The following is a 57,671-nucleotide window of genomic DNA, read 5'->3' on the forward strand; positions in this document are numbered from 1 at the left end:
CACGTGGTGTGGCGGCTTCCGCCGATCTCGTCGGGGCCCCCGGCCGCCGACGGATCCATTACAGCGCGCGCCGCGTCTCCGATCCCTGCGCGAACCGTCCGGGTTCTGTAACGCCCGGACAAGGCCCCGCTGTGCCCGTCGAACGCGCCCTGAGCCCAAGCCCTCGGACCGGGTGCGGCGGCTACGCGGCCCTGCCGAAGGCCCTGCGGTAGGCCGTCGGCGTGGTCCGCATCGTGCGGGTGAAGTGGTGCCGGAAGGTCGCCGCGCTGTCGAAGCCCACGGCGCAGGCCACCTCGTCGATGGGGGCGACGCCGCCCTCCAGCAGGGGCAGGCTGGCGGCGATCCGCTGTGCCGTCACCCAGCGCATCGGGCTGGTGCCGTTCCTGCGGGCGAAGTGACGCAGGTAGGAGCGCTGCGACATGCGTGCCACGCGGGCGAGCTCCGGGACCGTCAGCGGCTGGGCCAGGCGTTCCAGCGCCCAGGCCATGCTGTGGGCGACGCCGTCGTCCTCGGCCCGCAGGGGACCGACCGCGGCCTCGATGAACTGGGCCTGGCCGCCGTCGCGGTGGGGCGGGACGACGAAGCGGCGCGCGACGGTGTTGGCGACCTGCGCGCCGTGGTCCGCGCGGACCAGATGAAGGCACAGGTCGATCCCGGCGGCGCTGCCCGCGCTGGTGAGGACGTCGCCTTCGTCGACGTAGAGGACGTCCGGGTCGACGTCCACCTCCGGGTACCGCGCCGCCAGCAGCTCGGCGTAGCGCCAGTGCGTCGTCGCCCGTCGGCCGGTCAGTACGCCGGCGGCGGCCAGCGCGAACGCTCCGGAGCAGATGGAGACCAGCCGGGCGCCGCGCGCGTGCGCGACGCGCAGCGCGTCGACGAGCGCGGGGGAGACCGCGCCGCCCGCATGCGGCACCCCCGGAACGATCACGGTGTCCGCGGCGGCCAGGGCGTCGAGGCCGTGCTCGGCCCGCAGGGTGAACCCGCCGACCGCGCGCAGGTCCCGGGCGGGCTCCTCCGCGCACACCTTCAGCGCGTACCAGGGCAGTCCGCCGAGCTCCGGTCGTGGCAGGCCGAACACCTCCACCACGACCCCGAGTTCGAAGGGGGCCATGCCGTCGAAGGCCAGCACGGCCACGGTGTGCGCGGCCTCGGGGGCTCGGCGGAGGACGAGATCGACGGCCATGGCCCGAGCTTATCCGGGCGTTACACAACCCGGACGGTTCGTATAGGGATCGGAGACGCGGCGCACGCTGTAATGGATCCGTCGGCGGCCGGGGGCCCCGACGAGATCGGCGGAAGCCGCCACACCACGCACCCTGGGGGGTCCTGTCATGCGCGCTCTTCGTTCGTCACGCGTCGCCAAGTTCGCCGCCGTCACCGCCGCCGCGCTCGGTCTGGCCGCCGGCGCCTCCGGTGCCGCGAACGCCGCAACCTCGCCGTGGCTGACCGGGCAGCCAGATGGCCGGCGAACGCGTACTTCCACTGGCAGGCGGAGCCGCAGACGCGCTACACCACCACCGGTGACTTCCAGTGGCTCTACACCTGCGGCTCGGGCGACCCGATCCGCGAGCTGCACACCAGCTCCGTCTCGGCCGAGCAGTTCGGCACCAAGGCGCGCAGCGTGCAGGGCTCGCAGGTCCTGTTCCACTTCTCCAGCACCGCCAAGGCGTCGGCCGCGCTCAAGAAGATCGAGGCCGACTACGCGACCTGCGTCAGCCGCATCGACCACGGCGCCGTCGACGAGAACACGGGCAAGGCCGTGCACGCGAGCGTCGAGCGCACCGCCTGGCTGCAGTCCGGCGTCTCCTACCGGGTGGAGATCCGCAACAACCTGGGCCGCCCGGCGGCCCTCCCCGACCTGCCGTCCGACGCGCAGGAGTTCTTCGTCCAGCGCGGCGACACGATCTCCTTCGTCGACATCGAGGACGGCAACCGCTACATCGACGTGACGACCGGCTCGCAGGGCGTCCTCAAGGCGATGGCCGCGCGGCTCGGCTGAACCACGCGGCCATGCCGCGATCGACCCGTTGGGCCGCGGTCCTCATGGACCGCGGCCCAACGGGTGTGTCGTCCCGGGCGCTCAGTTGTCCAAGATCAGCCGTCGGCGTTCTCCCCGCGGTCCGCGTTGGCCAGGACGGCCGCGCGGAACCAGGCCGCCGCGCCCGGCGCGACCTTCTCGTAGGTCTCCGTGAAGCGCGGGTCGGCGACGTACATCTCGGCCATGCAGCGGTGCATGCCGTACGAGACGTCGAAGAACCGCTCGGTGATGTGCTGCCGGTGGTCCTCGGCGATCCGCATCGCCTGCTCGCTCGAAGGCGTGATCCCGGCCGCGACGGCCTCGGCGATGCGGCCGTTGAGCGCGTCGCCCTCGGCCTTGATCGCCGCCCAGTCCTCCTTGGAGTACCGGGCGGCACGCCGCTGGGACTGCTTCCAGGCGTCGGTGGCGCCCCAGCGCTCCTCGGCCTCGTCCTGGTAGTCGACGTAGTCCTCGCCGAAGACCTCGAACTTCTCCTCCGGGGTCAGTTGGATCCCCATCTTCCTCGCCTCCAGTGCGTGTTCCACGGACGCGACCATCTCCTGGAGCCGCTCGATCCGCCCCAGCAGCAGGCTGCGCTGGCGGCGCAGGTGCTCGCTCGGGCTGACGTCGGAGTCGTCCAGGATGGCCGCGATGTCGTCGAGGGAGAAGCCGAGTTCGCGGTAGAAGAGGATCTGCTGCAGCCGGTCCAGATCCGCGTCGTCGTAACGGCGGTAGCCGGACGGCGTGCGGTCGCTCGGGCTGAGCAGCTTGATCTCGTCGTAGTGGTGCAGGGTGCGCACGGTCACCTTGGCGAACCGCGCGACCTGACCGACCGAGTAACTCATGGGGCCCCGTTCCTCTCCCTCTCGTCACCCAGCCTGCGGCCTCACGTGGCGTGAGAGTCAACCGCGTTCCGGCGCGGGAGGCGAGCGGAGTCAGGAGGCGTGGGCAAAGGGACGACCACGGCGCTCGCCGTGGTCGCGGTAGGTGAGGGTCCGGTCGAAGCAGACGCTCGCGCCGGAGCGCGGGTGATTGCGGAACTGGACGCTGTCGGAGAGCGCCCGGATCAGGAAGAGTCCGCGTCCGCTCTCGGCGCACAGGTCAGGGGCGGTCGGCTTCACCGTCCGGTTGGCGGCGGCCGTCGCGGCGGCCCTGGCCCCCGTGGTCTTCACCCGACGGCGGCCGCTGCGGCGTACGCGGACCGCGAAGCCCGGACCCGAGTCGGCGACCTCGATGCGCAGCCGGTCCCCGATGATCGCGGCGGTGACCTGGAAACCGTCGTCCGCGGCGACGTCGCCGCTCTCCTCGCCAGGGCCCGCGTGCTCCACCGCGTTGGCGCACGCCTCGCTGAGCGCGATGCCGACCTCGAAGGAGACGTCCGGGTCGACCCCGGCCGCCGCCATGGTCTGCAGGAGGATCCGCCGGGCCAACGGGACACTCGCCGGCTCACGCCGCAGGTGCAGAGACCACCAGATGTCCACGAAAGGCTCCTCCTGGCTGCGGCACCACATACCAGTAGGTATTGCCGACCCGCCCGGGAACGAACCGCTTCGCTCGGATCTTGTCGCCCTCTTGGCGGAAAGAGGGAGTGCATGGGCGCACAAGGGGCGCGCAGGCGCGCCCTGGACGCCGCCCCACGGCAAGCCTCCGGGGCACGACTCCGGGACACGACCCGGTCAGTTCCCGACCCAGGGCATCGCCCCTTGCGCGCCTCTGAGAGACTGACGGGCGTCATGGCCACCTCCGGCGCCTCCGGCGCGACCAGCCTCGACCTTCGCGTGGTGCGGGCTCTGCCCTTCGCGGCGGTCTGCGTCCTGGTGTCCGCGCTCGGCCACGTGTGCGCGGGCGGCGGTCCCGTTCCGCTGCCGACGCTGCTCGTCGGCCTCGTGCTGGTGGCGCTGCCCGCGGCCGCGCTGGCCGGGCGGGAGCGCGGCCTGCCCGCCATCGCGGGCGGTCTCGCCGTCGGGGAGCTGGGGCTGCACACGCTGTTCCATCTGACCGCCCACGGCGGCGGCAGCGGCATGGCGGGGATGCCCGCGATGGCCGGAAACAGCTCCGACCCGATCGCCCGGCTCGCGGCCACGCTCCTGTGCGGGCCGCTGCCGCAGGGCAAGACCGCGTGGCAGATCGTCGCCGACGCCGGTCTGGACCCGCACCTCTACGCCGCCTCCGCGGCCGCCACCGGCGGAACCGCCGCGACCACGCCGTGGACGCTGCTCGGACTGACGCCGGCCATGCTGGTCGGCCACCTGCTCGCCGCGCTCGTCGCGGGCTGGTGGCTGCGGCGCGGCGAGGCCGCGCTGTTCCGGCTGCTCGCGTTGGCCGTCGAGCCGCTTCGCGCGCTGGTCCGGCAGCTGGTCGGTCTGCTCACCGGGGTGCTCGCGGGCGCGATACACGCGGCCGGGCCGCGCGCAGCGCGCCGCGCGGACGAGCCGTGGCGACTGCCCGGCAGTCTGCACCTGCGTCACCACCTGGTCCGCCGCGGCCCGCCGCACGCTCTCCCGGCCTGACGTCCCCGCCGCCGCGCGGAGGACGGCAGACCCTCGCCTTTCTGCACCGAGCCCCGCACGCACGGGGCTCCCACCCACGCCGTCCGCGCGTCGACGTCGCCTCCACCTGTCAGCCGTTCATCGAGGCCGACGACCGACGACGCCGCGGGCCAGGCTTCGCACAGGCTTGAGGAGAGATCCACACCATGCGCATGCGCACCGACCTTCGTACCCACGTCCGCCGTCTCGCCGTCCCGGCCACCCTCGCCACGGGCGCCGTGCTGCTGATCGCCGGACCGGCCTCCGCGCACGTCACCGTGCAGCCCGGCGCGGCCGCCGCCGGCGCCGCGGACCAGGTCTTCGCCTTCCGGGTGCCGAACGAGTCGGACACCGCCTCGACCGTCAAGGTCGACGTCTACTTCCCCACCGACCACCCGATCGCCTCCGCCCTGGTCGGCCCGGCGGCGGGGTGGACCAGCGAGGTCAAGACGACCAAGCTCGCGACCCCGATCCAGACCGACGACGGCCCGGTCACCGACGCCGTCTCGGAGATCATCTGGACCGGCGGCAAGATCGCCCCCGGCCAGTACCAGGACTTCACCGTCGACTTCGGCCAGCTGCCTACGGGCACCAAGCAGTTGGAGTTCAAGACGCTCCAGACGTACTCGGACGGCACCGTGGTCCGCTGGATCGACACCCCGGCCACTGCGGGCGGGACCGAGCCGGAGCACCCGGCCCCCACGCTCAACCTGACCGCGGCCGGCTCGGACAGCGGCTCCGGAAGCACCGACGCCAAGTCCTCCGCCGCCACCACGCAGGCGGCCGCATCAGGCAGTTCCGACGACAGCGACGACGCGGCCCGGGTGCTCGGCGGCGTCGGCGTGGCCGTGGGCCTCGCGGGCGTCGTGCTCGGCTTCCTCGGCTGGCGACGCGGCGGGCGCGGCAGCGCCTCCTGATCCCGCGCCGATCCGGCACTGACCCGGCACTGATCCGGGACTGATCCGGCGCGGACACGCGCGCCGGAGCCGCGAAGCCGCGCGGATCCTCGCGCCGACGACGTGGCCGGTGGGCCGGACGGAGGCGAAGTCCCCGTCCGGCCCACCGGCCGACCACCCGCCTGCCACGCCCCTTGATCTCCAGGGAAAGCCCCGACATGTCTTCTTCCACCTTCCCGAACCGCCCGACCCGCCGCTCCGTCCTGCTCGGCTCCCTCGGCGGCGCGGCCGCGCTGCTGCTGACCGCCTGCGGCGGCTCCTCGTCCTCCGGCGCGTCGTCCACCGACGGCGGCCAGGCCGTGACCTCGGCGCAGCAGCAGGGCCCCTACCAGGGGGACCCGCTCGGCCGTACCTTCGACAAGCCCGCCGTCACCCTCACCGACACCAGCGGCAAGCCCTTCGACCTGGTCGCGGGCACCCGCGGCAAGGCGATGCTGCTGTACTTCGGCTACACCCACTGCCCCGACGTCTGCCCGACGACCATGGGCGACATCGCCGTGGCCGTCAGCAAACTGCCGAAGGACCAGCAGAGCAAGATCGACGTGGTCTTCGTGACCACCGACCCGGACCGGGACACCCCGGCCGAGATCCGCACCTGGCTGGCCGCGTTCAACCCCACGTTCATCGGCCTCACCGGCGACATCAAGACGATCATCGCGGCGGCGAAGTCCGTCGGCGTCTACGTCGCCGCGCCGGTCAAGGGCCAGGAGCCGGTGCACGGCGCGCAGACCCTCGCGTTCTCGCCCGCCGACGACAAGGCCCACGTCCTCTACACCAGCGGCACGACCACGGCCGTCTTCGAGCACGACCTGCCGCTGCTGATCAAGGGCGTGGCGGCGTGAGGCGGCGGACCGCGGCCCTGGGCGCGGTCGCGCTCGCCGCGCCGCTGGCCCTGGCGCTGACCGGCTGCTCGTCGTCGGGCGGCGCCACGGGCCCCGCGACCACATCGGGCTCCGCGACCTCGTCCGCCGCCGCGGGCTCCGCAGCCGCCGCGCCGCGGCTCAGCGTCTCCGGCGCCTACATACCCCTGCCGTCCCTGCCGGACATGGCCGCGGGCTACTTCGTGCTGCGCAACGACGGCGACAAGGCCGCCACCCTGACCGGGGTCACCAGCCCGCAGGCGCAGTCCGTCTCCATGCACCAGAGCACGGCGTCCACCATGGTCGACACCCCGACCGTCCGGATCCCGGCCCACGGCGTGGTGACGTTCGCCCGCGGCGGCCGACACCTGATGCTGATGGGGCTGAAACCGGCGCCGAAGCTCGGCGCGCAGATCGAACTCCAGTTGCGCTTCGACGACGCCGCACCGGTGACGGTCCAGGCCACCGTGCAGCCGTTGACATACCAGCCCGGTCAGTGAGCGGCGCGGGAAGAGGAAGGACCCTCCGATGAAGCGATACGCGCGCTCCGCCGCGGCGCTGCTCGCGCTGCTGGTCGCGCTGCTGCTCGGCGGCGCCGGCGTGGCCTCGGCGCACGCCGCGCTGCTGTCGACCGACCCCGCACAGGGCAGCGTCGTGGCCGTGCCGCCGACAGCGGTCACGCTGCACTTCAGCGAGTCGGTGACACTGGAACCCGACGCGCTGCGGGTCTTCGACCCGAGCGGCAAGCGGGTCGACACCGGCACCGCCGGACACGCCTCCGGCGACGCGTCGACGGCGCAGGTGCGGATCGACGCGAGCGCGGCCGCCGCGCAGGGCACCTACACCGTCGCCTGGCGGGTGATCTCGGCGGACACCCACCCGGTGGCCGGAGCGTTCACCTTCTCCATCGGCCGGTCCTCCGCGCCCGCCACGCTGACCGGGGTCGCGGGTGTCGGCGACAGCGGGCCGACGGCCACCGGAAGCCTGTACGGACTGACGCGAGGCGTGCAGTACGGGGCGATGGCGCTGCTGGTCGGCTCCGTCGGCGCGGTACTCCTGTGCTGGCCGGGCGGGCTGCGGCTGCGGGGCGTCCAGCGGCTGATGATCGCGGGCTGGGCCGGGCTGCTGCTGTCGACGCTGGCGGAGCTGGCACTGCGCGGAACGTACGAGGCGGGGACGGGGCTCGGCAAGGTCTTCGACCTCTCGCTGCTGCGGCAGGTGCTCGGCGAGAAGCTGGGCGTGCTGCTGGCGGTGCGGGTGCTGCTGCTGGCCGGCGCGGGCGTCTTCCTGGCGCTGCTCGGCGGGCACGCGCACGAGGACGAGAGCGGTGCTCTCGTCGCGGAGCGGCGTCGCCGAATCGGACTGGGCGTCACCGGAGCACTGCTCTCGATCGCGATCGCCGTCACCTGGCCGCTCGGCGACCACGCCTCCGTCGGCATGCAGGTCCCACTCGCCGTGACCCTGGACACCGTCCACATCCTCTCCATGTCACTCTGGCTCGGCGGCCTGGCCACCGTGCTGGTGGGCCTACGCGCCCTCACCCGGGCCGGCGGCATCGACGTGCGCGCGGTCGGCCGCTTCTCGACCCTGGCGTTCTGGTGCGTCGCCGCCCTCACCGCGACCGGCGTCTACCAGGCCTGGCGCGGCCTCGGCTCCTGGTCGGCGCTGACCGACACCACCTACGGCCGCCTGCTGCTGGTCAAGATCGGCGCCGTGCTCGTCATCCTCGGCGCGGCATGGATGTCCCGTCGCTGGCTCGCCCTGCTGCGCGCCGACGCGTCGGCCGAGGACGCGACCGGATCGGCCGAGGCGACCGAGGTGCTCGAAGCCGAAGCCGGCGCCGGCACCGGGGTGGTGCTGGCGGAGGTGTCCGCCGCCGCCAGGGGCGGCGAGCAGACGGCCGAGCGCGCCGCGGACGCCGTCGGTGTGGGCGACACCACCGACCCCGCCGACCCCGCCGGAGCGGACGCGGACGCGGACCCGGACCCGGAGCGCGCGGCGCAGCTCGCCCGGCAGGCGAGGGCGCGGCAGCAGGCCCGGCAGCGCAAGGCGCGCGAGGCCGCGCCCGCGCGCGGCATGCTGCTTCGGTCGGTCGCGCTCGAAGCCGTCTTCGCGGTCGTCGTGCTCGGGCTGACCACCGCACTGACGAACTCCCCGCCCGGCCGCGCCGTCGCCGAGCAGCAGGCGGTCGCCAAGGCCGCCGCGCACGGGCCCGTCGACGTCACCCTGCCCTACGACACCACGGGCAGCACCCGCGGGGCCAAGGGCAAGGTCACCATCGACATCGACCCGGCCCGCCCCGGGCAGAACACGCTGCACGCCTACCTCTACGACAGCACCGGCAAGCCCGTGGACGTCCCCGAGATCGACATCGCGCTCTCGCTCAAGTCGAAGAACCTCGGCCCGCTCGCGGTGAAGCTGGACCACCTCGACATCGGCCACTGGGGCACGGCGGACCTGGAGCTGCCGCTCGCCGGACAGTGGACCCTCGCGGTGACCGTCCGATCGGACGACATCGACGAGGCCACCGTCACCACGCCCGTCACCGTGGGCTGACGCGATGTCACCGAACAACCTGAAGAAGCCCACGAAGGACGAGAGCGGCACCATGAGCTCCGACGCACCCCGCCCGCGGCCGTCCGGCCCGCAGCTGTCCCGCCGTCGACTCCTCGGCGCCGCGGGCGCGGGCGGCGCCGCCGGTCTGGCCCTCGGCGCGGGCGGCTACGCCCTCGCCGGGCCGCCGGCTCCCCGCCGGTCGGCCGACGCGGCCGTCCCCGCGACCGCGCTCGGCAGCACGGCAGTGGCCTTCCACGGCGCCCACCAGGCGGGGATCGTCGAGCCGATGCAGTCCTCCCTCCACGCGACCGCCTTCGACCTCACCCCCGGCACCGCACGTCCCGGGCTGACCGCGCTGATGAAGCGATGGTCCGCGGCGGCGGCGGCGATGGCGGAGGGCAGGACCCCGCCCGGTCTGACGGACGACCAGGTCGCCCTGGACGCCGGACCGAGCTCACTCACCGTCACCTTCGGCTTCGGCGCTTCGGTCTTCGCCAAGGCCGGGCTGACCGCGCAGCTGCCGGGCCAACTCGCCGCGCTGCCGCCGTTCCCCGAGGACCGCCTCGACCGCTCCCGCAGCGACGGCGACCTGTGGGTGCAGGTCTGCGCGAACGACCCGCTCGTCGCCTTCCACGCGATGCGCACGCTCCAGCGTCTCGCCGCCGGCCAGGCCGTCCCGCGCTGGCAGATGACCGGCTTCAGCCGCGCCCCGGGCGCGACGGCACGACCCATGACGGGCCGCAACCTGATGGGGCAGATCGACGGCACCAACAACCCCAAGCCGACCGACGCGAACTTCGCCTCGCGGATCTTCGTCCCGCAGAACGGGCAGCCGCCGTGGATGGCGGGCGGCAGCTACGCCGTCTTCCGGCGGATCCGGATGCTGCTGGACGTCTGGGACCAGCAGTCTCCGGAGCTCCAGGAGCGCACCATCGGCCGCCGCAAGGCGTCCGGCGCCCCGCTGTCGGGAGGCACCGAGACCACGCCCGTCGACCTGGCCAAGCAGAACCCGGACGGCTCGCTGGCGGTCCCCGGCGACGCGCACGTGCGGGTGGCCGCACCCGCCTCCAACCAGGGCGCGGCGATGCTGCGGCGCGGCTACTCCTACCACGACGGGTTCCGCTCGGACGGAGCGCCGGACGCGGGGCTGCTCTTCGTCTGCTTCCAGTCCGATCCGCAGACGGGGTTCGTCCCGGTGCAGCGCAAGCTCGCCCGCGGGGACGCACTGTCGCGGTTCATCGTGCACGAGTCCTCGGGCCTGTACGCGGTCCCGGGCGGCGCGGCGGCGGACGGGTACGTGGGGCAGGCGCTGCTGGAGGGTTAGGCCTGGGTCAGGCCCTGTCCGACTCGGGAGTCAGCCGGATGTCCGTCCCAGCTCGCAAGACCAGGAGTCCTGGTGGGCGGCCAGTCGTTAACGTTACGTCCGTGCCGTATGCAGCTTGGGAGGTCGCCGTGTCCGCGAACCGATTCACCTACCTCGGTCCGGAGGGCACCTTCACCGAGGCCGCGCTGCGGACGCTGCCCGAGGCGGCCACCCGGGAGCTGGTGCCGGCCGTGTCGGTGCCCGCCGCGCTGGACGCCGTCCGGAACGGCGAGGCCGCGGCCGCGCTCGTGCCGATCGAGAACTCCGTCGAGGGCGGGATCCGCCAGACCATGGACGAGCTCGCCCAGGGCGAGCCGTTGATGATCTACCGCGAGGTGCTGCTGCCGATCGCCTTCGCGCTGCTGGTCCGGCCCGGGACGAAGCTCGCGGACGTGAAGACCGTCACCGGTCATCCGGCCGCCCAGCCGCAGGTGCGCCACTGGATGTCGGAGAACCTGCCGGACGCGCACTGGGAGTCGGCGGCGTCCAACGCGGACGGGGCGCGGCTGGTGCAGGAGGGCCGGTACGACGGCGCGTTCGCGGGCGCGTTCGCCGCGCCGCTGTACCACCTGGAGCCGCTGGCGACGGAGATCCACGACGCCGCGAACGCGACGACGCGCTTCGTGCTGGTCGGCCGTCCGGGACGGCCGCCGGCGCCGACGGGGAGCGACAAGACCTCGGCCGTGTTCTGGCTGGCGGACGACCACCCGGGCGCGCTGCTGGAGCTGCTGCAGGAGTTCGCCGTGCGCGGGGTGAACCTGATGCGCATCGAGTCCCGGCCGACGGGCGAGGGCTTGGGCAAGTACTGCTTCGCCGCCGACGCGGAGGGCCACATCACCGACCGCCGGGTGAGCGAGGCGCTGATGGGCCTGCACCGGATCTGTCCGCAGGTGCGGCTGCTGGGCTCGTACCCTCGGGCGGACGCGGTGCCGGCGACGGTGCGCCGGGGCACCTCGGACGCGGAGTTCGCCCGCGCCTCGGACTGGCTGTCCCGCGCTCTGGACGGCCGCGGCGAGCTGTAGTCCACCGTGGCCCGGGCGGTGGTCCACACCGTCGGCCGAGTTATCCACAGGCGGCCTGGTTATCCACAGCCTGGGGATCGACCGCGAGATCCGACTAATCTCCCCTTGCTCATCAAAGCTTGCAGACCAGGCAAGTCGGACATATAGGGATTCCGAGCGGCAGTTTCCCCAAAGTCCCCTTCGTGGACCCAAAAAATCACGCCCCCGGCCGCAAACTCGAGGTTTAGCGAGCTCAGGGGCGTGATTACCCACAATCCACAGGGCTTCGAGGCGGCCTGTGGATAAAGGCGGGATATCCACAAGCCTTCCTCGTCAGCCGCCGTCGGCCGTCGTCAGGCGTCGGGGAAGTTGACGGAGTAGCCCTGCTGGATCAGCCACGGCAGCACCTGGGCCAGAGCCGCCACGGTCTGGCTGCGGTCACCGCCGGCGTCGTGCATCAGAATGATCGAACCGGGCCGCACGTTCTTCTTCACGTCGGCCACGATCGCGGCCACACCGGGGCGCTTCCAGTCATTGGTGTCGATGCTCCACGCGAGCGGACGCAGTCCGTTCTTCGCGGATATCCCGCGGATCTCGGGCGTGAAATCCCCTCCGGGCGCCCGGAACCAGCTGACCTGCGTTCCCGGGCCGCCCGCCGCCTCGATCATCTGCTTGGCGCCGACGATCTCATTGGTCTCGTAGGCGAGACCGCGCGTCGACATCGCCTCGTTGTGGTGGACCGAGTGGTCGCAGAGCCGGTTGCCGCCGGCGAGCACCTGCTTGACCACGCCCGGGGCCGCCTGCGCCTCGGGGCCTATCTCACAGAAGGTCGCGTGCGCGTTGTACTTGGCCAGCAGTGCGAGGATCCGCGGCGTCCACTGCGGGCTCGGGCCGTCGTCGAAGGTGAGCGCGACGGTCTTCTCGCCCGCCGGGTGGGCGATGTAGTACTCGAGTTCCTTGCTGACCGTCTCGGCCCCGCTGGACGGAACGGTGTCGCCGGAGGTGCTCTTCGGGTTCGGCGAGGCACTCGCCGTGCCGCCGCCCGCGGCCCCGTCGTTGCTCGCCCCCCGCGCACCGGCGCCCCCACCGCAGGCGGAGAGAGCCAGCACCGCCGCCAGCACCCCTCCAGCCACCGCCACCGCACGCGTCCGCATCGCCTGTCCCACCTTCCGTTCACCGTTCGCAGGTTGTCGTCTGCCGAACAACTGTCGCAGCCCTGAAAGCGTGCTCAGAGCGATCGCACAGCTTTGACGTAGCCCCGGGACGAAGATGTGACAAAGCAGACCCGGCGGTTGTGAGTCCGCTCACCCCTCGCCGCGCCCGGTACCCTCGTACCGTGATTGACCTTCGCCTGCTTCGCGTGGACCCGGACCGTGTGCGTGCTTCCCAGCGCGCCCGAGGTGAGGACGTCGAGCTCGTCGACGCCCTGCTCGCCGCCGACGAGCGGCAGCGATCGTCCAGTTCCCGCTTCGACGAACTCCGCAACGAGCAGCGGCAGCTGGGCAAGCAGGTGGCGCAGGCCAAGGGCGACGAGAAGGCCGCCCTGCTGGAGCGCACCAAGCAGCTGGCCACGGAGGTCAAGGCCGCCAACGCGGCGCAGACCGAGGCCGAGGCCGAGGTGCAGCGCCTGCTGGGCGGGCTGGCCAACCTGCTCGACCCGGCCGCCCCGATCGGCGGCGAGGAGGACTTCGTCACCCTCGAGGAGGTCGGCACCCCGCGCGACTTCGCCGCGGAGGGCTTCGAGCCGCGCGACCACGTCGAGTTGGGCAAGATCCTCGGCGCGATCGACACCGAGCGCGCTGCCAAGGTCTCCGGCTCGCGCTTCTACTACCTGACCGGCGTCGGCGCGCTGCTGGAGCTCGCCCTGGTCAACATGGCGATCGCGCAGGCCACCGAGGCCGGCTTCATCCCGATGATCACGCCGGCGCTGGTGAAGCCGCGCGCGATGGAGGGCACCGGCTTCCTCGGCCAGGCCGCGGAGAACGTCTTCCACCTCCCGGAGGACGACTTCTACCTGGTCGGCACCTCCGAGGTGCCGCTGGCCGCCTACCACATGGACGAGATCCTCGACGGCGACCAGCTGCCGCTGCGGTACGCCGGGTTCTCGCCCTGCTTCCGCCGCGAGGCCGGCACCTACGGCAAGGACACCCGCGGCATCATCCGCGTCCACCAGTTCGACAAGGTGGAGATGTTCTCCTACGTCGCGCCGGAGGACGCGGAGGCGGAGCACAAGCGCCTGCTGCAGTGGGAGAAGGACTTCCTGAACAAGCTCGGCCTCGCCTACCGCGTCATCGACGTGGCTTCGGGCGACCTGGGCGCGTCCGCGATGCGCAAGTACGACATCGAGGCGTGGATCCCCACCCAGGGCAAGTACCGCGAGCTGACCTCGACCTCCAACTGCGGTGAGTTCCAGGCGCGTCGCCTCGGCATCCGGATGCGCGGCGAGGAGGGCAACCGCCCGCTGGCCACGCTGAACGGCACGCTGTGCGCGGTGCCGCGCACCATCGTGGCGCTGCTGGAGACCCACCAGCTGGCCGACGGCTCGGTCGTCGTGCCGGAGGCGCTGCGGCCCTACCTGGGCGGGCGCGAGGTGCTGACCCCGGTCGGCAAGTAAGCGCTTCAGCGGCACCGAAAGCGAGCCGAAAGAGAGTCAGACCACGTGAGCTCCGCCCCGCGGCCGTTCGACCTGATCGCGACCGACCTGGACGGGACGCTGCTGCGCGACGACCACACCGTGTCGTCGCGCACGCAGCGGGCCCTCTCGGCCGCGAAGGCCGCGGGAGCGCAGCACATCGTGGTGACCGGGCGCTCGGCGCGCTGGACCCGGCCGACGCTGGACGCGATCGGCTACACCGGGCTGGCGGTCTGCGGCCAGGGCGGTCAGCTCTACGACGCGGGCGCGCACCGGCTGGTGACGTCGGTCACGTTGGACCGCCAGGTGGCCGCCCTCGCCCTCGCCAAGGCGGAGGCGGAGGTCGGCCCGATGGCCGTGGCCGTCGTGCAGGACGGTCTGGAGGGCGACGTGCTCTTCGACCGGACCTACGACATGCCCTCGGCCGGGGAGAACCTGGCCGCGCCGGAGCCCGTCGCCGACGTCGCCGAGCTGTGGGCCGAGCCGCTGAGCCGGGTGCTGGTGCAGCACGAGCGGCTGACCGACGACGAGTTGGCGGCGGCCGTCAGCGCGGCGGCGGGCGGTCTGGTGACGGTCGTGCTGTCCGGGCAGGGCTTCGTGGAGCTGTTGCCGCTCGGCCTGTCCAAGGCGACCGGCCTGACCCTGGCCTCCGCGCGCCTGGGCACGTCGAAGGATCGGACCGTCGCCTTCGGGGACATGCCGAACGACATACCGATGTTCCGCTGGGTCGGGCACGCGGTAGCGATGGCCAACGCCCACGCCGAGTTGAAGGCCGTCGCGGACGAGATCACGCTGAGCAACGAGGAGGACGGCGTCGCTGTCGCCCTGGAGCGAATTTTCCAGCTCTGATCCTTGTTAGCATGGTGACGGAGATACCTCACCAGGAAGGCAAGGCGGAGCAATGGCGATGAGCGATGTGCTGCTCATGGACGCCGTGACCGTCGACGCCGTGCTGATCGACCTGGCCGAGCTGATCGACGCGAACATCAAGCGTCCGGAGAGCTGACGCCGCGCGCCCCGTGCGCATGCCGGCCCTCTCCCGCTCCTTCTTCCCGCTCGTCTGAGGCTCACCCATGTCCCGCTCCGTGCTCGACACGCCCGTTTCGTATGCCTCCGCACCTTCTGCGGCCTCGCGACTGACCCGCGTCCTCGCCCACCCGGCGACCGCGCTCGTCGGCATCCTGCTCGTCTCGCTCAACATGCGCGCCGCCGTCTCCGCGGTCTCCCCGCTGCTCGGCGACGTCAGCGGCCACTACGGCCTGTCCGCGACCGCGGGCGGGCTGCTGACCACGATCCCCGTGCTGATGATGGGTTCGGTCGCGCCGCTCGCGGCCCGCCTGAACCGGAAGGCCGGCCCCGAGCGCGTGGTCGCCCTCGCGCTGCTGACGCTGGTGGCCGGGATCGTGCTGCGCGTCCTGCCCGGAACGTGGGCCCTGTTCGCGGGCAGCACGGTCCTGGGCGCGGCGATCGCCCTGCTCAACGTCACCATGCCGGGCCTGGTCAAGCGTGACTTCCCCGAGCGCGCGGCGGCGATGACCGGCGTCTACACCACGTCCATGATCGTCGGCGCGACGCTGGCGGCCGCGCTGAGCGTCCCGCTGGAGCACGCCTTCGGCGGCTGGGCCGGATCGATGGCCTCGTGGTCCGTGCTGGCGGCCTTCGCCTTCCTCGCCTGGCTGCCGCAGCTCGGCGCCACCGGGCACCCGCGGACCGCGACGGCCGGGGGCTCCGCCGCCGCCACCGCCAAGGTCCCCGGGCTGTGGCGGCACCCGCTGGCCTGGCAGCTCGCGGTCTTCATGGGCATCCAGTCGCTGCTCTCCTACACCCTGATCGCCTGGCTGCCGACGATCCTCACCACCCAGGGCATGGACCGCGGCACGGCCGGGGCCGTCTTCGCGGTCAGCTCGCTGGTGCAGATCCCGGCCGCGTTCCTGGTGCCGCTGACCGCCGGACGGACGAACAACCAGCGGGCCCTGGTGGCGCTGATGGTGGGCTCCATGGCCACCGGCGTGGCGGGCCTGCTGGTCGCGCCGACGGCCGCCGCCTGGCTCTGGGCGATCCTCATCGGCATCGCACAGGGCGGCGGCTTCGGCCTGGCCATGGCGATGATCGTGCTGCGCAGCGGATCCGCCCAGGTCGCCGCGCAGCTGAGCGGGATGTCGCAGCTGGTGGGCTACTTCATCGCGGCCGTCGGCCCGGTGGGCTTCGGCGCGCTGCACCAGACGACGGGCGGCTGGGTGCTGCCGCTGGGGATGCTGCTGGGCTGCTGCGCGATCGGCCTGACCGCCGGACTCGGCGCGGGCCGGAAGCTGGTCCTCTCCGCCTGAGCGGATCCGCCTCTTTCGACCGAACCGGTACACGACAGCGCCAAGGGGCCTTCCGCCGTACACGGACCCTTCACAGAACCCGGGTAACGTCGCGCGGATCCGTCGCCGGTCGAGTCCGGAGCAGCCCCCCATGAGCGCAGCCGCCACCTTCGTACGCGCAGCCCTGGCCAGACCCGAGCCCTCCCAGCGGCCGGTCCGCAGCTTCGGACCGGCCGCACTGGCGCTCGGCCTGGCCGTGTTCGGCGCGGCGCTGGCCTCCTACGTCCTCGTCGTGCGGGCCCACCCCGACCGGCTGTGGTCCCCGACCGACCTCCAGGTCTACTACTGGGGCGGCGCGACGGCCCGGCACACCCCCCGCGTCTACGACTTGGACTTCCACATCGGCACGTTGGGGCTGCCGTTCACCTACACGCCCTTCGCGCTGGGCGTGTTCATGGTGCTCTCCCGGCTGAGCCAGAGCACGGTCCAGTGGCTCGTCGCCTGCGGCAGCATTGCGACGCTGGTCCTGTCCACGTGGCTGGCCTGGGGTCTCGCCGGCTACCGCCGCAACGCCGGCCGCCTCGGCGCCGCGCTCACCGTCGCCGGGCTCGCGCTGTGGACCGAGCCGATGATGCAGAACCTGGCGTTCGGCCAGGTCAACGTGTTCCTGATGGTGCTGGTCCTGCTGGACTTCACCCAGCGGGACCGGTGGTGGTCCAAGGGCGTCGGTGTCGGTCTCGCCGCCGGGTTCAAGCTGGTGCCGGCGATCTTCATCGTCTACCTGCTCGTCACCCGCCGCCTGCGGGCCGCCGCCGTCGCGGCCGGGACCTTCGCCGCCACCGTGGTCGGCGGTTACCTGGCGCTGCCGCGCGAGGCCCACCGCTACTGGCTCGACGGCCTGTTCGACGACGCCTCCCGCATGGGCGTGGCCAGCTATGTCGGCAACCAGTCCCTCCAGGGCCTGCTCGCCCGCACGCTCCGTCTCGACGTCGCCGGGGTGAAGCCCTACTGGCTGCTGGCCGCCCTTGCCGTCACGGCGGTGGCCCTGCCTCTCGCGGCCCTGGCCCACCGGCGGGGTGAGGAACTGCTCGGCGTCGCGACGACGGCCCTGCTCGGTCTGCTGGTCTCGCCGATCTCCTGGTCCCACCACTGGGTCTGGATCGCGGCGTTCCTCGTCGCGGGCGGCTGCCTGCTGCACGCGCGCCGCGCGCGCTGGTGGGCGTGGCTGCTCGCGGGCGGCCTCTACCTGCTCTGCTTCGCCTGGCCGTCTCTCGCCTACTCGGACCGCCCCGCCGGGCCCGTCCTCCCGAACGGCCTGATCTGGCTGGTCCCCTACGGCCCCCGCGACGTGGAGTACCACTGGCACGGCCTGGACCACCTGACCGGCAACCTCTACCCGCTGCTCGGGCTGCTGCTGTTGGCCGGCCTGGCGGTGCACCTGCTGGGGGCGCGGTTCCCCGCGCCCCTGCGTCGTGCCGCTACCTCACTCCTCTCCCGCGAGGGTCAGCCGCGTCAACCGTGACGCCGCGAGCCACGCGCCGCCCAGGGTGGCGACGAGCAGCAACGGCACGGCGGTCGGCAGGTGGACCGAGGAGCTGATCACACCCGGGGAGGCGATCTTCTCGCCGATGGACAGCGCCCACTGATGCACGCTCAGTGTCTGCGCTCCGGGCACGTACTGCCCGACGACCGTCTCCCACAGCAGGGCGTACATCAGGCCCCACACCACCGCGTGCCGGGAGACCACGCCCAGCAGCAGGAAGAGCGCGCTGTAGGCGACGCCGGCGATCAGCGCGGCGATCGTGTAGCCGAGCGTGAGGTTCTCGTAGGTGCCGAAGAGGATCAGCCCGGCGAAGTACGTCGGCAGCGCCGCGAAGACGACCGAGCAGCCGACGGCGACGACCAGCTTGGAGATGATGATCTTCCACCGCGGCTGCGGCTTGGACAGCAGGTAGATGATCGAGCCGTCGTCGATCTCGGGCCCGATCGCGCCCGTCCCGGCGACGAGGCCGACGAGCGGGACCATCGTGCCCAGGGCGAGGCCGCCGAGGACGTTGGATGCGGTGCTCTCGTCCTGGCCTGCGATGGCGCGGACCAGGACGGAGAGGGCGAGCAGCAGGACGGGCAGCGCCAGCAGCAGGAGGCCCCGGCGGCGGCCGAGCAGGCCGCGCGCGGTCAGCCGGGCGACGGTGACGTTCATGGTGGGGTCTTGGCCTTCCCTAGCGTGGCTACTTGGCGGCGACGAGGTAGGAGAAGACGCTCTCCAACGACTCGTCGGCCGGGGAGACGGTCAGCAGGCGGATGCCTGCCTCCTTGGCGACGCGCGGCACCAGCTCGGTGAAGCGGTAGAAGTCGACCGCCTGGATCTGCAACTGCTGCTCCTTCAGGTCCAGCTCGATACCGGCCGTGGACGCGTCGGCGATCAGCGCCGCGGCCAGCGCGCGGTCGTCGCTGGAGCGGACGGTGTACCGGTGCGGGCGGTCCGTCATCAGGCGGCGGATCTTGCGGTAGTCGCCGGAGGCGGCGTGGCGGCCTGCCACGATCACCTCGATGTGGCGGGCGAGCTGCTCGACCTCCTCCAGGATGTGGGAGGAGAACAGGACCGTCCGGCCCTCCGCGCCGAACCGGCGCAGCAGCTCCATCAGCTGCATCCGCTGGCGCGGGTCCATGCCGTTGAAGGGCTCGTCCAGCAGCAGCACCGCCGGCTCGTGCACGAGGGCCGAGGCCATCTTCACGCGCTGCTTCATGCCCTTGCTGTACGTGGAGACCTGGCGCTCCTGGGCGTACTCCATCTCCACCGTGGCCAGGGCGCGCTTGGCCGCGGCGCCCGGATCGGGCAGGCCGTGCAGCTCGGCGTTGGCGAGGACGAAGTCCCAGCCGGTGAGGAAGTCGTACATGGCCTCGCGCTCGGGCACGAGCCCGATCTGCTTGTAGGCCTGCTGGTTCTTCCAGATCGGGGTGCCGTCGAGGGTGACGGAGCCGGAGGACGGCGGCAGGAAGCCGCTCATCATGTGGATCAGGGTGGACTTGCCGGCGCCGTTCGGCCCCAGCAGGCCGGTGACGCCGGGCTCGATCGTCATCGAGACGTCGTTGACCGCGACGACGTTGCCGAACCAGCGGGAGACCCGGTCGATGCTGATGGTGGTCATGTGCTGCCTCCTCAGATCTTCCGGTAGCGGCGGACGAGCAGGACGAAGGCGCCGGCGGCCAGCACCGCGATCTCGGCGAGGAAGGCGACGCCGCCGAGCGTGGTGGGCATCTCCGCGACGTTGCCGCGCAGCGGCAGGTCGAACATCCACGAGACCGTGGAGTCGATCAGGAAGCCCGGGTTGAGCATGGCGACCCAGAACGACGCGGCCTGGTGGCCGGTCACGTGCATGACGCCGCGCAGCGCGCCGGAGACGCCTGCCGAGACCATGAACAGCGCGATGATCGCCGCCACGCCGAAGCCGCGGCGGGGTGTCAGCGAGGCGATCAGCAGGCCGAGGCCGGCGTAGACGAGCGAGTAGAGCGCGGCGGCGACGACGCCGAAGGCGAAGTGCTTGGTGTTGTAACCGAAGTCCATCGACCCCAGCATCGAACCGATCCACATGATCAGCATCGGCAGCATGGTGAGGATGAAGACGGCGGAGACCATCGCCGCGTACTTGGCCCGCACGTAGTCGCTGGAGCGCAGCGGCCGGGAGAAGTAGAGCGGGACCGTCATGAACCGCAGGTCCCGCGAGAGCAGCACCGGCGCCTGGGCGGCGGTGAACACGGCGGTGACGAACTGGAGGTTGGTGAGGTACTGCGGGTAGTCGACGGGCAGCTTGCCCATCTTCACGTAGATCGAGACGGCCACGATGATCAGCGCGGGCACCGCCATGATCACGGCCATGGCCATCGGCAGGATCTTGGACTTGCCGGACCGGCCCAGGCCGAAGGCGCCGCGCAGGCTCGAGGTGTAGAGCGAGCGGGTGGCGTAGCCGACACCCAGCCGCGGCCCCTCGTAGTGGCGGTAGCCGATGTCGTGGATGACGTCGAGGCGCCCCTCGGGCGCGTGCGTCTCAGACATGAGCGACCTCCTCGGCCTTGTCGGCGCCGTCCGTGGCGTGGGCGCCCGCGGCGAACACCTCGGAGATGTGGTGACGGCGCTGCTCCAGCCGGACCAGACCGACGCCCAGCTCGGCGACCGCGTCCCGGATCACGTCGTAGACCTCGTCACCGTTCAGCTCCACCAGCAGCACGTGGCCGGAGTCGGCGCCGACCGTCAGCCCGGCCTCCGCCAGCCGCGCCCGCAGGGCGGCGTTCACGTCGAAGGCCGGATCGTCCTGGCGCTCCGTCACCTCGACGGCGAGCAGCGAGGTGGCGGCGGTCAGATCGGCGGTGGAGGAGCTGCGCAGCAGCTTGCCGCCGTCGATCACCACGACGTGGTCGCAGGTGCGCTCCAGCTCGCCGAGCAGGTGCGAGGTGACCAGCACGGAGATGCCGAACTCGCGGTGGACGCGCCGGATCAGCTCCAGCATGTCGTCCCGGCCGACCGGGTCCAGCCCGTTGGTCGGCTCGTCGAGCAGCACCAGCTGCGGATCGTGCACGAGCGCCTGGGCGAGCTTGACGCGCTGCTTCATGCCCGTCGAGTACGTGCCGATGGGCCGGTAGCGCTCCTCGTACAGGCCCACGTGCCGCAGGATGTCGGCGGTGCGCTCGCGCGCGGCCGTGGCGGGCAGGCCCGACATCCGGGCCATGTGCACCACGAACTCCGTGGCGGACACGTCCGGCGGCAGGCAGTCGTGTTCGGGCATGTACCCGACCCGCTCACGGATCGCGCCGCCCTCGGTGGCGACGTCGAGCCCGAGCACGCGGGCCGTGCCCTCGGTAGCCGGGGCCAGCCCCAGCAGGATCTTGATGAGAGTGGACTTACCCGCGCCGTTCGCCCCGACCAGACCGACCACTCCGGGCTGCACCTCGACACTGAGGTGGTCCAGAGCGGTGACCCGGGGGAACCTCTTGGTGAGGTTATCCGTAGTGATGACAGCCACAGGACGACCCTAGCCACACCGTGGCCCCGGTCACATCAGGTTCGTGGCTGACTTTTCCCTAGCCCAGGGATGTATCCGCGGGGGTGTTTCCCCTAGGGGATGCACCCCCGCGGTATCAGGGTTCCACGCAGGCTCAGCCGCCGAGCAGCTGCATCTGCAGGGTCAGCGCCTGCTGGAAGTCGACCTGGTTGACCGCCTTGGGGTTGGTCATCACCAGCAGCCCGGTGATGTCCTCGTTGGAGAAGATCGCCACCCGCACGGCGGGCCCGACCTTCCCCGCCGGGCGGTTCGCGGTGTAGGCAACGCCGGGGACACGGGCGTTCAGCGACGAGTCCGAGCTGTCCACCGTCAGCTCCGGCGCGACCGCGGGATGCATCGTCATCTCGGCGTTGAACACCGCCTGGCTGCTGTCGGCGCTGCGGAACGCCAGGAGGTAGACGGCCGCGTGCGTGCCGTCGGGCATCCGCCATGCGGTCGCGGCGACGTGCCGCGCGCCGTTCTCCGCGAACCCTTCGGACGCGTCCGCCGGACTCGTGAAGAGCTTGGCGTAGTCAGCGAGGGACACCCATTCCCCTCCCCTGGCCCCCGGGTAGGCGGGATCCGCGACGGCGCCTGCCGGCCGCGGCAGCAGCAGCTGCCGGGTGTCCGCCGCGTGCATCACGCTGCCGCCCGGCGCACCGCTCGGCGCACCGCCCGCGTTCGGCCCGAGCGCGCCCGGCGGCAACTCGGGCAACCGGAGCGCAGGGTAGACGTACCGCCCGTCCGCGGGCGTCGCGAGCCCGGGCACGTCCGTGCGCTCGGGCGCCATCACGGCGAACGCCGTGCCCGTGCCGACCCCGAGGCACAGCACGGCGGCGATGCCCCAGCGCACCACCGTCCGCGTGCGCCCGCGGGGGCGCAGCCACGAACCTTTCGCCCCGCCGACGAGAAGCTCGGTCGACACCGCCGACGACTCGACGGGCTGAGCCGACTCGGCGGGCTGAGCCGACTCGGCGGGCTCTTCGGCTGATGCGGGCGCAGCCGACTCGACCGCGGGCGCGGCCACCGCTGCGACGACCGGGTCGGCGGCAGCCTCCGACGCGGTGCCGGCCGCCTCGGCCGGGCGCTCGGACATCCCGGCCATGGGCTCGGCAGTCGGCTCGCCCGGCTCCTCACCCGACTCGGGCGCGGCCGACCCAGGTCCGGACGTGAGCACGGCGGCCGGCGCGGCCGACGCCTCGGCCGGGCGATCGGGCGTCTCGGCCGGGCGATCGGGCGTCTCGGCGGCGGGCTGGTTCTCGATCGGGTCGCTCATATCTGGGCCGCCGGAATCGCGAGTCGGGACAGTTGCTGCTCCATGAGGGACGCGACGGCCTGCTGGTCGAGCGGCGCGGGGCCGTACGCCTGGACGGTGATGAGGATGTCGCCCACGTAGTCGTCGCAGTCGAGCCGGTCCAGCGGGTCGTTCGGGTCGGTCGCCAGCAGGTAGCAGTGCGCCTCGGGGTGCCCCGTGATGGTCGGGCCTGCCCGGAAGGCGCCCGTCTGGTCGGCGATGTACTTGCCCAGGCTGGCCATGCCCTTCGCCGTCTGCTGGTTCTCCTGGAGCAGACTGACCTTGATCACCAGTTGGGCGTTGTCGGTGTAGGTGCGCACCGCGTAACCGAGCACGTGGTCGAGGTCGAGCTGGTTGGCCAGCTGCCGCCGCTCGGAGGTGCCGAGATCCGCGAAGTCCTTGTTGAACGTCTTCAGGTACTGGTCGTGCGTCAGCACCGTGTTGTCGCCGTCGCCACCGTCGTCCGGGCCGTATCCGTACCCGTCCGGGACCGGCAGCAGCAGGTCGCTCAGGGAGCCGAAGTGGTCCCCGTCGCTGTGGGCTCCGTAGCCCGGCTTCGCCGGGGTCGCCGCCGCACGGGCGGTCGGCCGTGCGGTGGTGTGGTCGCGCAGGCCGAAGTAGCCGACGGCGGTTCCGGCGCCCACGGCGGACAGGACGAAGGCCGCACCCAGCGCGACGAGCCGGGGCAGGCGCCCGGTCGACGGCTGCGGCGCCGCGGCCACGGCGTGGTCGTCGGTCACAGTCGCTCCATCTGGTTCTCCAGGAGGGTCAGCAGCGGCCCGGGGGCGATCCGGTTCGGCGATTCCACGTAGATCACCACGCACACGTCGCCGTGGCCGGCGTAGCCGAAGCCGCGGTAGTAGCCCGAGCCGTCGTCGTGGTGGAGCTCCTTGGGACCGGCGTAGACGCCGAACTCCGACGTCGTGTGCGGGAACGCGAGCGCCTGGGCCGCGCCGGTGTCCGTCGTGGCGTACTGCTCCTGGTCGAGGATGAACTGGTCGACCGACGCCTCCTGGTCGTGCCGGTACTGGATCAGGTCCACCTCGTAGGAGACGTCGCCCTGCATCCACGTCTGCACCGCGGCGCGGCGGAAGCCGTGGGAGAGCTGGTACTTCATCTCGGCGTCGGGCTTGGTGAAGTCGGACGACAGGTCGTACAGGTCGTACCAGCCGTCATCGCTGCGCGGCACGTCCCAGGGCTTGGCGCCCGAGGGGACCGGCACCAGCAGCTTGGTCAGGTCGCCGTCGGTCTTGACCATGTCGTCCTCGGCCGCGGTCAGCGCCGGGGCGGCCCGGTGCGCCGTCGGGTAGGCGGGCTGGGTCACGGCCAGCGGTGGGAGCGGCGTCGGCTTGCGCGCGGCCTGGACGGCGTAGCCGGTGCCGGCGCCGCCCAGGACCCCGAGGGCCAGGGCAGCGGCCATGATCTTCACGGTCCGGCCCCGCGGACGCGGCGCGGACGCGACATCGGGCGCGGGCGCAGCATCGGGCACGGGCTCGACGTCAGGCGCGGCATCTCGCGCGGGCTCGACGTCAGGCGCGGCATCGGGCTCGGACCCGGGCTCGGGCTCGGGCGCAGGCGCGGCCTCGGACACGGGCTCGGCCGCCGCCTCCGGGCCCGGCTCGGCGGGCGTGGGAGTGCTCACTCTTCCTCCAGTTCTGTGGTCAGCGGCCGGTGCGGAGCAGCTTCTCCTCACGCTGCATCAGCGGCGTGAGGAGGGAGTGGTCGAGGGACCCGGTCCCCTGGATGTCGATCTCGTACTCGACGTCGCCGACGTGCGAGACGCCCATCAGGGTGCCGACGCCGCCGCTGTCGGACGGGTTGATCGCCTGTCCCTTGGCGTCGGAGATCCCGGAGACGTCGAAGCTGTCGCCGTGGCCGAAGGTCAGTCCGCTGACCCAGTCGGCGGCATGGCCCGCGCTGTCGAAGTGGATCAGGTGGGCGGTCACCGTGTACTGCCCGTCGTTGGTGCGGTAGATCCGGAAGGCACCGCCTGAGCAACCCAGTTGCTCGAGGATGCTCTTGCTGGTGGAGGCGTTCCCCATCTCCTTCGCGATGTCCGAGACGCTCTCCTTGGTGCCGTCGGTGTCACCGTAGGCCTCGGCGTCGTCGGGCACCGGCAGCAGGAAGAACCGGACGTCACCGCTGTGGGACGAGCCGCTCACGTAACCCTTGACGGTCGAGCTGGGGCTCGGCATCGGCGTGGGCGTGGGCGTACCGGTCGGCAGCGTCGGCGCGGCGCCGGCCGAGGCGGACGCGGAGGCCGACGCGGACGCACCCGGCGCGGACGCCGCCACGGCGACGCCGCCACCGCCGGTGTTCGCCGCGACCGCGGCCGAGGCTCCGGCGATGGCGAGCCAGACCACCGCCCCCACGGCGACCGTGACCCCCTTGCGCCGCTTCACCGGCGAGGCGACCTCGGCGTCGGCCTCGGCCTCGGTGCCAGCCTCGGCCGCGGCGTTGGAGTCGGCGGCGTTGGAGTCGGAGTCGGATATGTCGTCAGATTCCACGGTTCCCCCAGAGGACAGTCCCCGAAGAACGGGAGCATCCGGGCATGAGAAATTCCCCCACAGTGCACGATGTACGACGCAGGGCGGCGTGCGAGCGAGTCGGCAGACAGGGCCTGCGACCTGCGAGTATGCCGGTTCTCACAGGGGAGGCCAAAGTTGTTTATGTGATCGATATCTGCTGGTCGGTCACATCGCCCAAAGGGGAGCGGCATTCGCTGCAGGAATCTCCGGAAAGTCCTGATATCCCGCCCACAGGTGGAAACAGCGCGGCCCGGCCCCGGGCGTGGTCGCCGCAAGGGCCGGGCCGGCCGGGCAAGAGTCAGCCGAGTTGGGCCAGGCCCTCGGTCGCGATCTGCTCGAAGACGGCGAGGTCGTTCTCGAAGATCGAGTCCGGCACCGGCCAGTGGATCACCAGCTCGTCGATGCCGAGGTCCCGGTAGGTTCCGGCCCAGTCGACGAAGGCGTTCAGCGAGGCGAGGGGCTTCTCCGCCGTAGAGCCCTGGAGCAGCATCTTCTGGATGCCGCCGAAGTCGCGCCCCTCGGCGTCACAGGCCGCGCGGAGCTTGCCGAGCTGGGCCTCGATCACGGCGGGCGCCTGGTCGACCGGGACGTCGCCCGGACCGCGCGGGTCGCCGTAGGTGACCCAGCCCTGGCCGTACTTCGCGGCCAGCTTCAGGCCGCGCGGGCCGGTGGCCGCGACGTAGAACGGGACGCGCGGCCGCTGCACGCAGCCGGGGATGTTCCGGGCGTCGATCGCGGAGTAGAAACGGCCCTCGACGGTGGTCGCGTCCTCCGTGAGCAGCCGGTCCAGTAGCGGCAGGAACTCGTCGAACCGGTCCGCGCGCTCCCGCGCCGTCCACGGCTCCTGGCCGAACGCCGTGGCGTCGAACCCCGTCCCACCGACCCCGATGCCCACGGTGATCCGGCCGCCGGAGACGTCGTCGAGCGTCATCAGCTCCTTGGCGAGCGTGACCGGGTGGCGGAAGTTGGGCGAGGTCACGAGGGTTCCCAGGCGGATGCGCTGCGTAGCCGTCGCGGCAGCGGTCAGCGTGGGGACCGCGCCGAACCAGGGCTCGTCCCGGAACGACCGCCAGGAGAGGTGGTCATATGTGTACGCGGCATGGAAGCCGAGTTCCTCGGCCCGCTGCCAGATCTTCTGTCCCTCGCTCCACCGGTGGATGGGGAGGATCACCGTGCTCAGACGCATACTGCCGACCCTACGAGGCGGCCGGCCGCCCCCGCATCCCGCCGCAGTACCCATCCAGGTGAACCGGTGGCGTGTCGAAGACCTGTACGGGACCATGCAGTAGCGTCGGGGTGCTAATGACAAGCGCGGATCGGTTAGGGAGGTGCCGCGTGTCGTACGAGCCCAAGCTGGCTGCCGCGTTGTCCGGAGCCACCCTTCGGCAACTGTCACACTGGCGGCGTGCCGCTGGTGTCCGTGGCGCAGTCCTCGTGCCCGAGATCTCGGCAGCACGGCCGATCCTTTATTCCTTCCGTGACGTGGTGGCGCTGCGTGCCTGTGTGCGCCTGCGCCAGGAAGCGTCCCTCCAAAAGATCCGGCAGGCCCTGGACACCCTGCGTGACGGAATGGACGAGCGGGAACACCTCTCCACTTACCGCTTGGTAGCAGGCGGCGACACGATCTACCTCGCTGATCCCGAGCATGCTGTCGACCTGGTGCACCGCAAGGGCAACATCGTCATCCACGACATGGTCGACGTACTGGCGCCGTTCTACCGAGGCGGCCGGATGATTCCAGACCTCCTCGAGCCACGGCCGCACGTCTCCATCAACCCGGCTGTGCGCGGTGGCGAGCCGGTGGTCGACGGTACGCGCATCCCGTCAGCCGAAGTCGCTGCCCTGCTACGCGACGGCGTACGTCCCGAGCAGATCGCCGACTACTATCCAGGCGTCTCGGCGGAAGCGGCCCGGGACGCAGCGGATTTCGCGAACTACGTGGACAGCTACACCGATGCCGAAATCCGGCAGGTCGCGTCTTGAGACTGCTGCTCGACGAAAACGTCCCACTGCCTATGGCGCGGATCGTTGGACTGCTGGTGAAGCAGCACGACGTCAACCATGTCGCCGTGCTGGACGGCTGGGCAGGCACGCTCGACGTCGACCTCTATGAACGAGCATCAGCCGCAGGCTTCGAAGTAGTCCTGACCAATGACACGAAGCAGTTGACCCGGCCGCTGGAGGTCGCCGCCATCGCCAAGTCCGGTCTCCACCGCATCGAGTACCGGCACAACCACAAGCACGGCGGCCTCGTCGGCATGGGTGCTGCCATCGCCACCGTCTGTGCCGGCCTACCCCATGCCCTGGACGAACTGGAACACGCGGACGGCCAGCGGCTCATTTCACTCAACGGCGTTGATCCTTCTCGGCAGAACCGGTTGCGGATCGTGGATCCGACGGCTGTTCCGCCGAAGTTCTGGCCCTCCTCAGCCATGTGACGGCATACAACGCGCCGATTGGCACAGAGCGATGGACCGCACCTGGAGGACAGCCCAAACCCACTCGGGGGAGCAAGCTACGCGACGGGCTATCGACGGCCATGGCTGCGACCGAGCAGTCCTCAGCATCCGCCGACCCAGCTCCACCATCTGATCGCCACGCAACGCACCGGCATGGATACATGCCGGTGCGGGTCTATGCCGCGACCGCTCCTCGTCCGGCGGCCGAGGACGTCCCGGGTCCGGGTCAGCGTAGGGCCGTTGACCGACTCGCTCAGAAGACCGCCGAAGGCGTCCACCTCGCGGACGACGATCGCATCGGGGTTCTCCGCCCGGACAAGATGGCCTGACTCGTTGTAGTCATAGGAGGTCACGCGACCGCCCGCATTCTTGCGGACCAGGTGGCCGACCAGGTCGTACGTGTAGTCCGTGGTAACACCCAGCGGCTCGGTGACCGCGGTGGCCTGTCCGGCAGCGTTCAACTCGTAGGCCAGGCGACGCCCCTGGAAGTCCGCTTGCCGACGAGTCTGCCTGCCTCGTCGTAGATGTACTGCCAGCTTCTCCCGAGCGCGTCGCTCACCTTCACGAGGTTCACGTCAGCATCGTGGGCGAAGGTCAAGCGGGAACCGTCGGGCGTGGTCCGCGAGGGTCTCGAAGTGGGTGTACTCGAAGGTGGCAGTCCGACCGAGCTGACCCCTGTAGGCGACCGCGTTCCCTTCGGGGCGGTATCACGTCGTGTAGCCGGAGTTGAGACCCACGTACGCCTCCGTCAGATCGCATCCGTAGACGGTGAACGCTCCGTCGGCGATGCCCAGGTCGACGCGGATGACGACCTCGTCGCCGCTGAGGTAGCGCGCCGCGCGGGTCAGTTGGGCGTCGTCCGGCTCCGCCGGGAACATCTCCAGGTCGCCGTAGTGGATGCTGACCCGGGCGGGGTGGATGTCGTGTTCGTCGTGGAGCTTGCCGACGGCCATGGCGACGCGGCCCCAGTTGGGGTCGGCGCCGTGGACGGAGGTCTTGACCAGCGGGGAGTTGACGACGGCCTTGCCGACGCGCTTCGCCTGGGCGTCGTCGCGGGCGCCGGTGACCTGGACCTCGACGAGCTTGGCGGCGCCCTCGCCGTCGGAGGCGATGTCGCGGACGAGGGTCAGCGCGGCCTGGTGCAGGACCCGTTCGAACTCGGACTCGTCGACCGGTCCGGCCAGGCCGTTGGCGAAGACGGCGGCGGAGTCGCTGGTGGAGGTGTCGGTGTCGATGCTGAGGGCGTTGAAGGTCCGGTCCACGACGCGGCGGAAGAGCGCGTCCAGGGTCGCGGGGTCGACTGCGGCGTCGGTGAAGAAGAAGGTCAGCAGCGTCGCCATGTTCGGCTCGATCATGCCGACGCCCTTGGCGATGCCGACCACGACCGCGTCGCCGCAGCGCAGGTGGACGGACTTGCTGCGGGTGTCGGTGGTCATGATGGCCGCGGCCGCCGCGTCGAAGTCGGCGGGCGGCAGCGGGGACGGGATGGCCGCGATGCTGGCCCGCAGGGAGTCCATCGGGTAGGGGCGGCCGATGACGCCGGTCGAGCCGATGACCAGTTCCTCCGGCTTCACGCCGGCGGCCGCCGCGGCGAGGCGGCGGACCTCCTCCGCGTTGGCCGCGCCCACCCTGCCCGTGGCGACGTTCGCGTTGCGGGCGACCACGACCATGCCGCGGCTGGCCTGGGCGGCGGCGTCGGCGCGGCTCAGCACCACGCTCGGCCCGGCGAAGCGGGACCGGGTGAAGAGCGCCGCGGAGACCGCGGGGACCTCGGAGACCACCAGCGCGAAGTCGTGCGCCACGTCCTTGAGGCCCATGTTGGCGGTGTAGGAGCGGAAGCCCAGGGGCAGCGGGGCAGGCGGATTCGTCATGACATGAAGAATAGCTATGCATGACTGCGCATGCCCATGCGTTTCACGAGTCGGGATGCCGCACCTGGTCCCGGTAGTCGTACTGCGTGTAGGGGTAGTTCGGGCGTTCGTAGGCGAACGCGGAGCGGTCCGCCCCCGCCGCCTCCGCCAGCCAGGCCTCGGCCAGCGGCGGTTCGGCCGGCATCGGGGCCGGGATCGGGATGTTCGTCAGCCGCGCGCCCGGTGCCGCGTGGGCGGAGCCCGCGACGGGCGACGCGGGGGCCGTCGGAACCTGCAAGGAGCCGTAGCGTTCCATCCGCTGCCAGCGCAGCCGGGCCCCGGCCACCGCCGTGACCGCGGACTGGATCACCACCAGGTACATCAACTGCCGGTAGACGAACTGTTGCAGCGGCAGGCTCCACAGCGGCCCCAGCCGCTCCCCGTCCAGCCGGAACGCGTACCCGCCCATCAGCAGTTGCAGCAGCAGGAAGGCGAACCAGAGCCCGAGCACGTGCCACGGGTCGAGGAAGACCAGCCCGTACAGCGCGAAGATGTCCACCACCGGTGCCAGCAACGGCAGCAGCACCTGGAAGAGCAGCAGGTAGCCGAGGCCGCGACGGCCCAGCTTGCCGGCGGCTCCGCGCTGGACGACCGCGCCGCGGTGCTTCCACATCGCCTGCATGGTGCCGTAGCACCAGCGGTAGCGCTGCCGCCACAGGGCGCCCAGCGAGGCCGGAGCCTCCGTCCAGGCCACCGCGTCCTCCTCGTAGACCACCCGCCAACCGTCGCGGCAGAGCGCCATGGTGAGGTCGGTGTCCTCCGCGAGCGTCTCCTCCGAGACGCCGCCGACGCGCTCCAGCGCCCCGCGACGGAACGCGCCGACAGCGCCGGGGACCGTCGGCATGCACTCGGCGAGGTCGAACAGGCGGCGGTCCAGGTTGAACCCGACGACGTACTCGATGTGCTGCCAACGGCCCAGCAGCCCGCCCCGGTTGACCACCTTGGCGTTGCCGGAGACCGCGCCCACGCGCGGGTCGGCGAAGGGCTGGACGAGGTGCCGGACGGTGTCGGGCTCGAAGACGGTGTCGCCGTCGACCATCACCAGCAGGTCGAAGGACGCCTCGGCGATGCCGGTGTTGAGCGCGGACGGCTTGCCGCCGTTCTCCTTGCGGATCACCCGCACCCCCGGCAGGCCCAGCGACTCGGCGAGGTCGGCCGTGCCGTCCGTGGAGCCGTCGTCCACGACGAGGATCTCCACCGGGTGGTCCTGCGCGACCAGCGAGCGCACGGCCGCCTCGATGCCCGCGCTCTCGTTGTAGGCGGGCACGATGACGGTGGCCGGCTCGGTCACCGGATCCCCCCAGGCGTACTGCGTCCACCTCTTGTGACGCCGGGCCGCCACGACGGAGACGACCGCGCGCAGGACGCTGAGGACACCCGCCGCGATCATGAACCAGCCGATGGCGGTCAGCAGCCAGTGGCTCAGGCGCAGTACCCAGATCAGCGAGAGACCCAGCCAGTGGTCGGTGGCAGACGCCCTGGTCATCGGCGCGGCCAGGCCCGTCGTCGCGCTGACGGTGCCCACGGTCAGGCCCTCCGCCTGGTACTGCGTCAGCAGTGCGTCCAGCGCTGCCACGGACTGCGAGCGGTCGCCGCCCGCGTCGTGCATCAGCAGGACCTGGCCGGGCGGGAGCCGCTTCGGGTCGACGCGGACGCCGGGCGTCGTGCCGGCGACTGTGCCGTTCCGGATGATCCCCGCGACGCCGGGGCGCTTCCAGTCCTCGGTGTCCTGGGTCGTCAGGACCGTCAGGTAGCCCTCGCGGCCCGCCTGCTGGATCGCCGCCCAGTCGGCGTCGTCCACGGAGTCGTTGCCGGCCGAGTACGGCGGTCGCAGCAGCGTCGTCGTCTCACCGGTCGCGCCCGCGACGGCCAGCTGCGCCTCGCGCAGCTGGAGCGTGCGCTGCCACGCCGGGATCAGCCCCAGGTTCGGGTGGGTGAAGGTGTGCACGCCGATCTCGTCGCCGGCGGCGAGGACCTGCCGAGCGAGGTCCGGGTGCTCGGCGACGTTCTCGCCGATCTCGAAGAACGTGGCGTGGACGTGGTGCTTGCGCAGCACCGCGAGGATCTGCGGGGTCCAGGTCGGGTCCGGGCCGTCGTCGAAGGTCAGCGCGATCGTGCCGGGGCGCGGCCGCGCAGTGCGCGCCGCTCCCCCGGCGCCGCCCTGCGGGGAGATCACCGGGCCGCCGTCGGCGACCGAGGCCGGCACCTGCCCCGACGGACCCTGGACCAGACCCGCGCCGTCCGGCGTGCTGCCGAACATGTGCTGGGTGTAGCCCTCGATCAGCAGCGCCAGGGTCAGCGTCACCGCCATGGTCCCGAGCAGCAGCCAGTGCGTGCGCAGCGGAACCCGGCGTACCGACCCGCGCCGACCGCCGCGACGGCCCTTGCCGCCCTGGCCCTTGTTGCCCTGGCCCTTGTTGCCCTGGCCTTTGTTGTCCTGACCCTTGCTGCCGTGGCCCTTGCCGCCGTGGCGCGCCGCCCGGCGGGACGGGGAGGAGTGATGGCTCATCAGGCTTGCGCTTTGGCCTTCTTGGTCGGGCGGTGCGAGGCCCCGGGCGGGACCGCGGTGTGCGTGCTGTGGCCGTGCGAGGCGCCCGTGGCGGGTTGGGTGGCGCTCGGTGTGGCACCCGCCGTCGGCGTGGCGCCGACCGAGACGCCGGGCGTCGGCGCGGTCCCGCTCGCGCCCGTCGCCGTCCCACCGGTGCCCGAGCCGGTGCCCGGGCCGCCGGCTCCGTCCTGGCCTTGAGCGCCGCCGCGAGTGACCGAGTGCGGGCCGCCACGAGGTCCCGGCGCGGCGTGCGGGCCCGCAGGCAGCGGGAGATAGGGGCTGTTGACGGTCGGTCCGCCGAGCAGCGTGCTCACCAGCAGCCCGACGTAGGCCACCGCCGGAACGACGAGGATCCGTCCGACGCGCCGCACGCGGCGCTGACGTCGCCCGCTCGCGTCGACGAAGACCGGCCGCTCCGGGACCCGCCGATCGGGGGGCGTCGGCACCATGTCGACCGTATCGCCGGCCGGGCTCGTACCCGTCTGCACGAGCCTGGACCTTAGCGTTCCCGGGCCTGTTTGACCACGCCTGTCCGCACGCGAGGAGCCGGGCCTGGCTTCCCCCCGGTCGGGGGGAGGCCAGGCCCGGCCGGACGGCGGGGTCCACCGCGACCAGCTCTCACCCCAGCGGCACGGGCGGCGCGGGCTGCTGCGCCGCGTCCGGACCGACGTCGCGGGCCATGCGCCGTCCCGTCGCCTGCCGGATCCCCGCGTCCTGACGCTCCAAGCGCTCCAGGCGCTCGGCGTGCCGCTCCTGGTCCTGCTCCCGCCTCTGGTCCCGCTCCACGTCCTGGTCCTGGATGACGGCCGGGACGCCGCGCAGGCGGCGGACCACCAGGCCCGCGCCGAGCAGCAGCGCCGCCCCGCCTGCGGCGACGACGGCGTGGAAGCCGTCCACGAAGGCCTGCTGCGCGGCCGCGTCCAGCGCGTGGCCGAGCTGCGCGGGCAGCGTGGGCGCCACGGCGACGGCTCCGCCGATCGACTCGTGCGCGACAGCGGCGGCCTGGGCCGGGACACCGGCGGGAGGCGTCACCTGGTGCCGGTAGACGGCGGTGAGCAGGCTGCCCAGGACCGCGATCCCGAGCGCGCCGCCGAGCTCCGTCGCGGTCGACTCGACCGCGCTCGCCGCGCCCGCCCGCTCCTTCGGCGCGCTGGCCAGCATCGTGTCGCCGGCGATCCCGAAGACCAGTCCGATGCCGAGGCCGGAGACGAACATGACCGCCCCCATGACCCAGTAGTCGGAGGCCACGCCCACCAGCAGGTAGCCGAAGCAGGAGAGCGCCATCAGCACCAGCCCGACGCCGACCGCCCTGGCCCGGCCGAGCGCCCGCAGGGCCACCGGGCACAGCGGCCCGGTCACCATCGCCCCGAGCGGCCCCAGCAGCAGCGCGAAACCGGTGCCCATCGGCGAGTAGCCGCGCACGTCCTGGAAGTAGAGCGAGGCCGCGAGCGACTGCGCGGCGAGCGCGAAGATGCTCAGGGTGTTCGCGGCGACCGCTCCGGAGAAGCCCCGGCCGCGCAGCAGCGCGACGTCGACCAGGGGGTGCGCGGCCCTGCGCTGCCGCAGGACGAACCCGACCAGCAAGGCCGCACCGAGCGCGGCGCAGATCCACACGTCGGGCCGGCCCACGCCGTCACGGGCGGCGGTCTTCAGCGCGTAGACGGCGGCGACGACGCCGAAGCAGGACAGCGGGACGCTGCGCCAGTCGATCGGGCCGGGGTCCGGGTTGCGCGACTCGACCAGCAACACCGAGCCCGCGGCCAGCACCAGCGCCATCACCGGCACGTTGATCAGGAAGACCGAGCCCCACCAGAAGTGGTCCAGCAACGGTCCGCCGACCACCGGCCCGAGCGCGAAGCCGCCGGCGGCGACGCCACCGGAGATGCCCATCGCCAGGGAGCGCTCCTTGGGATCGGTGAAGGCGTTGCGCACCAGCGACAGCGTCGACGGCATCAGCGTCGCCCCCGCAACGCCCTGCAACGCCCGCGCGGCGATCAGCCAGCCGGCACTCGGCGCCTCGGCGGTCAACGCCGAGGCGAGGGCGAAGCCGGCTCCGCCGAGGAGCAGCAGGCGCTTGCGTCCGAAGCGGTCGCCGAGGCTGCCCATCACGATCACCAGCCCACCGAGGGCGAAGCCGTAGGCGTCGGCGATCCACAGCAACTGGGTGCTGCTCGGGTCCATGTCCCGGACCAGGTGCGGGAAGGCGAGGTTGACGACGGTGTTGTCGATCCCGAGCACGAGGGAGGCGACGCAGCAGACGGCGAGCGTGCCCCACTTGCGGGCCGCTCCGAGGTTCTGTGGCGAGGTTCGCGAAGTCATGCCCCGACGGTCGCGCGCGGCGCGCACCGCACCCTGACCGTCTGCGCACCGCATCCTGACGGGCCTGGCGGCTCCACGCCGGTTCAGGTCCAGGCACCGCCGAGGGGCAGGCGGGCGGGGACGCCGCCCTGCGCCCGCAAGGCGGTGGGGAGCGCCTCAGACCGAAGGGAGGCGCGGCTGCGGGGCGCGGGGTGGCGTCCCCGCCCTGCTGCGCCCGCCGACCCTTGCCGATCAGCCGCGACGTCGTGTGGCCCCCGCCATCCGCGCCGAAGGATGTGGAAGGGGGTGTCAAGGGTCGTGGCAGAGCAAGGGTCGTGGCAGAGCAAGGCCGGCGGGCGCGGCGCTAGACCCCGCCGATGACCGAGGCCACGAAGGCCACCGCCGCCTGCGGAGAGCGGGCGGCGCCTCGGGCGAAGGCCTCGGCGTGGGCCGCGTCGACGGGGGCGGGGTCCGGCCGGGGTTCCAGGACCTCGGCGGTGCCGCGCAGCTCCGCCGCGGTGTCGGGCCTGCCGTCAAGGACGGCCACCTCGGCGAGGACGGACGCGAGTTCGCCGTAGACGGGGAGATTGCGGCCGCCGCGCAGGATGGACTCCGCCTCGCCCAGGCGGACGCGGGCCGCCTCGGGCCGGGATTCCGCGAGGTCGATGCGGGCGAGCACGAGCAGGACCGAGGTCCGGATGCCCTCGCCGCTGGACCAGCCGACCAGTCGGCCGGCGAGGGCCTGCGCGCAGAACTCCCGGGCCTCGGCGAACCGCCCGCGGCCGAGGGCGACTCGGGCCAGCCCGAGGCGCGCGGAGGCGAGGTTGTCGCTGACCCCGAAGGGCTCGACCAGCGCGACGGCACGGTCCAGGTCCGTCTCCGCCGAGGCGAGGTCGCCCGCGTTCAGGCTCAGTTCGGCACGGCTCCACAGCAGTTCCGCCATGTCCTCCGGGGAGTCCAGCTCCGCGGCCAGCGCCAGGGCGCGGTCGGTGCACGCCGAGGCGCCGGTCCGGTCGCCCTGCCGGCCGCGGGCGCGGGACAGCTCCATCAGCGCCATCACCATGCCCCAGCGGTCGCCCTGCTCCTCGAAGCCGCGCAGACCGAGCGTCAGCTCCCGTTCCGCGGTGGCCGCGTCGGCGTGCAGGAACCAGTGCTGGAAGGCCAGCCCGAAGTGGTAGAGCGCCCGGTACCAGGGCTCGGTGAGCGCGTCCTCGGCCATCCGGTTCTGCTCGACCATCGCCTCCTCGTCCGGCACCCCCACGAACGGCGCCCACAGCACCACCAGGAAGGGGAAGCGCAGCGGATGCTGGAACATCAGCCGGTCCATCAGCGGGCGGCAGGTCTCGATGTAGCCGACGAGCTCCGGGGTGTCCATGCCGCCGGAGATCGCGGCGATGCTCGCCAGCGCGAACTGCTGCTCACGGCCCGGCGGCACCTCACCGCCGATCGCGGCGAGCAGCCGCTGCGCCGGAACGCGGCCCTCGGTGCGCAGACCGCGCAGCATCCAGTAGCTGGACAGGCAGGCCAACAGGTCGAGGGCGCGGTCGGTGTCGGTGGCGATCGCGTGGCGCAGCGCGGCGTCGAGGTTGTCGTGGTCGGCGACGAGGCGGGCCAGCCAGTCGAGCTGGTCGGCGGTGCGCAGCAGCGGATCCGCCGTCTCGGCGAGCCGCAGGTAGTGCGCGAGGTGCGCGTCCGCGCGCTCGCGCCGCTCGTCGGCGGCGGCGAGCTGGTCGGCCGCGTAGGCGCGGACGGTCTCCAGCATCCGGTAGCGCATCTCGCCCGCGCCGTCCGGCTGGTAGGCGACGACGAGAGACTTGTCGACAAGGGCGCCGAGCAGGTCGAGGGTGTCCGGGCCGGTGTCGCAGACGGCCTCGGCGGCGGCGAGCGTCCAGCCGCCGGAAAAGACGGAGACGCGGCGCAGCAGCGTGCGCTCGGCCTCCGGCAGCAGGTCCCAGCTCCAGTCGACGACGGCGCGCAGCGTCTGCTGGCGCGGCTGCGCGGTGCGGCTGCCGCCGGTGAGCAGGCGGAACCGGTCGTCCAGGCGGTCGGCGATCTGGCGCGGCGTCAGCAGCCGCAGGCGGGCCGCCGCCAGCTCGATGGCGAGCGGGAGGCCGTCCAGGCGACGGCAGATCTCGGCGACGGCGGCCGCGTCCTCGGGGCTGCTCCGGCTGCCCGGGGCGAGCCGGGGGGCGACAGCCGCGGCACGCTCGGCGAAGAGGCGCAGCGCCTCGGGGCCGGGCAGCGGCTCCAGGGGCCGGACGCTCTCGCCGGGGACGGCGAGCGGCTCCCGGCTGGTGGCGAGGACGCGCAGCTCGGGGCAGGCGAGCAGCAGTCGCTCGGCGAGCGCGGCCGACTCGTCGATGACCTGTTCGCAGTTGTCCAGCACGAGCAGCAGGTCGCCGCGGCGCGCGAGGGCCGGCGCGAGCCGGTCCACGGCGTCTCCGCCGCCGGGCGCGACGGCGCCCAGCACGCCGGACTCGCGCACCCCGAGCACGCCGAGCAGTGTCGCCCCGAGCGTCGCGGCGTCGACGACGCGGGAGAGGTCCGCGAAGCAGGCGCCTCCGGCGCCGGGGTAGCGGGCTGCGGCCTCCAGCGCGAGCCGGGTCTTCCCGGTCCCGCCAGGGCCCGTCAGGGTCACCAGCCGGGCTCGGCGGAGGGCGTCGGCAAGCCCGTCGAGGTCGCCCTCCCGCCCGACGAAGCTGGTCAGCGGCCTGGGCAGGACCGCGCCCGGCGGCGCGACCGCCGGACCAAGATCGCCAAATGCTCCACGTGGCGCATCTTGTGATCTTGATCCGACGCGCAGCTCGTCCTCACCACCAGGCCAGGGCTGCGACGCCGAACCCTCCGCATCGGCGCGGAAGGGAGCTCCGCGGGCGGCGGACAGGCCCGCCTCGCCGAACGGCCCTGCGCGACCCGGCAGCGGGACACCGGCAGCCTCGGCAAAGTCCGGTCCCAGGGCATCGGAGCCTCGGCCCGCGCGGCCGTGCCCGCCCGCCGCGCGGCTCCCCTCCTGAGCGGCCGAGTCGTCCGAGCCCGGCGCGGCGACGGCGTGCCCGCCGGGACCGTCGCCGTTCATCCTGTCCACCCGGTCCGGCCGGAGCGGGTGGGCATCGGCGCCAGCCGTGCGCGGACCGCCCGCCGCCGGGCGCGGGGAGCGGAGCGCGGGGTCGGCGCGGAGGACGGCGAGGTGGAGGTCCGCGAGTTCCGGGCTCGGGTCCGTACCGAGGGTGTCCGCGAGGGTCCCGCGCAGGGCGGCGTAGGCCGCGAGCGCGTCGGACGGACGGTCGGCCGCGTAGAGGGCGCGCATGAGCAGCGCCGTCAGCGGTTCACGCAGGGGCTCCTCGGCGACCGCCGCGCGCAGCTCCGCGATCAGCTCGCGGGCGCGCCCGAGCCCTAGACCGGCCTCCGCACGGGCCTCGACCGCGGCGAGCCGCAGCTCCGCCAGCCGCACCACCTGACCCGCAGCGAACGGCGCACCGCCGACGTCCGAGAGCGGCTCGCCGCGCCACAGGCCGAGCGCGGCGGTCAACGCGGTGAAGGCCTGCGCCGCGTCGCCCCGGGCCAGCCCGGCCTCCCCATCCGCGACCAGTCGCGCGAAGGCGTGCGCGTCCACCTCCTCGCGCGCGGTCAGCACCCGGTAGCCGCCGGGGCCGCCCTCGATGCCGACGCCCACCGGACGCAGCGCGCCGCGCAGGCGCGAGACCTGCGACTGGAGCGCGTTGCCGACGTTCCCCGGCGGCTCCTCCCCGTACAGGCCGTCGATCAGCCGCTCGGTCGTGACCGTCCGGCCGGCGTCCAGCAGCAGCAGCGCCAGGAGCGCGCGACGGCCGGGGCCGCCGAGCGCGAGCTCGCCGCCGTCGTCGTTCCAGGCCTGGGTGGTGCCGAGGATGCCGAATCTCACCTGGTGATTCTGACCCATCGTCGGTCTCCCGCGCGGGCGATCAAGGACCGCGGTGCGACGGATCCCGGGCCGGGGATGTGAGGATGTACCCGTGATCGACGTACCCGTGATCCCCTCCCTCATCGCCACCGACCTCGACGGCACGCTGCTGCGCGGCGACGGCACGGTCTCCGCCCGCACCGAGGACGCGCTGCGCCGGGCCGAGGAGGCGGGCGTGTGCATCGTCTTCGTCACCGGTCGCCCGCCGCGCTGGATGGGGGCGGTCACCGAGGCGATCGGTCCGCACGGGATCGCGATCTGCTCCAACGGCGGCGCGCTCTACGACGTGCGGCGCCAGGAGCTGCTGGAGACGCACCCGATGCGCGCGGAGGACGCCCTCGCCACCGTGACGGCGCTGCGCACCGGACTGCCGGAGGTGACGTTCGCCTTCGAGTACCCCGGCGGCTTCTCCCACGAGCCCGCCTACCCGCGCACGCTGTGGGACATGGACGCCGCCGACCGGGTCGCCCCGGCCGAGGAGCTCCTGGCGGGCGCGGCCGGCCACCAGGTCTTCAAGCTGCTGGCCAAGCACCCCACCATGGACCCGGACGCGTTCCTGCGGCTGGGACGCGAGCTGGTCGGCGGATTCGGCGAGGTGACCCGCTCGGCGGCGGTCGCGATGCTGGAGATCAGCGCCCCCGGCGTCAGCAAGGCCAGCGCCCTGGCCCGCTGGTGCGCGGAGCGCGACATCCCGGCGGACCGTGTCGTCGCCATCGGCGACATGCCCAACGACCTGCCCATGCTGGAGTGGGCGGGCACCGCCTACGCCGTCGCCAACGCCCACCCGGAGGTGCTGGCCGCGACCGTCCGCCACACCGCCAGCCACGAGGAGGACGGCGTGGCGCAGGTCATCGAGGCCCTGCTGGGCTGAGCGGCTGAGGCCCCCTGGGGGCGGGAACCTGGACGGCTGTTCGCCCTGGTCCCGCCCTGGTCCCGCCCTGGTCCCGCGCGCCTAACCCTGCGAGCCGGGCTGGCAGCCGCCCCACAGCTTGGCGAGCGCCTGCGGGATCTGCGCGACGCAGCCGCCGTTGTCGGGGAAGCCGGCGCTGCCGATCAGCGTCCAGGTGCCGTTCGCGGCGAGGGAGAAGTACTTGCGGGTGCTGCCGTCGTCCTGGCCCGCCACCTGGTCGGAGTAGGTCGCGCCCGCCGTCAGGTCGAAGGCGGTGGCCGCGTAGACGGTGCCGCCGCACTGCCCGTAGAGGAACTGCTGCGGGCGCGGCGTGATGTGGCCGCGGTGCACCTCGGCCCCGTAGTCGCGGGTGACGGCCGCCTTCACCGCGTCGGTGGCGACCAGGTTGTGGCAGGAGGCGTCGCCCGCCGTCGGCGTGGCCACGGGCGACGCGACGGCGCCCGTCGGCGAAGCCGCCACCGTGGCGACGGTCGTCGGCGAGGCGGTGGCCGCCACGGTGGCCGTGGGAGATGCCGCGACCGAGGCCGTGGCGGTGGGCGAACCGCCGCCCGAAGCGGTGGTGGAACCGGAACCGGAGTCGCACGCGCTGAGCAGCAGCGCGCCGGACAGGACGAGCGCGGCGGAGGCGGCGCGGCGCGCAGTGGAGCGCATGGGAATCCCCCTGGAAGTGCAGATCGATCGGAACGTACGGACTGTAGCGAGGCTTCCGCAACGCCCTGCCTGCCGATCCGCAACAGCCTGGCAACAGCGCAGCGGGCGCGTCCTAGAGCGCGGCCGTCCAGAAGACCCGGGTGCCTCCGCCGCTCAGGCCCGGACCGAACCAGGCGTCGCCGCCGAGGTTGCGCGCCCGCTCGGCCAGGTTGCGCAGGCCGCTGCGCCGCCCGCCCTCGCGGATGCCGACGCCGTCGTCGGTGACGGACAGCACGACGGCCGGACGGCCCCCTCCCGTGGTGAGCCGGCCCTCGGCGTCGATGTGGGCGCTGCCGTCCACCGCGACGTCGACCCGCGAGGCTGCGGCGTGCCGGGCCGCGTTGGACAGGATCTCCCGCAGGGCGGCCACGAGTTGACGGCCGATGGCCTCGCTGGTCATCGCCTCGACAGGGCCGACGAAGGTCACCGCCGGTTTGAAGCCGAGCGGGCCGGCGGCCTGCGCGCACTCGCGCAGCACCTGGCTGCGCAGGTCCGCGCCGTCCCCGGCGGTGTCCTCGTGCTGGAGGGCGTAGATGGTGGTGCGCACCTCCTGGATGGTCGCGTCGAGCTCGTCGACGGCCTTCGAGATCCGGACCTTGACCTCGGGCACCTCGGCCAGCCGGGCGGCGCTCTCCATCATCATCCCGGTGGCGAAGATGCGTTGGATGACCAGGTCGTGCAGGTCCCGGGCGATCCGGTCGCGGTCCTGGTAGACGGCCAGGCGCTGCTGGTTCCGTTGGCCCTCCACCAGCCGCAGCGCGAGCGCCGCCTGGGCGGCGAAGCCCTCGGCGAGCACCCGCTCGGTCTCGGTGAAGGGTGGGGTGTCCCGGCCCCGCCACACGACGACGGCGCCCAGGACCCGGCCGGAGCTCTTCAGCGGCAGCGCCATGCTGGGCCCGAACGACGCGCGGATGTCGGCGCGCAGGTCCGAGTCGGTGTTCATGTCGACGATCGTGACGGTGTCGCCCGCGAGCAGCTGCCGGACCCGCTCGGTCGGCGGGACGGGCTCGCCGATGAGCAGGTCGGCGGCCTCGCCGGAGGCGTGGGAGACGCGCAGCCCGCCGTCCTCGGTCGGCAGCAGGATCATCCCGAGGGCGGCCCCGGCGAGGTCGCGCAGCAGCTCGGCGGTGGTCGTGAGGGCGACGACGGCGTCGTCGGCCGTCAGCATCACGTTGGTGACCTCGCGGGACGCGGCGATCCACCGCTCACGTCGGCGACCCTCCTCGTACAGGCGCGCGTTCTCGATCGCGACGCCGGCCGCGGCCGCCAGTGCCTCGACGACCTGCTGGTCGGCGCCGGAGAACTGGCGTCCGTGGTGCTTCTCGGCGAGGTAGAGGGTGCCGAAGAAGTCGTTGCGGACCCGGACCGGGACGCTGAGGAAGGTGCGCATCACCGGGTGCCCGTGCGGGAACCCGACGGCGCTCGGGTGCCGGGTGAGGTCCTCCAGCCGCAGCGGCTCCCGGTGGTCGGTGACGTAGCCGAGCAGCCCCAGCCCGCAGGGCAGTCCGCCGATCTCCAGCTCCTGCTCGGAGGTGACGCCGACCTGGATGAAGTCGGACAGCCCGTGCATGTGCGGCTCGAGCACCCCGACGGCCGCGTACTCGGCGTCGACGAGATCGGCCGCGGCGGTGGCGATCCGTTGCAGCGTCGCGTGCAGGTCCAGTCCGGAACTGACCGCCACGACGGCTTCGAGCAGCTCCCGCATCCGGTCGTTCACGGCGGCGACCGCGTGCAGCCGCTCGGCGACCTCGCTGACCAGGTCGTCGACCTCGAGGGAGCCGAGGTCGGGGATGAAGTGCGCGTCACCGGTCGCCATGCAAGCGAGCGTAGTTTGTCCGTTTTAACCCCGACAGCGGACGCGCGTTCGCACGAGATCCCGTGCGGGTGAACTCACCGCGATCGTGTCACCGGCGGAGGTTCGCATGCTTACGGTGCGCAACGGAGGGGGTGCGGGATGACAGACGCGATCGACATCAACGACTTCGTCCACGCGGCGACGGGAGCACGCGTGCGAAGGGTGACCCTGGCGGACGGGAACCACTGGTTCCCAGCAGTGGACGTATGCCGCGAGCTCGGCTACGCCAACACGACCGACGCCGTGAAAAGACACGTGCCAGAGGGCATGCGACGCATGGCACATCGTCTCGTTCCACGCGAGGGATGGCTCATCATCGCAGGTCAGGGGCTTAAGAAGACGAGCGTGATGCTCAGCCTCCAAGGCCTGATCCGCCTGGTCAACGGCTGCACCAAGGACGACGTGGAACCCTTCAAGAACTGGGTCACCGAAGTCGTCTGCGCGGTCCAGCGGGACGGCGCCTACCGGATCGGCCACGACAGGTCCGCCGTCGTGCTGCCGGGGTCCGTGATGGACGTCGTCGTCCGGCTGGAGGAGCGCAACCTCCAGCTCGACGCCGAGTTTGCCGCCACGCAGCGTGAGCAACAGCTGTTGCTCCGCGAGCTCGTCGCCGGGGTGAACCGCATCGCCACGGCGATGGAACGACAGCCCGCGCCGAGCGTGGCATCCCGACGATCCCGACGGACTACCGAACAGATCCTCGCCGAGTGGCGCGGCAGGCTGACCGTCACCGAGGACGTGTGGTCCGTGGCCGGGTATCTCGTCCCCCTCCTGCTGGCACACGGCGAAGCGGCGCACAGCATCGAGTCGATCGGGCTGGGCACCGGGCTGACACAGGAGCGCGTCCGGGACTGCCTGCGGTTCCTGCAGAAGCGCGCGTGCATCCGGCAGGTCGGAACCATGACCGACGGAACGCCGAGATATCAGCTCAGCCACCGCTAGCCAAAGCCTAGTTTCCCGCTAGGGTTGCCGAATCATTGCAGGTCAGCGGCCCGTGATCACTAGTCCGTCCATAGGGATCCCCCGCTCCCGCGCCCACAGCTCCCGCAGCGGGCCGTCCACGGCCACCAGGTCGTCCCACGTCCCGCGCTGCACGACCCGCCCGCGGTCCAGGACCACGATCTCGTCGACCGCCTCCAGGCCGGCCAGGCGGTGGGTGATCAGGACGGTGGCCCGGCCCTCGGTCGCGGCCAGGAGGTCGGCGGTCAGGGCGTCGGCGGTCGGGAGGTCGAGGTGCTCGGCCGGTTCGTCGAGGACGAGGACGGGGAAGTCGGCCAGCAACGCCCGGGCCAGGGCCAGGCGCTGGCGCTGGCCGCCGGAGAGGGACGCGCCGTGCTCGCCGACCAACGTGTCGAGGCCGTCGGGCAGGGCGCGGACGAAGTCCGCGAGGCGGGCGGCGTCCAGGGCGGCGAGGAGGTCCGCGTCGGTGGCCGAGGGGCGGGCGAGACGGAGGTTCTCGCGCAGGTTGCTGTCGAAGACGTGCGCGTCCTGGGCGCAGAGCCCCACCGCGCGGCGGACGTCGTCGCCCGCGAGGGTGCGGGTGTCGACGCCGGCGAGGGTCACGTTGCCGGAGGCCGGGTCCAGGAAGCGCAGCAGGGCGTGGGCCAGCGTGGTCTTGCCCGAGCCGCTCGGGCCGACGACCGCGACACGACGCCCGGGGGTGAGGTCCAGGGAGACGCCGCGCAGCGCGGGCTCCGTCCGGCCGGGCCAGACGACGGTGAGGTCGCGGACGCGCAGCGGCAACGGCTCGGCCGGAAGCTCGGCGGGCGAGGCCGGCTCGGCGACGGGCTCCGGCGCCTCCGCGAGTTCGGCGAGGCGTGCCGCCGAGCGCAGCCCGCGCTGACGGGTCTGCGCGGCCGCGGTCAGACCGGTCACGCCCTCGAACGCCGCCAGCGGCGTCAGCAGCAGCACCGCGAGCCAGACGCCGTGCAGGTGACCGCCTGTCACGGCCGTGATCCCGACCGCCGCGCAGGCGACGGCGGTCAGGCCGGTGAGCGCGGTCGTGAGTCCCGCGCCGAGGCCCAGGCCCGCCGCCGAGCGGCGCTGCAGCCCGGTGAGTTCGGCGTCGATCGCGCGCAGCGCGCCCAGTCGGGCGGGCAGCGCGCCGCTGACGGTCAGCTCGGCCGCGCCGTCGAGGAGGCCGACGACCTCGCCGGTCAACCGCCCGCGCGTCTCGGCCTGCGCGCGCTCGGCGCGGATCGACAGCCGCAGGGCGAGGCGCGGAACCAGCACACCGGCCAGCAGCAGCCCGATCGCCAGCAGCAGCCCGGCCGACGGCAGCAGCCAGGAGACGACGCCGACGGTGACGGCCCCGGCCAGCGCGGTCGCGGCCAACGGGAGGCGGTAGCGCAGGTAGTGGTCCTGCATCGCGTCGACGTCGGCGACCATGCGCGCCAGCAGGTCCCCGCGGCGGAACGTCGCCCCCAGACCCGCCGGGGCGAGGCGCGTGAGCCGCGCGTAGACGGCGGTGCGCAGCGTGCCGAGGCTGCGCAGCACGGCGTCGTGGCTGACGAGCCGCTCGGCGTAGCGGAGCACGGAGCGGCCGATGCCGAAGGTGCGGGTGGCGGTGACGGCGACCATCAGGTAGAGCACCGGCGGCTGCTGCGAGGCCCGGGAGATCAGCCAACCCGAGGTCCCCATCAGCGCGGTGGCGCAGACCAGCGCGAGCCCGCCGAGGAGGATCGCGAGACCGAGTCGGGGCCTGGGCCACCGCGACCAGCTCCCGGAGGCCGCGCCCACCGGGGCGAGCGAGGCCGCGTCGGCTGCTTCCGCGTCGAGTACGTCCGCGTCGACTGCGCCCGTCCCGGGTACGTCCGTGTCGTCGTGGCGGGCCTGCGGGGGCACGACCACCTCGACGCCGTCCGGCGACAGCTCGGCACCGGGCTCGTCCGCGCCCGGCAGGGCCACGCGCCGGTCGGCGAGGGCCAGCAGCGCGGGCCGGTGCGAGGTGAGGATCACCGTCCGGCCGGCGGCCAGCTCACGGACGGCGTCCACGACCGCCGCCTCGCTCTCGTTGTCCAGCCCGGCCGTGGGCTCGTCCAGCAGCACCAGCTCACGGTCGGCGAGGAACGCGCGGGCCAGCGCGACGCGGCGGCGCTGTCCGGCCGACAGGCCCACGCCGGCCTCGCCGATGCGGGTCGACGCGCCCTGCGGCAGCTCGGCGACGAACTCCCATGCCTGCGCGGCGACGAGGGCCTCGCGCAGCTGCGCCTCCGAGGCGTCCGGACGCGACAGGCGGACGTTGTCGGCGATCGTCCCGGCGAAGAGGTAGGAGTGCTGCGGCACCCAGGCGATCCGCTCGTGGGCGGGCGCGGCGACGGATCCGCCGACGGGCGGGACGAAACCCAGCAGCGCCGCGAGCAGCGTCGACTTCCCCGCGCCCGACGGGCCGGTGACGGCGACCGTCTCCCCCGGCGCGACGTGCAGCGAGAAGTCCTCCAGCGCCGCGCGTTCGCGTCCCGCGTAGCGGACCGTCAGCCCCTCGACCCGCACCTCACCGCCCGCGTCCGACGACGGCGTAAGGGTGACGGGGGAGTCGGTCACCGGCGTCTCCAGCACGGCGAAGATCTGCTCGGCGGCGGCCAGGCCCTCGACGCTGGCGTGGTAGTGGGTGCCGACCTGGCGGATCGGCAGGTACGCCTCGGGGGCCAGGACCAGGACGACCAGACCGGTGTAGAGGTCGAGGCCGCCGTCCACCAGCCGCATGCCGATGCTGACCGCGACCAGCGCGACCGACAGCGTCGACAGCAGCTCCAGCGCGAACGAGGACACGAAGGCGACGCGCAGCGTGCGCAGGGTGGCCCGGCGGTACTGGTCGGTGATCCGGCGGATCGAGTCGGCCTGGGCCTTGGCCCGGCCGAAGACCTTCAGCGTCGGCAGGCCCGCGACCACGTCGAGGAAGTGGTGCGAGAGCCTGCCGAGGGTACGCCACTGACGGTCCATCCGGCTCTGGGTGGCCATCCCGATCAGGATCATGAAGACCGGGATCAGCGGCAGGGTCGCCACGATGATCGCGGCGGAGACCCAGTCGGCGAGGACGATGCGGGCCAGCACCGCGATCGGCACGATCACCGACAGCGCCAACTGCGGCACGTAGCGGGCGAAGTACTCGTCCAGCGCGTCGACGCCGCGGGTGGCCAGGGTGACCAGCTCGCCGCTGCGCTGCCGAGCGAGCCAGCCGGGGCCGAGCGCGGCGGCCCGGCTCAGCAGCTGCTCGCGCAGCTGGGACTTGACCTTCGCCGAGGCCCGGTGGGCGACGGCCTCGGTCGCCCAGGCGACGGCGCCGCGGCCGAGCGAGACCGCCGCCAGCGCGGCCAGGGGCCCGGCCAGGCGGCCGAGCCCCTCCCCGTGCTGGAAGCAGCCGACCACGATCTGCGCCACCAGCAGCGCCTGCGCGATGACCAGCCCGGCGCCGAGCGCGCCGAGCGCCACCGAGGCCAGCAGGAACGTCCGGGTCGCTCGGGCGTACCGCAACAGACGCGGGTCGACGGGCTTCACTTTCGTCTCCTCCGGCGGATCGGACGGGGTCGGGCGGGTCGGGCGGGTCAGACAGATCGGGCGGACCCGGGCGGTCAGGCGGGCATGTTCTGCACGCCGAAGCGGCGGCGGAACACCCAGTAGGTCCAGCCCTGGTAGATCAGCACCACGGGCGTCATGATCCCCGCCACCCAGGTCATGATCCCCAGCGTGTAGGAGGACGCCGAGGCGTTGCTGACGGTCAGCGACCAGGCCGGGTTCAGCGAGGACGGCATCACGTCCGGGAAGAGCGTCAGGAAGAGCATCGCGACGGCCGCGACGATCGTGACGCCCGACAGCAGGAACGCCCAGCCCTCCCGGCCGACCTGGTTCGTCGCGAGGGCGCCGACCAGGCCGAGCACGGCGACGACCATGGCCGCGAAGGACCAGTTGTCGCCGTTGTGCGCCTGGGTCCAGATCAGGAAGGCCAGCGCCGCCAGCGCCGCGACCACGCCGACCCGAAGGGCGAGGGCACGCGCCCGGTCGCGGATCTCGCCGTTGGTCTTCAGCGCGGTGAAGACGGCCCCGTGGAAGGTGAACAGGGTCAGCGTCACCACACCGCCGAGCAGCGAGTAGGCGTTCAGCAGGTCCCAGAAACTGCCCACGTACTCCATGTGCGCGTCGATCTTGGTGCCGTGGACGATGTTGCCGAAGGCGACACCCCACAGGAACGCCGGGAGCAGCGAGCACCAGAAGATGGCGTGGTCCCAGTTGCGCTTCCACTGCGCGTCGTCCCGCTTGCCCCGGTACTCGAAGGCGACCCCGCGGATGATCAGGCAGACCAGGATGAGCAGCAGCGCCAGGTAGAAGCCGCTGAACAAGGTGGCGTACCAGTCGGGGAAGGCGGCGAAGGTCGCGCCGCCGGCCGTGAGCAGCCAGACCTCGTTGCCGTCCCAGACCGGGCCGATGGTGTTGATCAGGACGCGGCGCTCGCGCTCGTCCCTGGCCAGGGCCTTGGTGAGGATGCCGACGCCGAAGTCGAAGCCCTCCAGGAAGAAGTAACCGATCCAGAGGACCGCGATCAGCACGAACCAGACGTCGTGAAGGTGCATGGCGTCCGTCTCCTCAGTACGCGAAGGCGAAGGGCTTGTCGGCGTCCTCGGACCCCGCCGGGGGACCGCCGAGCGTCGGGTTCCGGCGCGGCGGCTCCTCGTCCGTCGGGCCGGCCTTGGCGTACTTGACCATCAGCTTGACCTCGATGACGGCGAGCGCGCCGTAGAGCAGGGTGAGGACGATGAGCGAGGTCCACTGCTCGCCTATGGAGACGCCGGGGGAGACCGCGTCGGCGGTGGTCATCAGCCCGTAGACGACCCACGGCTGGCGGCCCATCTCGGTGAAGATCCAGCCCCAGGAGCAGGCGACCAGCGGGAAGGCGAGCGTCCAGATCGCGCCCCGCCAGGCCCACTTGGTCAGCGTCGGGCCGAGCTCCCTGGTCCTGGTCAGCATGAACAGCGGCACCTCGTCGCCGGCCCGCCGGAACTCGGGTGCGAGCCAGAAGCGGCGGCGGGTCAGCCAGAGGCCGACGGCGGCGATCACGAAGGACGTCATGCCGAAGCCGATCATCCAGCGGAACGCCCAGAAGGTGGTGGGGATGTTCGGCTCGTAGTTCGGCGCCTTGTCGCCGAACTTGGCCTTCTCCGCGGCGTTGGTGTTGTTGATGCCGGGCACCGGGGAGGTGAAGTCGCCCTTGGCCAGGAAGGAGAGCAGGCCCGGGACCGTGATCTCGACGGTGTTGTGCCCCCTGGCGACGTCGCCGTAGGCGAACACCGAGAAGGGAGCGGGGGATTCGGTGTCCCACAGGGCCTCGGCGGCGGCCATCTTCATCGGCTGCTGCTCGAACATGACCTTGCCGAGCGCGTCGCCGCTGATCGCGGTGCCGAGGCCGGCCAGCAGGCAGACCACCAGACCGAGCCGGAGCGAGGTCTTCATCGAAGCGATCTTCACCGGCTCGCGGTCCTCCGCGGCCTGGCGCGACGCCTTGCGCAGCTGGTAGGACGCGATGCCGATGAGGAACGCGCCGCCGACCAGGAACGCCGCGGTGATGGTGTGGAAGACGACGACCAGGGTGGTGTTCTGGAAGAGCACCTTGGGGAAGTCGGTGAGCTGGGCGCGCCCGTTCTTCAGCTCGTAGCCGACCGGGTGCTGCATCCAGGAGTTGGCCGCCAGGATGAAGTACGCGGACAGCGTCGTGCCGATGGCGACCATCCAGATCGACGCCAGGTGCAGCTTCTTGGGCAGCCGGTCCCAGCCGAAGATCCACAGTCCGATGAAGGTGGACTCGAAGAAGAAGGCGATCAGCGCCTCGAAGGCGAGCGGGGCGCCGAAGATGTCACCGACGAAGCGGGAGTAGTTCGACCAGCTCATGCCGAACTGGAACTCCTGGACGATGCCGGTGACGACGCCCATCGCCATGTTGATCAGGAACAGCTTGCCCCAGAACTTCGTGGCCTTGAAGTACTTCTCCCGGCCTGTCCGCACCCAGGCCGTCTGCAGGCCGGCGACGAACGCGGACAGGGAGATCGTCAGGGGCACGAAGAGGAAGTGGTAGACGGTGGTGATGCCGAACTGCCATCGCGCCATCGTCTCGTGAGCGAGCGCGAGCTCCACTGGGTCCTCCTCATCGGCGGCCATTCGGTCCATCAACGCACTTTTTGTCGCACTTGTGTGGGACATGCGAGTTGAACACGAAATGATCGTGCGCTTGTGAACGTGAACACGATCACAAGCTAATTATCACCATGTCGTTCCGGAGAGACTGACAGGGGGGTGGGGTGCCTCGACAGCGCCGTCACGCACAGTCTGACCAGCACTGATCGACAGTTCGTCGATTGCCGCGAGGCCCGTCTCAGACGGGTGTCGGGTGGTGGGCGTGGCGCGCGTCACGTAGGCCGACCGAGTGATCACGAGCACACCGGAACGCGTGTGCCTGGGTCCCGCGAGCTCGCGGGACCCGGGCACACGCGCGGAGGTCAGGCGCTCGGCAGGGCCGCGCCCGGCAGACCGGCGCCCGGCAGGAAGATCCGGAAGACCGCGCCGGCGCCCGACGTGGTCTCCAACTCGACCCGGCCGCCGTGGGCCTGGGTCAGCGCGGAGACGATGGCGAGGCCCAGCCCCGCTCCCCCGCCGTCGCGTCGGCTGCGCGAGGCGTCGACGCGGTAGAAGCGCTCGAACACCCGGGCCGCCTGCTCCGGGGTCAGCCCCGGGCCCTGGTCGGCGACCTCGATCACGCCCTCGCCGTTCACGGTGCTCACGCCGATCCGCACCGGGGTGCCGACAGGGGTGTGCTTGACCGCGTTGCCGACCAGGTTGGTCACCACCTGGCGCAGCCGCGCCTCGTCGCCCAGGACCAGCGCCGCACCCGGCGTCGCCGCCCCGACCGCGCCGGTCAGGCTGACCGCGCGGGTCGGATCGAGCGCGGTGGTGTCGTGCAGCGCGTCCGCCGCGAGCGTGCGCAGATCCATCGGCGCGAGCTGCAACGGCCGTTGCTCGTCGAGCCGGGCCAGCGTCAGCAGGTCCTCGACCAGGCCGCTCATCCGCACCGCCTCGCTCTCGATGCGGCTCATCGTGCGCTTGACGTCGGCCTCGTCCGGCAGCGCGCCCATCCGGTAGAGCTCGGCGAAGCCGCGGATGCCGGACAGCGGCGTACGCAGCTCGTGGCTGGCGTCGGCGACGAAGGCGCGCATCCGCTCCTCGGAGCGGGTCCGCGCGGCGAAGCCCGCCTCGATCTGCTCCAGCATCGAGTTGAGCGAACGCGCGAGGCTGCCGACCTCCGTGCGCGGATCCGTCTCGGCGTCCGGCACCCGGTGCGTGGGCGGCTGCCCGGCCGCGGTCTGCTCCGCGATCTGGTGCGCGGCCTGCTCGATCCGCCGCAGCGGACCGAGCCCGGCCCGCACCGCGAAGAACCCCGCGACGGCCAGGACCAGCAGCACGCCGCCGCCGATCGCGAGGAACCCGTTGTTCAGCTTGGCCAGCATCGCGTCGGTGTCGTCGAGCGACGCCGCCACGACCACCCCCGCGCCCGACTGCCCCGAGCGCGGCAGGATCAGCACCCGCCAGCTCCCGCCGCCGTGGTCGGCCGGCACCGTGAAGGCGTGGCCCATCCGCGCCGCCAGCTGGTTCGCGTCCAGCACAGGGAACTTCGGCAGCGGATCGCCCTGCTCGACCGGCTGGGTGAGCAGCGCGCTGTAGTGCCCGTCGGCGTCGATGTCCGTGACCACGTACTGACTGGGCAGCCAGTTCCGCGGGCGGCCGCCGCCGGTGGTCGGCAGCGGGCGCTTGACCGGGTCCGCGACGCGGAAGACGGCGGTGTCGCCGAAGCGGTGCAACTGGGTGTCGACCCGCTGCACGAGCTCGTTGCGGACGCTGCCGAGAACCAGGGTGTCGCTCACCACCAGCCCGAGCGCGACCAGCGCGATCGCGAGGGCGAGCAGCCGCACGCGCAGCGAGAAGCGGCCACGGACCTTCGGCTGCACCGCCCAACGGCGCAGGGACCTGCGGAGACGCACCTGATCACGCAGCCGGTCGGCGCAGGACGTAACCGACCCCGCGCACCGTGTGGATCAGCTTCGGCGTGCCGTCCGCGCCCGAGTCCATCTTGCGGCGCAGGTACGAGATGTAGGACTCGACGATGCTGAGGTCGCCGCCGAAGTCGTAGGCCCAGACGTGGTCGAGGATCTGCATCTTGGAGACCACCCGGCCGGTGTTCGTCATCAGGTACTCGAGCAGCTTGAACTCGGTCGGGGAGAGCGAGACCGGCCGCCCGGCCCGATGCACCTGGTGACCGACGAGGTCCAGCTCCAGATCGGCGACGACGAGTCGGCCGTCGTCGGCCGGACCGCCGGTGCGGCGGAGGATCGCCCGGATCCGGGCGATCAGCTCCTCCAGGCTGAACGGCTTGGTGACGTAGTCGTCGCCGCCCGCGGTCAGGCCGCTGATCTTGTCCTCCACCCCGTCCTTGGCGGTGAGGAAGATCACCGGGATCTTGTCCCGGTCGCTGTCGTCCCGCAGCCGCTTCACCAGGGCGAAGCCGTCGACGTCGGGCAGCATCACGTCCAGCACCACCAGGTCCGGGCGGGACCGCTGCACGGATGCGACGGCCTCGGCCCCGGTCGCCGCGGAGGCGACCCGGAAACCGGCGAAGCGGAGTGACGCGGAGAGCAGCTCGCGGATGTTCGGCTCGTCGTCCACGACGAGCAGGCTGGCCTCGGCGGTGTCCATGGGCGCCCCCGGTGGTTGCAGGTCTGGCAGGGTCGAACGTGCCGATGTCGACGGCAGCGGCAGGCTAGCGGCCGTTGATGAGGAGTTCATGAGTGAATCCTGTGGACGGCTCAGCCGCCCACCTGCGTCACGGTGCTCGCCGCCACGTCGCCGCTTGCGTCGGCGGTGCCGCGCACGGTGACCGTCGAACCGGGCTTGAGCTGGCTGACCTTGCCGGACTGGGCGATGCTCACCTTCGTCGAACCGCCGGTGGTGACCTTGACGATGTTGCCGGTGGCGTCGGTGACGTAGATGGTCGAGCCGTCGACGAGCTTCACCGTGCCGGTGGTCGCGCCACCGCCCCCGGCGCCGCCGCCGAAGCCGCCCCCGCCGAACCCGCCGCCGCCGAAGCCGGAGGCGCCCGCGGTGCCGCCCGCGCCGCCCGTCCCGGTGCGGCCGGTCCCGCCGAAGGTGCGGCCGGCGGCCCCGAACGGGGAGGCGGGCGTCTGGTTCTTCTCCACCAGCACGCCGCCGACGAAGCCGGCGCCCGCGACCAGGCCGCCGACCAGCAGCATCGTCAGCCACGGCAGCTTGCGGCGCGGGGGCGCCGCCAGCTCCGCGGTGATGTCCAGGGCGTCCGGCGGCTCCGCGAGGATGTCCTCCGGCGATTCCACCGCCTCGGCCTGAGCCAGTTCGAGGTCCATGGTTTCCTCCTGGGTCGGGAAAAGATCACTCATGACGCAGCGCCTCGATCGGACGCAGGCTGGCCGCCCGGCTGGCCGGGTAGCTGCCGAAGAAGAGGCCGATCGCCACCGCGATCCCGAACGAACCCCACACGGAGGCCGGGATCACCACCGGCTTGATGCCGACGATGGTGAAGTGGGCGCCGATCAGCGCCGCCAGCACGCCGAGCCCGGCGCCGACCAGCGAGAGCAGCGTCGACTCGGCCAGGAACTGGCTGAGGATGACGCCCTTGGGTGCGCCGATCGCCTTGCGGATACCGATCTCCCGGGTCCGCTCGGTGACCGTGACCAGCATGATGTTGGTGATGCCGATCCCGCCGACCAGCAGCGAGATCGCCGCGACCGCGCCGAGCAGCACGGTGAAGGTCTGCGTGGTGGAGCTGCGGGTGGACAGCAGCGAGGTCTGGCTGCTGACCCGGAAGTCGACCGCCGAGGCGTCCTTGATCCCGTGCGTGCCCATCAGGACCGTGGTGATCTCGTTCTGCGCCTGGGTGGTGGCGTCGGCGGAGTTCGCCTCGACCAGGATCTGGCTGAGCGAGCCGAAGCCCGTGTAGGCGTTCTGGACCGTCGGCAGCGGCGCGATGATCACGTCGTCCGGGTCGTTGAAGCTGCTGGTGCTGCTGCCCTTGGTGGCCAGCTCGCCGACCACGGTGAGCGGGGTGCCGCCCAGGACGATCTTCTTGCCGATCGGCGAGGCGGTGCCGAACAGGTCGGTCGCCGTGGTCGAGCCGATCACCGCGACCTTGCGCGAGGCCAGCACGTCGTCGTTGCTGAAGTAGTCGCCCTTGACGACCTTGCTGTTGGACGCCTCGAAGTAGGCCGGGTAGGTGCCGATGACGGAGCTGACCGTGTGCGAGGTGCCCTCGTACAGGGCGGTCTGCGAGGTCTGCACCTCGGGCGCGACGCCCTTGATGTCCGGCGCCTTGCTCGGGTCGGCGAGCGCCTGGGCGTCGGCGATGGTGAGCGGCTTGGTGCTGGTCGCCGTCGACTGCGCGCCGAAGCCGGCGCCCGAGCTGACGGTGAGGGAGTTGGTGCCGAGCGCGTCGATGGAGTCCTTGACCGCCTGCGAGGAGCCGTTGCCGACCGCGAGCAGCAGGATGACGGCGGCGACGCCGATCAGGATGCCGAGCATCGTCAGCCCGGAGCGGACCTTGTTGGCGGCCAGGCCGAGCACCGCGAAGCGCAGTGTCTCCAGCGGGTTCATCGCACGCCTCCCTGGGTGGCGAGCGTGCGGGCCAGCGCGGGCGGCGGGCCCTCGACGGGCGCCTGCCGCACGTCACTGATGATCAGGCCGTCGACGAGCCGGATCACGCGCTTGGCGTGCTCCGCGACCTCGTCCTCGTGCGTGATCAGCACGACCGTGCGGCCGGACGCGTTGAGCCGGTCCACGATGCCGAGGACCTCCTTGGTGCTGTGGCTGTCCAGGTTGCCGGTCGGCTCGTCCGCCAGCAGCATCGCGGGCGAGGTCACCAGCGCGCGGGCGACGGCGACGCGCTGCTGCTGGCCGCCGGAGAGCTCGTTGGGCTTGTGCTCGGCCCGCTCGGCGAGCCCGACCATGGTCAGCGCGGCCATCGCGCGGCGGCGCCGCTCGGCCGCCTTGACGCCGGCGTAGGCGAGCGGCAGTTCGACCTGGGCGAGCGCGCTGGTGCGCGGCACCAGGTTGAAGGACTGGAAGATGAAGCCGATCTTGCGGTTGCGCACCAGCGAGAGCTGCTTCTCGTCCAGCCCGCCGACGTCGATGCCGTCGAGCAGGTAGCGCCCGGTGGTCGGGACGTCCAGACAGCCGAGGATGTTCATCAGCGTCGACTTGCCGGAGCCCGAGCTGCCCATGATGGCCACGAAGTCGCCCTGGTGGACCGTCAGGTCGACGCCGGCCAGGGCATGGACGACGGCGTCGCCCATGCCGTAGGTCTTGATCAGTTGACGCGCCGCGATGACGGGCGTGGGGCTCATCCCCTGCCTCCGCCGCCACCGCCGGCGCGACCGCCGCCACCGCCGCCGAAGCCGCCGCCACCGCCGAAGCCGCCGCGACCACCGCCGCCACCGAGGCCGCCGGGGAAGCCGGTGCTCGGGAAGCCGTTGGTGCCGGACGTCGACACGACGGTGATCTGGACCTTCTGGCCGTCGGTCACGCCGGAGACGATCTGGTCGTCGGTGTCGCCCTGCACGCCGAGGGTGATCGGGGTGCGCTTGACCGAGCCGTCCGACTGGACGACGTTGACGCTCGCGTTGGCGCCGGTGCCGTTGATCGCCGAGGTCGGCAGGTAGAGCGCGCCGGACGCCTCACCCGTCACCACCTGCACGCTGGCGCTGAGGCCGGTGCGGAGGTTGGAGGTGTCGCCGGAGATCGCCAGCAGCGCGGCGTACTGGACGGCGCCGCTGGAGGAGCTGCCGCCACCGCTGCCGGAGCTGGAGACGGGGAGCGAACTGATCGAGACCACCTTGGCGTTGAGCACCTGGGTGGTGTCGGCGTTCAGCGTCACCGTGGCCGCCTGGCCCCCCTTGAGCTTCAGCGCGTCGCTCTCGGAGAAGTCGGCGCTGACCTCCATCCCGGACGGGTTGGTGATCACGACGAAGCCGGACAGGCTGCTGGACGACGAGCTCGACGAGGAGCTGCCGGAGCCGGAGCCGCTGCCGCCGCTTCCACTGCCGGAACCGCCGCTGCCGGAGACCGAGTCGCCGACCTTGCCGCCGACGGAGGCGACGGTGCCGGAGACCGGGGCCTTCAGCACGGTCCCGTCGACGGCGCGCTGGGCCGCGGCGACGGAGTTCTCCGCGGAGGTGACCTGCTGCTCCGCGTTGGCGAGCTGGGACTGGTTGACGGTCGGCGTCGGGGCGGGCGTCGGCGTCGAGGCGGCGCCCCGCCCGCTGCCCGAGCCGGAACCGGAACCGGAGTTGGAGCTCGTGGTCGAGGTCTGGCCTTCCTCGACCTGGGTCAGGTTGGCCTGCGCGGCGGTGAGCTGGGCCTGTGCGTTGCTGAGCGTCTCGTCGGCCGAGGTCGCATCGACCTTGCCCAGGACCTGGCCGGCCGAGACCTTCTGGCCGGGCTTGACGTCGACTTCGGTGAGCGTGCCGCCGGTGGTGAAGTTCACCCCGGCGTCCGACGGGGAGGTCAGCGTGCCCGACCCGGAGACCGTCGCGAGGACCGTGCCGCGCGCGACGGTCGCGGTACGCGTGGTGGCGGTGGAGCTGGTGCTGCTGGAGCCCTGCGCCACGGTCGCCCACGCGACGCCGCCGACAGCCAGCAGCGCCGTGGCGAGCACGGAGTTCAACAGGACGGCCTTGCGCCGTCGTGGGAGCACCTTCATGGGGCACACCCTGACGGGGCCCGCCCAGCGGGCTCTGGGAGGAAACTGGGAGTTCCCCGAGAGAAGATAGCGGGCAAAGCATAAAAATTCGGACTTAAGCCCCTTTCGGCATCGCCAGGGCGGTCCACGCTCCCAGCGGATTCGAAGAAAGCACCCAGCCGGTCACCATGGCTGTGGGGTTCCTTCGAGTCCATGACGAATCACCGCACTCGCGCTCGAGCCGCAGCGGCAGCGGGGCTGCTCGGCCTCAGCACCCTGCTGCTGTCCGCCTGCGGCTCCAGCTCCTCGGGGGCGACGGCTGCAGGCTCCACCCCGTCCTCGTCCGCGTCCGGACGCGGCGCGGCGATGCAGGCCTACCGCACCTGCCTCAGCCAGCACGGCGTGAACCTGCCGACCGGCCGCCCCAGCGGCCGCCCGAGCGGTGGCTTCGGCGGCGGCAACGGCGGCGGGGGCAACGGCGGCGGCGGTTACGGCGGCGGCTTCGGCGGTGGCGGCGGCTTCGGCGGAGCCTCGCCCAACCCCACCATGCAGGCCGCGATGCAGGCCTGCTCCTCGCTCCGCCCCACAGGCGGCTTCGGCGGCGGCCGCGGCGGCTTCAACTCCACCGCGATGGCCGCGTTCACCAGCTGCCTGAAGGACCACGGGGTCACCCTCCCGACCAAGGGCGGCCTGCGCGCGCTCAACACGGCCGACGCGAAGACGGCCACGGCCTACAACACCTGCAAGCCGCTCCTCCCGACCCGCTCCCCGGGCGCGTCGCCCTCGGCGTCCCCGACCGCGTAACCCGACCCCGGGCGCTTGATTCGCTCCCACAGCAGGCTGCACCACCCAAGCTGCACTACCTAGGGGCGCGGGGAACTGCGCGAGCAACCACCCACCGTGGATGGCCCTGCTCGCCCGGCGACTGACCACACAGTGGCTTGTCGCGCAGTTCCCCGCGCCCCTGATGTGCGCGCGGCTACAGCGACTTGCGGAAGACTTCCGCCGTCTGCAGGAAGAGGTCGTTCGCCTCGGTCTCGCCGATCGTGATGCGCGCGCCCTCGCCGGCGAAGGGACGGACGACCACGCCCGCCGACTCGCAGGCCGCCGCGAAGTCCGTCGTCCGCTCGCCCAGCCGCAGCCAGACGAAGTTCGCCTGCGTCGTCGCCACCGTCCAGCCCTGGGCGACCAGCGCCGCGACGACCCGCTCGCGCTCCGCGACCAGCGCGGAGACCCGCTCCAGCAGCGCCTCCTCCGACCGCAGGGAGGCGATCGCCGCGTCCTGCGCGAGCTGGCTGACGCCGAAGGGGACCGCCGTCTGCCGCAGCGCCTGCGCGACCGGCTCGTGCGCGATGGCGAAGCCGACCCGCAGGCCGGCCAGGCCGTAGGCCTTGGAGAAGGTGCGCAGCACGCAGACGTTCGGGCGGTCGCGGTAGATCTCGACGCCGTCCGGGACCTCCTCGTCGCGGACGAACTCGTTGTACGCCTCGTCCAGCACCACGAGGACGTCGCTCGGCACCGCGTCGAGGAAGCGCTCCAGCTCCGCGCGGTGGACCACCGTGCCGGTGGGGTTGTTCGGGTTGCAGACGAAGATCAGGCGGGTCCGCGGCGTGACCGCGGCGAGCATCGCGTCCAGGTCGTGGGTCTCGTCCGCCTTCAGCGGGACGCGCACGGACGTGGCGCCGCTGATCTGGGTGATGATCGGGTACGCCTCGAAGGAGCGCCAGGCGAAGATCACCTCGTCGCCCGGACCGGAGGTCGCCTGGAGCAGCGACTGCGCGACGCCCACCGAGCCGGTGCCGGTGGCGACATGCGCCTCCGGCACGCCGAAACGCTGCGCCAGCTCGGCGATGAGCGCCGCGCACGCCATGTCGGGGTAGCGGTTGAAGCTCCCCGCGGCGGCGGTCGCCGCCTCCAGGACGCCCGGGAGCGGCGGGTAGGGGTTCTCGTTGGAGGAGAGCTTGAAGGCGGGGGCGCCGTCGGCGCCCTGGGCCGGCTTTCCGGGCTTGTAGGCGGGGATGCCCTTGAGGGCCTCGCGCAGGCGCGGGCCGTTCGCGCCAGGGGTGGTTTCGCTGCTCACCGTGGTCGTCCTCCAGAGAATCGCGACGCCGTCGCGCCCCGCAGGATCCCTGCTCGGGCGGCTCCGTCGCCGTAACCGGTCGAGATCACCATACGAGCCGATCGCGTGAACCTCACCCGTGCGAGTGACATGTGCCGATACGCGCCCGCGAAGACTCGGTGGG

47 protein-coding genes and 1 pseudogene are annotated in these 57,671 nt (G+C 72.4%); 17 read left to right on the forward strand and 31 right to left on the reverse strand.

Annotation, left to right across the window (positions count from 1 at the left end):
* Positions 1–181 precede the first annotated feature (181 nt).
* A complete protein-coding gene (locus TR50_RS06255) occupies positions 182–1,183 on the reverse strand; it encodes a helix-turn-helix domain-containing protein (RefSeq protein ID WP_042415642.1) in 1,002 nt (333 codons plus the stop codon).
* 255 nt (positions 1,184–1,438) lie between these two features.
* On the opposite strand from TR50_RS06255, the gene TR50_RS06260 reads away from it, so the two are divergent.
* Positions 1,439–1,999 (forward strand): hypothetical protein, encoded by a 561-nt coding sequence (locus TR50_RS06260; protein ID WP_042415645.1) that lies wholly within the window; start codon positions 1,439–1,441, stop codon positions 1,997–1,999.
* Positions 2,000–2,094: 95 nt separating this feature from the next.
* Here TR50_RS06260 and TR50_RS06265 read toward each other — a convergent pair whose 3' ends face one another.
* Both TR50_RS06265 and TR50_RS06270 read right to left on the reverse strand, forming a co-directional pair.
* The gene (locus tag TR50_RS06265; protein ID WP_042415648.1) at positions 2,095–2,862 is read right to left on the reverse strand and encodes a MerR family transcriptional regulator; all 768 of its coding nucleotides are present in this window, start codon (positions 2,860–2,862) and stop codon (positions 2,095–2,097) included.
* 90 nt (positions 2,863–2,952) lie between these two features.
* A complete protein-coding gene (locus tag TR50_RS06270) occupies positions 2,953–3,498 on the reverse strand; it encodes an ATP-binding protein (RefSeq protein ID WP_042415651.1) in 546 nt (181 codons plus the stop codon).
* Between the two features lie 252 nt (positions 3,499–3,750).
* On the opposite strand from TR50_RS06270, the gene TR50_RS06275 reads away from it, so the two are divergent.
* From TR50_RS06275 to pheA, 7 genes are all read left to right on the forward strand, one after another.
* On the forward strand, positions 3,751–4,527 hold the full coding sequence (locus tag TR50_RS06275) for a hypothetical protein (RefSeq protein WP_042415654.1): 777 nt from the start codon (positions 3,751–3,753) through the stop codon (positions 4,525–4,527).
* Positions 4,528–4,712: 185 nt separating this feature from the next.
* Positions 4,713–5,462, forward strand: a complete 750-nt coding sequence (locus TR50_RS06280; protein ID WP_369405697.1) for a YcnI family copper-binding membrane protein — start codon at positions 4,713–4,715, stop codon at positions 5,460–5,462.
* A 197-nt stretch (positions 5,463–5,659) separates the two neighbouring features.
* Positions 5,660–6,343: an SCO family protein gene (locus TR50_RS06285; protein WP_042415657.1), complete on the forward strand. Its 684-nt coding sequence runs from the start codon at positions 5,660–5,662 to the stop codon at positions 6,341–6,343.
* On the forward strand, positions 6,340–6,861 hold the full coding sequence (locus TR50_RS06290; RefSeq protein ID WP_042415660.1) for a copper chaperone PCu(A)C: 522 nt from the start codon (positions 6,340–6,342) through the stop codon (positions 6,859–6,861). Before TR50_RS06285 ends, TR50_RS06290 begins: the two co-directional genes overlap by 4 nt.
* A 28-nt stretch (positions 6,862–6,889) precedes the next feature.
* Positions 6,890–8,917: a copper resistance CopC/CopD family protein gene (locus TR50_RS06295; protein ID WP_042415664.1), complete on the forward strand. Its 2,028-nt coding sequence runs from the start codon at positions 6,890–6,892 to the stop codon at positions 8,915–8,917.
* A 4-nt stretch (positions 8,918–8,921) separates the two neighbouring features.
* A complete protein-coding gene (efeB, locus tag TR50_RS06300) occupies positions 8,922–10,241 on the forward strand; it encodes an iron uptake transporter deferrochelatase/peroxidase subunit (protein ID WP_084699798.1) in 1,320 nt (439 codons plus the stop codon).
* 128 nt (positions 10,242–10,369) lie between these two features.
* Positions 10,370–11,302 carry a prephenate dehydratase gene (gene pheA / locus TR50_RS06305; RefSeq protein ID WP_042415666.1) on the forward strand — a complete coding sequence of 311 codons (933 nt, stop codon included), beginning with the start codon at positions 10,370–10,372 and terminating at the stop codon, positions 11,300–11,302.
* Positions 11,303–11,634: 332 nt separating this feature from the next.
* On the opposite strand, the gene TR50_RS06310 is transcribed toward pheA, so the two are convergent.
* Positions 11,635–12,435, reverse strand: coding sequence for a polysaccharide deacetylase family protein (locus tag TR50_RS06310; protein WP_042415669.1), 801 nt, complete (start codon positions 12,433–12,435; stop codon positions 11,635–11,637).
* A gap of 182 nt (positions 12,436–12,617) precedes the next feature.
* Between TR50_RS06310 and serS the strand changes: the two genes are divergently transcribed.
* The 4 genes from serS to TR50_RS06330 all read left to right on the forward strand — a co-directional run bounded on the left by serS (position 12,618) and on the right by TR50_RS06330 (position 17,741).
* On the forward strand, positions 12,618–13,895 hold the full coding sequence (gene serS, locus TR50_RS06315; protein ID WP_084699799.1) for a serine--tRNA ligase: 1,278 nt from the start codon (positions 12,618–12,620) through the stop codon (positions 13,893–13,895).
* 45 nt (positions 13,896–13,940) lie between these two features.
* Positions 13,941–14,762: an HAD family hydrolase gene (locus TR50_RS06320; protein WP_042415673.1), complete on the forward strand. Its 822-nt coding sequence runs from the start codon at positions 13,941–13,943 to the stop codon at positions 14,760–14,762.
* A gap of 224 nt (positions 14,763–14,986) precedes the next feature.
* On the forward strand, positions 14,987–16,240 hold the full coding sequence (locus TR50_RS06325) for a CynX/NimT family MFS transporter (protein ID WP_042415689.1): 1,254 nt from the start codon (positions 14,987–14,989) through the stop codon (positions 16,238–16,240).
* Positions 16,241–16,370: 130 nt separating this feature from the next.
* Entirely contained in the window at positions 16,371–17,741 is a 1,371-nt protein-coding gene (locus tag TR50_RS06330) for a glycosyltransferase 87 family protein (protein ID WP_052440784.1), read from the forward strand.
* On the opposite strand, the gene TR50_RS06335 is transcribed toward TR50_RS06330, so the two are convergent.
* The 9 genes and pseudogenes from TR50_RS06335 to TR50_RS06375 form a co-directional block, all read right to left on the reverse strand.
* On the reverse strand, positions 17,703–18,419 hold the full coding sequence (locus tag TR50_RS06335) for an ABC transporter permease (RefSeq protein ID WP_042415694.1): 717 nt from the start codon (positions 18,417–18,419) through the stop codon (positions 17,703–17,705). The genes TR50_RS06330 and TR50_RS06335 overlap by 39 nt on opposite strands.
* Positions 18,420–18,447: 28 nt before the next feature.
* Positions 18,448–19,302, reverse strand: a pseudogene (locus TR50_RS06340) (ABC transporter ATP-binding protein); the annotation flags it as partial.
* A 77-nt stretch (positions 19,303–19,379) separates the two neighbouring features.
* Positions 19,380–20,273, reverse strand: a complete 894-nt coding sequence (locus TR50_RS06345; protein WP_042415701.1) for an ABC transporter permease — start codon at positions 20,271–20,273, stop codon at positions 19,380–19,382.
* The gene (locus TR50_RS06350; RefSeq protein ID WP_042415704.1) at positions 20,266–21,237 is read right to left on the reverse strand and encodes an ABC transporter ATP-binding protein; all 972 of its coding nucleotides are present in this window, start codon (positions 21,235–21,237) and stop codon (positions 20,266–20,268) included. The genes TR50_RS06345 and TR50_RS06350 overlap by 8 nt, the downstream gene beginning before the upstream one ends.
* A 133-nt stretch (positions 21,238–21,370) precedes the next feature.
* Positions 21,371–22,531, reverse strand: a complete 1,161-nt coding sequence (locus TR50_RS42335; RefSeq protein WP_052440785.1) for a hypothetical protein — start codon at positions 22,529–22,531, stop codon at positions 21,371–21,373.
* Positions 22,528–23,289 (reverse strand): hypothetical protein, encoded by a 762-nt coding sequence (locus tag TR50_RS06360; protein WP_042415707.1) that lies wholly within the window; start codon positions 23,287–23,289, stop codon positions 22,528–22,530. Before TR50_RS06360 ends, TR50_RS42335 begins: the two co-directional genes overlap by 4 nt.
* Positions 23,286–24,191, reverse strand: a complete 906-nt coding sequence (locus tag TR50_RS06365; RefSeq protein WP_052440786.1) for a hypothetical protein — start codon at positions 24,189–24,191, stop codon at positions 23,286–23,288. The genes TR50_RS06360 and TR50_RS06365 overlap by 4 nt, the downstream gene beginning before the upstream one ends.
* A 19-nt stretch (positions 24,192–24,210) precedes the next feature.
* The gene (locus tag TR50_RS46525) at positions 24,211–25,056 is read right to left on the reverse strand and encodes a hypothetical protein (RefSeq protein WP_042415710.1); all 846 of its coding nucleotides are present in this window, start codon (positions 25,054–25,056) and stop codon (positions 24,211–24,213) included.
* Positions 25,057–25,375: 319 nt separating this feature from the next.
* On the reverse strand, positions 25,376–26,263 hold the full coding sequence (locus tag TR50_RS06375; protein WP_042415713.1) for an LLM class flavin-dependent oxidoreductase: 888 nt from the start codon (positions 26,261–26,263) through the stop codon (positions 25,376–25,378).
* A gap of 149 nt (positions 26,264–26,412) precedes the next feature.
* Between TR50_RS06375 and TR50_RS06380 the strand changes: the two genes are divergently transcribed.
* Together TR50_RS06380 and TR50_RS06385 are read left to right on the forward strand one after the other, a co-directional pair.
* Positions 26,413–27,060, forward strand: coding sequence for a DUF433 domain-containing protein (locus tag TR50_RS06380; RefSeq protein WP_042415716.1), 648 nt, complete (start codon positions 26,413–26,415; stop codon positions 27,058–27,060).
* Positions 27,057–27,515, forward strand: coding sequence for a PIN-like domain-containing protein (locus TR50_RS06385; protein WP_042415720.1), 459 nt, complete (start codon positions 27,057–27,059; stop codon positions 27,513–27,515). The genes TR50_RS06380 and TR50_RS06385 overlap by 4 nt, the downstream gene beginning before the upstream one ends.
* Before the next feature lie 122 nt (positions 27,516–27,637).
* On the opposite strand, the gene TR50_RS06390 is transcribed toward TR50_RS06385, so the two are convergent.
* From TR50_RS06390 to TR50_RS46530, 6 genes are all read right to left on the reverse strand, one after another.
* The gene (locus TR50_RS06390; protein WP_042415724.1) at positions 27,638–27,997 is read right to left on the reverse strand and encodes an RHS repeat domain-containing protein; all 360 of its coding nucleotides are present in this window, start codon (positions 27,995–27,997) and stop codon (positions 27,638–27,640) included.
* Between the two features lie 246 nt (positions 27,998–28,243).
* Positions 28,244–29,407 (reverse strand): bifunctional glutamate N-acetyltransferase/amino-acid acetyltransferase ArgJ, encoded by a 1,164-nt coding sequence (gene argJ / locus TR50_RS06395; RefSeq protein WP_042415727.1) that lies wholly within the window; start codon positions 29,405–29,407, stop codon positions 28,244–28,246.
* 43 nt (positions 29,408–29,450) lie between these two features.
* The gene (locus tag TR50_RS06400) at positions 29,451–31,955 is read right to left on the reverse strand and encodes a bifunctional polysaccharide deacetylase/glycosyltransferase family 2 protein (RefSeq protein WP_201776797.1); all 2,505 of its coding nucleotides are present in this window, start codon (positions 31,953–31,955) and stop codon (positions 29,451–29,453) included.
* Entirely contained in the window at positions 31,955–32,440 is a 486-nt protein-coding gene (locus TR50_RS06405) for a hypothetical protein (protein ID WP_152648282.1), read from the reverse strand. The genes TR50_RS06400 and TR50_RS06405 overlap by 1 nt, the downstream gene beginning before the upstream one ends.
* Positions 32,441–32,612: 172 nt before the next feature.
* A complete protein-coding gene (locus TR50_RS06410) occupies positions 32,613–34,313 on the reverse strand; it encodes an MFS transporter (protein ID WP_084699862.1) in 1,701 nt (566 codons plus the stop codon).
* Positions 34,314–34,656: 343 nt separating this feature from the next.
* Positions 34,657–38,193, reverse strand: coding sequence for an AfsR/SARP family transcriptional regulator (locus tag TR50_RS46530; protein ID WP_042416202.1), 3,537 nt, complete (start codon positions 38,191–38,193; stop codon positions 34,657–34,659).
* Positions 38,194–38,284: 91 nt separating this feature from the next.
* Between TR50_RS46530 and TR50_RS06420 the strand changes: the two genes are divergently transcribed.
* Entirely contained in the window at positions 38,285–39,103 is an 819-nt protein-coding gene (locus TR50_RS06420) for an HAD family hydrolase (protein WP_236654296.1), read from the forward strand.
* 81 nt (positions 39,104–39,184) lie between these two features.
* Here the strand turns inward: TR50_RS06420 and TR50_RS42340 are convergent, their stop codons facing one another.
* Both TR50_RS42340 and TR50_RS06430 read right to left on the reverse strand, forming a co-directional pair.
* Complete coding sequence (locus TR50_RS42340) at positions 39,185–39,793, reverse strand: hypothetical protein (protein ID WP_052440789.1); 609 nt, start codon at positions 39,791–39,793, stop codon at positions 39,185–39,187.
* A gap of 112 nt (positions 39,794–39,905) precedes the next feature.
* Positions 39,906–41,648, reverse strand: coding sequence for a sensor histidine kinase (locus TR50_RS06430; protein WP_052440790.1), 1,743 nt, complete (start codon positions 41,646–41,648; stop codon positions 39,906–39,908).
* A 138-nt stretch (positions 41,649–41,786) separates the two neighbouring features.
* Here TR50_RS06430 and TR50_RS06435 point away from each other — a divergent pair, with 138 nt between their 5' ends.
* Positions 41,787–42,629: a BRO-N domain-containing protein gene (locus TR50_RS06435; RefSeq protein WP_042415734.1), complete on the forward strand. Its 843-nt coding sequence runs from the start codon at positions 41,787–41,789 to the stop codon at positions 42,627–42,629.
* A 42-nt stretch (positions 42,630–42,671) separates the two neighbouring features.
* Here the strand turns inward: TR50_RS06435 and cydD are convergent, their stop codons facing one another.
* The 9 genes from cydD to TR50_RS48035 all read right to left on the reverse strand — a co-directional run bounded on the left by cydD (position 42,672) and on the right by TR50_RS48035 (position 55,449).
* Positions 42,672–46,184, reverse strand: coding sequence for a thiol reductant ABC exporter subunit CydD (gene cydD, locus TR50_RS06440; RefSeq protein ID WP_042415737.1), 3,513 nt, complete (start codon positions 46,182–46,184; stop codon positions 42,672–42,674).
* Positions 46,185–46,258: 74 nt separating this feature from the next.
* Positions 46,259–47,254: a cytochrome d ubiquinol oxidase subunit II gene (gene cydB, locus TR50_RS06445; protein ID WP_042415741.1), complete on the reverse strand. Its 996-nt coding sequence runs from the start codon at positions 47,252–47,254 to the stop codon at positions 46,259–46,261.
* Positions 47,255–47,267: 13 nt separating this feature from the next.
* The gene (locus tag TR50_RS06450) at positions 47,268–48,809 is read right to left on the reverse strand and encodes a cytochrome ubiquinol oxidase subunit I (protein ID WP_042415744.1); all 1,542 of its coding nucleotides are present in this window, start codon (positions 48,807–48,809) and stop codon (positions 47,268–47,270) included.
* A 362-nt stretch (positions 48,810–49,171) separates the two neighbouring features.
* A complete protein-coding gene (locus tag TR50_RS06455; protein WP_236654297.1) occupies positions 49,172–50,707 on the reverse strand; it encodes a sensor histidine kinase in 1,536 nt (511 codons plus the stop codon).
* A gap of 4 nt (positions 50,708–50,711) precedes the next feature.
* Complete coding sequence (locus tag TR50_RS06460) at positions 50,712–51,419, reverse strand: response regulator transcription factor (RefSeq protein WP_042415748.1); 708 nt, start codon at positions 51,417–51,419, stop codon at positions 50,712–50,714.
* Between the two features lie 110 nt (positions 51,420–51,529).
* Positions 51,530–52,135 (reverse strand): hypothetical protein, encoded by a 606-nt coding sequence (locus tag TR50_RS46535; protein WP_160311088.1) that lies wholly within the window; start codon positions 52,133–52,135, stop codon positions 51,530–51,532.
* A complete protein-coding gene (locus TR50_RS06470) occupies positions 52,128–53,345 on the reverse strand; it encodes an ABC transporter permease (protein ID WP_042415754.1) in 1,218 nt (405 codons plus the stop codon). The genes TR50_RS46535 and TR50_RS06470 overlap by 8 nt, the downstream gene beginning before the upstream one ends.
* Complete coding sequence (locus TR50_RS06475) at positions 53,342–54,094, reverse strand: ABC transporter ATP-binding protein (RefSeq protein ID WP_042415757.1); 753 nt, start codon at positions 54,092–54,094, stop codon at positions 53,342–53,344. Before TR50_RS06475 ends, TR50_RS06470 begins: the two co-directional genes overlap by 4 nt.
* Positions 54,091–55,449 (reverse strand): efflux RND transporter periplasmic adaptor subunit, encoded by a 1,359-nt coding sequence (locus TR50_RS48035; protein ID WP_052440793.1) that lies wholly within the window; start codon positions 55,447–55,449, stop codon positions 54,091–54,093. The genes TR50_RS06475 and TR50_RS48035 overlap by 4 nt, the downstream gene beginning before the upstream one ends.
* Positions 55,450–55,641: 192 nt before the next feature.
* Between TR50_RS48035 and TR50_RS48465 the strand changes: the two genes are divergently transcribed.
* A complete protein-coding gene (locus TR50_RS48465) occupies positions 55,642–56,232 on the forward strand; it encodes a hypothetical protein (protein ID WP_042415780.1) in 591 nt (196 codons plus the stop codon).
* A gap of 175 nt (positions 56,233–56,407) precedes the next feature.
* Here TR50_RS48465 and hisC read toward each other — a convergent pair whose 3' ends face one another.
* Positions 56,408–57,508: a histidinol-phosphate transaminase gene (hisC, locus tag TR50_RS06495; RefSeq protein WP_042415782.1), complete on the reverse strand. Its 1,101-nt coding sequence runs from the start codon at positions 57,506–57,508 to the stop codon at positions 56,408–56,410.
* Positions 57,509–57,671: the final 163 nt, after the last annotated feature.

The sequence above is a fragment of the Streptacidiphilus anmyonensis genome, assembly GCF_000787855.1.
Taxonomy (GTDB): Bacteria; Actinomycetota; Actinomycetes; order Streptomycetales; family Streptomycetaceae; genus Streptacidiphilus; species Streptacidiphilus anmyonensis.

What these genes read in the sequence shown, in the direction of transcription:
- TR50_RS06255 (WP_042415642.1), bottom strand. Translation starts at nt 1,183, where the DNA reads ATGGCCGTCGATCTCGTCCTCCGCCGAGCCCCCGAGGCCGCGCACACC.
- TR50_RS06265 (WP_042415648.1), bottom strand. Translation starts at nt 2,862, where the DNA reads ATGAGTTACTCGGTCGGTCAGGTCGCGCGGTTCGCCAAGGTGACCGTG.
- TR50_RS06275 (WP_042415654.1), top strand. Translation starts at nt 3,751, where the DNA reads ATGGCCACCTCCGGCGCCTCCGGCGCGACCAGCCTCGACCTTCGCGTG.
- TR50_RS06280 (WP_369405697.1), top strand. Translation starts at nt 4,713, where the DNA reads ATGCGCATGCGCACCGACCTTCGTACCCACGTCCGCCGTCTCGCCGTC.
- TR50_RS06285 (WP_042415657.1), top strand. Translation starts at nt 5,660, where the DNA reads ATGTCTTCTTCCACCTTCCCGAACCGCCCGACCCGCCGCTCCGTCCTG.
- TR50_RS06295 (WP_042415664.1), top strand. Translation starts at nt 6,890, where the DNA reads ATGAAGCGATACGCGCGCTCCGCCGCGGCGCTGCTCGCGCTGCTGGTC.
- efeB (WP_084699798.1), top strand. Translation starts at nt 8,922, where the DNA reads ATGTCACCGAACAACCTGAAGAAGCCCACGAAGGACGAGAGCGGCACC.
- TR50_RS06310 (WP_042415669.1), bottom strand. Translation starts at nt 12,435, where the DNA reads ATGCGGACGCGTGCGGTGGCGGTGGCTGGAGGGGTGCTGGCGGCGGTG.
- TR50_RS06325 (WP_042415689.1), top strand. Translation starts at nt 14,987, where the DNA reads ATGTCCCGCTCCGTGCTCGACACGCCCGTTTCGTATGCCTCCGCACCT.
- TR50_RS06330 (WP_052440784.1), top strand. Translation starts at nt 16,371, where the DNA reads ATGAGCGCAGCCGCCACCTTCGTACGCGCAGCCCTGGCCAGACCCGAG.
- TR50_RS06335 (WP_042415694.1), bottom strand. Translation starts at nt 18,419, where the DNA reads ATGAACGTCACCGTCGCCCGGCTGACCGCGCGCGGCCTGCTCGGCCGC.
- TR50_RS06345 (WP_042415701.1), bottom strand. Translation starts at nt 20,273, where the DNA reads ATGTCTGAGACGCACGCGCCCGAGGGGCGCCTCGACGTCATCCACGAC.
- TR50_RS42335 (WP_052440785.1), bottom strand. Translation starts at nt 22,531, where the DNA reads ATGAGCGACCCGATCGAGAACCAGCCCGCCGCCGAGACGCCCGATCGC.
- TR50_RS06375 (WP_042415713.1), bottom strand. Translation starts at nt 26,263, where the DNA reads ATGCGTCTGAGCACGGTGATCCTCCCCATCCACCGGTGGAGCGAGGGA.
- argJ (WP_042415727.1), bottom strand. Translation starts at nt 29,407, where the DNA reads ATGACGAATCCGCCTGCCCCGCTGCCCCTGGGCTTCCGCTCCTACACC.
- TR50_RS06400 (WP_201776797.1), bottom strand. Translation starts at nt 31,955, where the DNA reads ATGAGCCATCACTCCTCCCCGTCCCGCCGGGCGGCGCGCCACGGCGGC.
- TR50_RS06410 (WP_084699862.1), bottom strand. Translation starts at nt 34,313, where the DNA reads ATGACTTCGCGAACCTCGCCACAGAACCTCGGAGCGGCCCGCAAGTGG.
- TR50_RS42340 (WP_052440789.1), bottom strand. Translation starts at nt 39,793, where the DNA reads ATGCGCTCCACTGCGCGCCGCGCCGCCTCCGCCGCGCTCGTCCTGTCC.
- TR50_RS06430 (WP_052440790.1), bottom strand. Translation starts at nt 41,648, where the DNA reads ATGGCGACCGGTGACGCGCACTTCATCCCCGACCTCGGCTCCCTCGAG.
- TR50_RS06435 (WP_042415734.1), top strand. Translation starts at nt 41,787, where the DNA reads ATGACAGACGCGATCGACATCAACGACTTCGTCCACGCGGCGACGGGA.
- cydB (WP_042415741.1), bottom strand. Translation starts at nt 47,254, where the DNA reads ATGCACCTTCACGACGTCTGGTTCGTGCTGATCGCGGTCCTCTGGATC.
- TR50_RS06460 (WP_042415748.1), bottom strand. Translation starts at nt 51,419, where the DNA reads ATGGACACCGCCGAGGCCAGCCTGCTCGTCGTGGACGACGAGCCGAAC.
- TR50_RS46535 (WP_160311088.1), bottom strand. Translation starts at nt 52,135, where the DNA reads ATGAGTGATCTTTTCCCGACCCAGGAGGAAACCATGGACCTCGAACTG.
- TR50_RS06470 (WP_042415754.1), bottom strand. Translation starts at nt 53,345, where the DNA reads ATGAACCCGCTGGAGACACTGCGCTTCGCGGTGCTCGGCCTGGCCGCC.
- TR50_RS06475 (WP_042415757.1), bottom strand. Translation starts at nt 54,094, where the DNA reads ATGAGCCCCACGCCCGTCATCGCGGCGCGTCAACTGATCAAGACCTAC.
- TR50_RS48035 (WP_052440793.1), bottom strand. Translation starts at nt 55,449, where the DNA reads ATGAAGGTGCTCCCACGACGGCGCAAGGCCGTCCTGTTGAACTCCGTG.
- TR50_RS48465 (WP_042415780.1), top strand. Translation starts at nt 55,642, where the DNA reads ATGACGAATCACCGCACTCGCGCTCGAGCCGCAGCGGCAGCGGGGCTG.